This is a genomic window from Mitsuaria sp. WAJ17 (assembly GCF_014174515.1).
In the GTDB taxonomy this organism is placed as follows: domain Bacteria; phylum Pseudomonadota; class Gammaproteobacteria; order Burkholderiales; family Burkholderiaceae_C; genus Roseateles_B.
Genome location: NZ_JACJUG010000032.1, coordinates 1 through 48,731, shown reverse-complemented (window position 1 = coordinate 48,731; position 48,731 = coordinate 1). Strand labels below are relative to the sequence as shown.

The window sequence follows — 48,731 nt, the reverse complement described above, 5'->3', positions numbered from 1 at the left end:
GCCGCGGCTCCCGCCGGCCAGACGCCCCCGCGCATGGCCGCCTGAGGCCCGCCCCGGAGCATCGCCGTGAGCTGCGAGACTGCCCTCCCTCCCGCCGCCGAGGCCCTCGCGGGCAACGAGGCCGCCGCGCCTGCCCCCGAGCCGGCGGTGCTGGCGCTGTCGATCCTGCTGGACCAGGCCGAGGCCCTGCAGGCTGCACACTTGCCAGGCCTGCGCCTGCTGGCGCAGGGTCTGGATCTCGGTGCCATCGACCTGCCCGAGCCCGCCCGACCCACACGCGCGCCGGCCCAGTTGGGCGTGCTGGCCAGCCTCTACCTCGTGCAGGAGCTGGAGCCCATGATCCGCGCCAGCGAGCGCATCGCCGCCCTGTGGAGCAGCGGCGCCATCAGCGTGGCCCTGCCCAAGCTGGAGCCCCTGCTGAAGAAGCTCTGGAAGGAGCGCCGCCAGCGTCTTTCCGGCGACGAGCGCCGCGCCCTGCTGGCCCAGGCCTTCGACCCGGAGGACTTCGAGCCCGCCCTGGCCCGCCTGTGCGGCGCCCTCGTGCCCCTGGCCGACAACGCCGGCCAGCACGATGTGCGCGAGGAGGTGGGCCTGCAGCATGCGGCCCAGGGCCTTCTGGAGATTGCTGCCAGCCGCCTCGAAGGCATGCTGCTGCAGGCGGCCGACGAGCTGCTGGGCCAGCTGCGCAGCGCCCTGCAGCTGCTGGGCGACCGCCAGCTGCAGACCGCCTTCGGCGTGCGGGACCTGCACGGCCTGGTGCGCGCGGCCCTGGTCCACGAGCGCGACGTGCTGGGCGACCTGCGCCAGCGCTTCGACCGCGCCCGCGCCGGCAGCCAGGTGCTCATGTGGTTGGCTCAGGCGGCCAGCCGGGGCTTCGCCATCGCGCCTGCCGACCCAGCCCTGCAGACCCTCATCGCTGCGGCCGAGCGTTGGCGGCTCTCGACCCGGGGGGAACGCGCCGAGGTGGTGAACCTGGCCGTACTGGAGGCCTTCTGACCATGGAGGCCCTGAGCCCCGATCGCGCCTCGGTCCCTGCGCATGCGGGCCCCGTGGCAGCCGCCTTGGGGCTGGATGCCGCGACCCCGCCGCCCTGGCTGCGCGCTGCCGTGCGCCAGCAGCTGGCCCACACCCAGGCCTATGCCGAGCTCCCGCCCGAGCAGCGCCGGGACCTGGCCCAGGCCATGGTCAAGGTCTCCCACCTGGTGGCCCTGAGCCTGCAGGAGGAGCACGAGGCCGAGCAGGCCATCCGCCGCCGCCAGCTCCGGACGCAGCAGTCCGCCGTGCAGAGCCTGGAGGCGCAGCCCGACTTCGGCACGGCCACCCGCCAGATCGGTCAGACGACGCGGGACACGCTCAATGCCATCAGCTTCCCGCGCTTCGTGACCGACCTGCTCAACGGCGTGTTCCGTGCCATGAACGACTCCAACCAGACCCAGCTGCAGCAGTACCTGCAGTTGCTCAACGCGGTGTCTGGATCGGCCCAGGGCTTCGAGCAACTGGCCACGCACGAGACCCAGGCCCGCCAGTGGCTGGTCGATCATTTTCCCGACCAGCTCGAGATGGACGCCCCCGAGGCCCCGGACCCCGAGGACCGCCCCGCGCCCGGCCAGGAAGCCGATCCCGACGACGCCCCCGAGGTGCCGCGCCTGCGCCTGCGCGCGGGCGGCCACATGCCCGAGCCCGACACCCTGCGTGCCGCATTCGGCCTGGGGCCCAACGATCCCGTCGAGGCCGCCAACCCCGAGGCCCTGGTGCCCTTCGCCCGGCGCCAGCTCGCGCGCCAGCGCCAGCAGATGCTCGCGACCATGGTGATGATGGGCATGAACCGCATCGTGATCGACGCCGGCAAGATCAACGCCGCCATGCGCTTCCACATCGACACCCGCAGCGCCGCCTCCCAGGACCGCGGCAGCCAGTTCGGCATGCAGAACCGCGTGAAGGCCGGCGGCAGCTTCGGCATCGGCGCCTGGGGGGCCAGCGCCGAGGTCGAGAACACCATCTCCTACGTCAACACCGAGCGCAGCCAGCGCACCGAGGAGATCAACACCGAGGCCGAGCTGAACTCCTCGGTGGAGCTGCATTTCCATACCGATGCCGTGCCTCTGAACCGCCTCGCCGCCCAGGCCCAGGCCGACCGCATCCGCAATGCCAGCATCAACCCGAGCGCGGAACTGGAGACCGCCCACATCAATGCCCGCCAGCAGCGCCGCGAGGGGCTGCGTACGGGCGACGAGGCGCGCCGCACGAGCATGAACAGCGCCGTGGGCGGGGTGAGCCAGCCCAGCATGCGGGATGCGCCGCTGCCGGTGCCGGCACCGGGGAGCACGGGGGGCAGCGGCGGGACGGGTGGTGCCAGCGGAGGGGGTGGGGGGACGGGTGGTGCGTCGGGTGCCTCTGGGGCATCTGGGGCCTCCGGCGCGAGCGGCGGCGGTGCCGCCACGCCGCCCTGACCTCGCCAGGGGGGCGTTTGCCTGGCCCCACATGCAGGGCATTTCAGTTGCAGCGCGTCAGTACTTGGGCAAGGTGGTCATGCCGGATGGCATGACTGGTTCTGGCCGCGAGCAGTCGCCGCCGGGGATCACTGTGGATGAACTCTGCCGCCACCGGCCACAGTCAAGCCAGCCACCTCAATGCTTCCCCGTCGATCCAAACCCACCCTCACCGCGATCACTCGCACCAAACTCATCCACCACCCGGAACTGCGCCTGCACCACCGGCACGATCACCAGCTGGGCGATGCGCTCCATGGGCTGGATCACGAAAGCCGTCTGGCTGCGGTTCCAGACGCTCACCATCAGCTGGCCCTGGTAGTCGGAGTCGATCAGGCCCACGAGATTGCCCAGCACGACGCCGTGCTTGTGGCCCAGGCCCGAGCGCGGCAGGATCACCGCGGCGAGGCCGGGGTCGCCGATGTGGATGGCCAGGCCGGTGGGCACGAGGTGGGTCTGGCCGGGCTCCAGGGTCACGGCGGCGTCCAGGCAGGCGCGCAGGTCCAGGCCGGCGGAGCCAGGGGTGGCGTAGGCGGGCAGCTGCTCGGCCATGCGGGCGTCGAGGATCTTGAGGTCGATGGTGCTCATGGAAGGGGCTCGGGAAACTATGGGGTCAGGTCTTGCCGTCTGATCAGGCACGTGGGGTCAGGTCTTGCTGCCTGACCGGGAGGGAGGAAACTCAACCGACGCGCCGGGCGATCTCGGCCACCAGCTGGCGGGCCAGCGTGAGCTTGTCGGCGCGGGGCAGCTCGGTCTCGCGGTCGGCCTCGACCAGCACCAGGCTGTTGTCGTCCTTGCCGAAGGTGGCGGGGCCGAGATTGCCCACGACGAGCGGCAGCTTCTTGCGCAGTAGCTTCTCGCGGGCGTGCTTGACGAGATCCTGGCTCTCGGCGGCGAAGCCCACACAGTACGGCGCATCGGGCAAGGCGGCGACGGTGGCCAGGATGTCCGCGTTTTCGGTCAGCTCGAAGGTGGGGGCGCTCTTCTTGCCGTCCTTCTTGATCTTGTGCTCGTTGAGCTGGGCGGGGCGCCAGTCGGCGACGGCCGCAGTGGCCACGAAGACTTCGTGCTGCGAGGCGCGCGGCAGCACGGCCTCCAGCATCTGCTGGGCGCTGGTGACGTCGATGCGGCGCACGCCCACCGGCGTGGGCAGGTGCACGGGGCCCGCGATGAGCGTGACCTCGGCGCCGGCCTCGGCGGCAGCGCGCGCGATGGCAAAGCCCATCTTGCCGCTGGAGAGGTTCGTGATGCCACGCACCGGATCGATGGCCTCGAAGGTCGGGCCGGCGGTGATCAGCAGGCGGCGCCCCTTCAGCAGCTTGGGCTGGAAGTGCGCGATGACGGCCTCCAGCAGCTGCGCCGGCTCCAGCATGCGGCCGTCGCCCACCTCGCCGCAGGCCTGGTCGCCATGGCCGGGGCCCAGCACCTGGGCGCCGTCCGCCTGGAGCTGGGCGATGTTGCGCTGCGTGGCTGGGTGGGTCCACATCTCGCGGTTCATGGCCGGCGCGACCAGCAGGCCACAGCGCTCGCGCGGGCGCGCCAGGGCGGTCAAACTGACCAGTTCGTCGGACCGGCCCTGCACGAGGCGGGCGATCATGTCGGCGCTGGCGGGGGCGATGAGCATCACATCGGCCTCGCGGCTGAGGTTGATGTGCGCCATGTTGTTGGGCTCGCGGGCGTCCCACTGGCTGGTGTAGACCGGCCGGTTGGACAGCGCCTGCATGGTGACCGGCGTGATGAAGGCCTCGGCGGCCTCGCTCATCATCACCTGCACGGTGGCCCCGGCCTTCACGAGCAGGCGGGTGAGCTCGGCGACCTTGTAGCAGGCCACGCCGCCGGAGAGGGCCAGCAGGATGTGCTTGTCACGCAGCGGTATGAGTTCCAGTTCGGGCATGGAGCCGCACTCTAGCAGGCCGTGGCGGCGATCCCGACGATTCAGCTCACGCAAGAGGCGGATGCCGGTCTCGCATGCGTGGCGAACTGCTTTCGTCTATCTGCTATGCTCCCGCGCCGAGACAGCCCAGGCTGTCTCGGCACCGCGTGCAATTCGCGGTGGACCGATACGACTTCAAAACAGATCAACGGCCGCATCTCAAGCGAGCCGCAGAGGAGGATCCACCATGCGCGCTGATCAACTCAGCACCGCTGCCCGTCGCACTCGGGCAATCCAATTGACCATCCTTGTGCTCAGCCTCACCCTTGCTGCCTGCGGCGGTGGCGGAAGCTCCGGCACAGGGAGCTCGCAGCCCCCAGAGCCAACTCAGCCAACTCAGCCAACTCAGCCAACTCAGCCAACTCAGCCAACGCAGCCAACTGACCCCACACCGTCTTTCACCATCAAGACACAGCCTGCTGACCAGAACGTCGCGCTGGGGGCTGCTGTGACCTTCAAGGTCGGCATCGAGGGGTCAGCCACCCTGCAGTGGCAATCCTTCAGCAACGGTGTCTGGGCAGACATCGCTGGAGCGAACGGCACGGAATACACCATCGCAAGGACATCTGGCTCGGATGATGGCCGGCAGTTCCGCGTGCTTGTCTCTTCGACTGGCAAGGCGACGAGCAGCTTGGCCAGCTCTGTGGCCACCCTGAAAGTCGTGCAGGGCGTTGCCTGGTCCTTCAGCTCACCTTCCTTCGTCGGCGCATCCCTGAATGCCGTGCGCTGGATTGACTCCAACACGGCGGTCGCCGTGGGCAGTGGCGGCGCCATCATCCGGACAAAGGATGCAGGGCTCAACTGGTCGATCATTCGAGGCCACGTGGCCGGCACGGAGGATCTGACTCAGCTGAGTGTGCTGGATTCCAAGACGCTCCTCGCTAGCGGAAAGAAGCTGCTGCTACGCTCAACGGATGCAGGGCTCAGCTGGACCACCTTGGCCGCACCTTCGTCGAGCAAACTCGCGATGGCCTTCCGGACCTCGCTGGCGGGCGTCGCAGCCGAGTACGGCGGCAAGCTCTACCGGACCATGGATGGCGGCCAGTCCTGGACCGCTGGCCAGGTGCCAGCATCTGCCGTGATCGAGACGCTGGAATGCCGGCAGCAGCTCTGCATTGCCAGCGGCGTCGATTCCTCGCAGATGTCCAGGAAGAACGCCTGGAAGAGCACGGATGACGGCCTCAGCTGGACGCCCATCGATTTCAAGACGCCCCTGACGACTCTTGATCTCCGTGCGATCACCTTCGCAGGAGATGGCATCTTGTATGCGGAAGGCCGCTATACAGCTGGCCGCAGCAGGGATGGCGGCTCGAGCTGGGAATGGTGGAGCCTCCCAGGGGCTCACATGCCGAGTAGCAGTGGCGTGCTGTTTGCAGATGGCGCCCATGGCATCAGCCGCAGCGGCGCGTACCGAACGCAAGATGGTGGATCGACATGGACGAAGGTCGAATCCGTACCCTTCCGCTCAGAGGACGCGGCCGATCTAGCGTTGTCCAGCAGCGGCTTGGGTCTGGCCATCGACGGGGGTGGGCGGATCAAACGCAGCACTGATTTTGGCAATACTTGGACCTCCGTGTTCCAGGGGCCGGACCACGACCTCGAAGGCTACGACTTCACAGGTGTCGCCTTTTCCAGCCGAGAGACAGGCCTGGCTGTTTGCTCGCAGGGCATCGTGGCCACCAATGACGGCGGCAAGAGCTGGAAGTTGGCCCCCCTGCCATCGATGGCGCAGCCGGACATGAAGGCTGTGGCCTTCGCAGATGCGCAAACGGCGGTGATCGCCAATTACATGCCATTGCGGAGCACGGACGGCGGCAAGTCCTGGCAAGTGGTCAATGGTCTCGTGGTGGGCACGAATCCCGTGGTCGGGTTCTCGTCTGCGGGATGGGGCCTGGTCGGTGGCTCCGCGGGCGTCTATCGGAGTACCGATGGCGGAGCGACCTGGTCGATGGTCTCTACGCAAGGTGGCCCGTGGGGGTTCGGCGCGCTGGCCATTCGTGATTCCGTCGCGCTGCTGAGCGGCTCTGCCGGCGGCATGATGCGAAGCACCGATAGCGGCAAGACATGGAGTCTGGTACCTGGATTCACCGACTGGATCAAGAGCTTGGCTTGGGTGGATGCGCGCACGGTTTACGCCCTGAACACCCAAGGTCAAGTGCTGCGGAGTTCGGATGCTGGCTTGAGCTGGTCGCCTCTCAATGGAGTGGTCAGCGGCCGCTTCGCCACCATTTCGTTCACGAAGGGCGGTCAGCTGGGTCTGATCGCAGGCGCGGGCATCCTGCTGCACTCGGTCGATGGCGGGCAGACCTGGATCAAGGACCTCGAAGGACCCTCGTTCTTCTGGCAGGCCGTAGGCTTCGCGGATGAACACTCACCCGTGATGGTGGGCATGGACGGGGTGATCGCAACGGGCTCGGGCTACTAAGCCCCCTCTGGACGCGGCGGAGGACCGATAACCGTGCTCTCCGCCGCCCCACACGAGGCCGCCGACGTCATAGGCGGCGAGTAAAGACCAGGTCCCAGACGCCGTGGCCCAGCTTCAGGCCGCGGTTCTCGAACTTGGTGAGGGGCCGGTAGGCCGGCTTCTCGGCATAGCCCGCAGCCGTGTTCTGCAGCTGCGGCTCGGCGCTGAGCACCTCCAGCATCTGCTCGGCGTAGGGCTGCCAGTCGGTGGCGCAGTGCAGGTAGCCGCCGGGCGCCAGATGCTCGATCAGCTTGGCCACGAAGGGCGTCTGGATCAGCCGGCGCTTGTTGTGGCGCTTCTTGTGCCAGGGGTCGGGAAAGAAGATGTGGATGCCGGCCAGGCTGGCCTTCGGGATCATCTGCTCCAGCACCTCGACGGCGTCGTGCTGGAAGATGCGGATGTTGGGGATGTCCTGCTCGCCGATGAGCTTCAGCAGCGCGCCCACGCCGGGTTCGTGCACCTCGCAGCCGATGAAGTCGTGATCGGCCAGGGTCTGGGCGATCTGCGCCGTGGCGCCGCCCATGCCGAAGCCGATCTCCAGGACCACCGGCGCCTTGCGGCCAAAGACGGCCTCGTAGTCAAGAGGCGTCGCGGCCTGGAAGGGCAGCACAAAGCGCGGGCCCAGCTCGGCCAGGGCCTTGATCTGGCCCGTGCCCATGCGGCCGGCGCGCACGACGAAGCTCTTGATGGCGCGGCGCGGCGCCTCGCCGTCAGCGGGCGTGGCGTCTTGGGGATCGTGAGGCGTGAGGTCGGACGGCGTGGTCATGGGAAATTCCGGGCGAAGGGCCTGGATTTTACCGGCGCCCTGCCCGTTCGCCGCGGCCTGCTCAGCCGATGACGTCCATCACGATGGGCGCGGCGGCGATCGCGGTGCCCGGCTCCGCCAGAGTCACGGCCGCTTGGTAGGCCGCGATCACCCGCTGGGCCTGGGCCTCGTCGGCCGAATGGACCATCGCCAGTGGCTCGCCAGCGGCCACGCTGGCCCCCACATGCCGCACGGCGGACAGGCCCACGCGGAAGTCGATGGCATCGCTGGCCACGCGGCGGCCGCCGCCCATTTCGACGATGAGCAGGCCGATGTCGCGGGTCTTCATGGCCGACAGCACCCCGGCGCGCGGCGCGGGAATGGCCTGGATCACGGGCGCGGCCGGCAGGTAGGCCTGCGGGCGCTCCATCAGGTCGGCCGGGCCGCCCAGGGCCACGACCATCTGCGCGAACTTCTCGGCGGCGGCGCCGCTGTCCAGGGCCCGCTGCAGACGGGCGCGAGCGGCGGCGGTATCGGCCGCAAGGCCGCCGATCACCAACATCTCGGCGGCCAGGGCCAGGGTCACCTCGTGCAGGCGCGACTCCTGGCGCTCGCCCTTCAGGTAGGCGATGGTCTCGGCGATCTCCAGCGCATTGCCCACCTCGTCGCCCAGCACCTCGTTCATGTCAGTGATCAGGGCGCGGGTCTTGAGGCCGGCGCCGCCAGCCACGGCCACGATGCTCTCGGCCAGTTCACGGGCGAACTCGGGGGTGCTGGCAAAGGCGCCGTTGCCGCACTTGATGTCCATGGACAGGCCCTGCAGGCCCGCCGCCAGCTTCTTGGAGAGGATGGAGGCGGTGATCAAGGGCACGCTCTCCACCGTGGCGGTGACGTCCCGCGTGGCATAGAAGCGCTTGTCGGCCGGGGCCAGGTCGCCGGTCTGGCCGATGATGGCGCAGCCCAGCTCGCGCACGATGCGGTCGAAGCGGGCGGGGTCCGGCGTGGTGGTGTAACCGGGGATGGCCTCCAGCTTGTCCACGGTGCCGCCCGTGTGGCCCAGGCCGCGGCCGGCGATCATGGGCACATAGCCGCCGCAGGCCGCCACCATGGGGGCCAGCATGAGGCTGACCTTGTCGCCCACGCCGCCGCTGGAGTGCTTATCCAGCACGGGGCCGGGCATGTCGGGCCACTGCATCACGCGGCCGGAGTGCATCATGGCGCGGGTCAGGTGCACGGCCTCCTCGCGTCCCATGCCGCGCAGAAAGACGGCCATGCCCAACGCAGCCACCTGGCCCTCGCTCCAGCTGCCGTCGGTGAGGCCCTTCACGAAGGACTGGATCTGGGCCTCGGAGAGGGCCTGGCCGTCGCGCTTGGCGCGGATGATTTCTTGGGCGAGCATGGATTCAATACGCAGAGGTGACGGCCTGGGAGGCCTGGCCGGACAGCACGGATTCGATGTCCTTCAAGAGGCCGCTGGCGCCGAAGCGGAAGCGGCGCGCCTGCAGGGCGTCGGCGCCCAGCACATCGGCGGCCAGCTGCAGATAGCCCTGGGCATCGGCCACCGAGCGGATGCCGCCCGAGGCCTTGAAGCCGGCGGAGGCCATGCCCGAGGCGGCAATCTCGCGCAGCATCACGCGGGCGGCCTCGGGCGTGGCAGAGACGGGCGTCTTGCCGGTGCTGGTCTTGACGAAATCGGCGCCTGCGGCGAGCGAGAGGCGCGTGGCCTCGGCGATCAGCTCGGACTCGGCCAGCTCGCCGGATTCGATGATGACCTTGAGTGTCAGCGGCCGGCTGGCGTGGCGCACCTCGGCCAGGAACTCCTCCACCTCGCTGCGCTGCCCCGCCTGCAGGGCACGCCAGGGGAGGACGACATCGACCTCGTCGCCACCGGCTTGCGCGATGGTCTCGATGTCGGCGATGGCGCGGGCCAGGTCCAGGGCGCCTTCGGGGAAGTCGGCCACGGCGGCCACTTTGATTTCGGGCGGCAGCATCGAACGTGCCTGCGACACGAAGCGCGGCCACACGCACACCGCGGCCACAGGGCCGAAGGCGGTCTGGGCGCGCTCGCACAGGGCGGTGACGTCAGCGGCGGTGTCGGCGTCGTTGAGGCTGGTGAGGTCCAGGCACTGCAGGGCCAGGCGCGCGGACTGGAGCAGGTCCAGGCGGGCGGGTGTTGTTGTCATGTGTGTCTCTCCAGGCAGCGCAGGGCTGCCCTTCAGGTAGCTCAACCCTTGAGCGAGTCGAGGTCAGCCATGCCGGCGATGACCTGGGCCAGGTAGGCAGCGGCGCGCGCGCCGGAGGCCTGGGCCTGCTGCAGGGTCAGCGCGTGGGTCAGGGCTTCGTTGGACAGGCCGGCGGCCATATTGGTCATCAGGGCCAGGCCCATGACGCGCAGGCCGGCGTGGCGGGCCAGGATGGTCTCGGGCACGGTGCTCATGCCCACGGCGTCGGCACCCCAGGCGGCGAACATGCGGATCTCGGCCGGGGTCTCGAACTGCGGGCCCAGGGCCCAGCAATAGACGCCCTCGCCCACGATCAGGTTCTCGGCCTTGGCCACGGCCTTGGCATGCTGGCGCAGCTCGGCGTCGTACGCTGCGCTCATGTCCACGAAGCGCTCGCTGCCGGGCTCGCCCACGATGGGTGAGCGCTGCGGGGCGTTGATGTGGTCCGAGATCAGCATCAGGCTGCCTGGCGGCATGTTCGGGCGCAGGGAACCGGAGGCATTGGTCTGCACCAGCACCTTCACGCCCCAAGCCTTGAGGCTGCGCAGCGCGCCGGCCATGCCGGTGCAGTCGCCGCTCTCGTAGGTGTGGGCGCGGCCGCGCAGCATGACCACGCGCTGCGCGCCCATGGTGCCGACGACCACCTCGTTCACATGGCCCTCGACCTTGGGCTGCGGGAAAGCCGGCAGCTCCGCATAGGACAGGTGCTGCGCGCCCTGGACCTGCTCCACGGCGCCGGCCCAGCCGGAGCCCAGCACCACGGCCACCTCGGGCGCGGCGCCGAACTGGGCCTGCAACTGGGCGACGCTGGCGTCGATCTTGGGGTTGAGGGTGTTGCGGTCGATCATGTTTGTTCTCCGTGTTCAGACGGGCGGCAGGGCACTCGCAGGGAAACGCCGGGCCGCCCCAGGCTTCCATGCCCCCCTCGGGGAGCGACCTGGCACGCAGTGCCAGGTCTGGGGGCGCTCATCACTTCAGGTGGTCCGGGCCGAAGCTGGCCGGCAAGAGTTGTTCCAAAGTCCAGTGGGCTTTGATGCCCGAGGGGTCTGCAGCGATCACGACAAGATCGCCGCTGTTGAATTCGCGCAGCTTCTGGCGGCAGCCGCCACAGGGCGTGATGATCTCGGGGCCGGGACCCATCACCAGCACGGCGCGGGCCTGGCGGCCGCCGGCCATGACCATGGCTCCCAGGGCGGTGGTCTCGGCACACCATCCTTGCGGGTAGGCGGCGTTCTCGATGTTGCAGCCGGCATGCACGCGGCCCTGCTCATCGAGCACCGCGGCGCCCACGGCGTACTTCGAGTAAGGCGCATGCGAGTGGCTGCGGGCGCCGGCCGCGGCGGCCAGCAGCTGCTGCTGCAGCGCGTCATTGAGAGGCAGCATCGCTCTTCCTTCAGCGTTCTTTGACATAGGGCCGGCCCAGGGCCTTGGGCGCCAGGGCCTGGCCGATGAAGCCCGCCAGCAGGATGACGGTCAGCAGATAGGGCAAGGCCTGGATGGCCTGCACCGGCACCTCGCCCAGGCCCGGCAGCTTCACGCCCTGCAGGCGGATGGCGACAGCATCGAGGAAGCCGAACAGCAGGCAAGCTGCGGCGGTAGGCAGGGGCTTCCACTTGCCGAAGATCATGGCGGCCAGGGCAATGTAGCCGCGGCCGGCGGTCATGTTGGGCGCGAAGGAGGCGTTCTGGGCCAGGGTCAGGTAGCTGCCGGCCAGGCCGCACAGCAGGCCGTTGAGCAGCAGCGCGCCGTAGCGCAGACCCTTCACCGAGACGCCGGCCGCCTCGACCATGGCCGGGTTCTCGCCCACGGCGCGCAGGCGCAGGCCCGGGCGGGTCCGCTCCAGGAAGTACCAGACGGCGAAGACCAGCGCGAAGGCCGCGTAGACCAGGCCGTTGTGGCTCAGCAGGCCATGGCCGAAGACCGAGGCGAACCACTGCCCTTCGGCGGGTTCGGCAAAGGCCGCCGCCAGGCCGTGCAGCCGGACCTCCGGCGAGACCGGCGGGGTCTGCCCCCCCTGGGCGAACCAGGCGATGCCCAGCACCACCGTGAGGCCCGCCGAGACCATGTTGATGGCCACGCCCGACACCACCTGGTCACCGCGGTGGCTGACACAGGCAAAACCATGCACCAGCGACCACGCACAGGCCACCAGCAGCGCGGCCCCGACGGCCAGCACGGTGGAGCCGCTCATCGCGCCCACGGCCGCCGCGGCAAAGGCGGCCGACAGCATCTTGCCTTCAAGCCCCAGGTCCACCACACCCGAGCGTTCGGACAGCAGGCCAGCCAGCGCGGCCAGCAGCAGCGGCGTGGTGACGCGCAGAGTGGAGGCGACCACTGAACCGATCAGAACTTCATCCATGCCTGGACTCCTGGCGCTTGAAGGCGGCGTAGAGCTTCGCGAACATCGGCGCCGACACCATGGCCATCGCCCCCGCGAACAGCACGATGAGGCCCTGCACCGTCACGACCATTTCCCGCGAGAAGCCCGGCACCTCGAAGGACACCTCAACCCCGCCCTGGTACAGCACGCCAAACAGCAGCGAGGCCATCACGATGCCCACTGGGTGGTTACGCCCCATGAGGGACACAGCGATGCCGGTGAAGCCGGCACCGGCGACGAAGTCCAGGGTCAGCTTGCCCTGCACGCCGGAGATCTCGTTGATGGCCACCAGGCCAGCCAGCGCGCCGGACACCCCCATGGCCACCAGCACCTGCAGGCGCGGGCGGATGCCGGCGTAGTGCGCGGCCTCGGGCGCCGAGCCCACGGCGCGCAGGCGGTAGCCGGCACGGCTCTTCCACAGGAACCACCAGACAAAGACGCAGGCCAGCAGCGCCAGCGCCAGGCTCAGGTTCAAGGGCGAAGACGGCCACTCCAGGCCCAGCTTCTCAGCCAGGGCATGCAGGGTGGGCATGCGGGCGCTGTCGGCGAACTCCAGGCTTTCGGGCGACATGGAGCCCGCCGGACGCAGCCAGTTCACCAGCAGGTACACGTTCAGGCTGGCCGCCAGGAAGTTGAACATGATGGTGGTGATCACGATGTGGCTGCCGCGCCAGGCCTGCAGATAGGCCGGCACCGCCGCCCAGGCCGCGCCGAACAGCGCCGCGCCCAGCACCAGCAGAGGCAGCATCACCGCAGCGGGCAGCTTGGGCGAGAGCCACAGGGCCAGCAGGGCCACGCCCAGGCCGCCGAAGGTGGCTTGCCCTTCCCCGCCGATGTTGAAGAGCCCGCCATGGAAGGCCACGGCCACGGCCAGGCCAGTGAAGATGAAGGTGGTCGTGTAGTACAGCGTGTAGCCCAGGCCGCGACCGCTGCCCAGGGCGCCCTCGACGAGCACCGAGAAGGTCTGCGCCGGGCTCTGGTGGATGGCCAGCACCACCAGGGCGGCCACGCCCAGCGCGACAGCCAGGTTCCACAGGGGCAGCAGCACCAGGTCCATCCAGCGCGGCAGGGTCAACGATTGCGCGCTCATGCCTGCGCCTCCTCGGGCTGGGCCGTCATCAGCAGGCCCAGGGTCTTTTCATTGCAGTCGGCGATGGCCAGCTCGCCGGTCACGCGGCCGGCGTTCATTACCACCACGCGGTCGGCCAGGGCCAGGATCTCGTCCAGCTCGCTGGAGACCAGCAGCACCGCGCAACCTTCGTCGCGCAGCCGGCGCAACTGGCCGTGGATGAACTCAATGGCACCGATATCCACGCCGCGCGTGGGCTGGCCCACCAGCAGCACCGCTGGCTTCTGGGCGATCTCGCGGGCCAGGATCAGCTTCTGCTGATTGCCGCCGGAGAACTTGCTGGAGCCCAGCAGCGAGTCGCGAGGGCGCACGTCGAAGCGCTCCATGAACTCGGCGGCCTGCGTCTTCATATGGGCCTGGTCCATGGACAGGCCCAGGGGCCAGGCCCGGTACTGGTCCTGCTCGTGGTAGCCCAGGGCCGCGGTTTCCCAGGCGGGGAAGCTCATCACCATGCCGCACAGGTGCCGGTCCTCGGGCACATGCGCCAGGCGCAGCGTGCGGGCCTGCGAGGGTGTCATCCAGGCGCCGGGCTCGAAGGACTGCCCGGCCACCGTCAGCCGGCCAGACGCAGGCACCTGCATGCCCGACAGCAGGGCCAGCAGCTCGCTCTGCCCATTGCCCGACACGCCGGCCACGCCGACGATCTCGCCGGCCTTGAGGTCCAGGTCCACGCCTTTGAGCGTCTGCACGCCCTGCTCGTTGCGCAGGACGAGGCCGTGAGCCCGCAGACGCAGCTCGCCAGCCTTGGCGCCCTCGCCTTCCTTGCGGCCCAGGCTGACCTTGCGGCCCACCATGGACTCAGCCAGGTCCTCGGGATTCGTCTCGGCGATGGCCACCGTCTTGACCACCTGGCCGGCGCGCATCACAGTGACGGCGTCGCACAGGGCCATCACCTCCTTGAGCTTGTGCGTGATCAGCAGGATGGTCGTGCCCATGGCGCGCAACTGGCGCAGGGTCACGAAGAGCTGCTCGGTTTCCTGGGGCGTCAGCACGGCGGTGGGCTCGTCCAGGATCAGGATGCGGGCGCCACGGTACAAGGCCTTGAGGATCTCCAGGCGCTGCAGTTCTCCCACCGGAAGATCGCCCACCAGGGCATCCAGACGCACCTGCAGGCCGGTCTCGCGCATGAGGGCCTCCAGCTTCGCCCGGGCCGCCTTCTTTGCGCCGCCGAGGAAGAAGCCGCCCTCGGCGCCCAGCATGACGTTGTCCAGGCAGCTCATAGTCTCGACCAGCATGAAGTGCTGGTGGACCATGCCGATGCCCTGGGCGATGGCGACCTGGGAGTCAGGGATCTGCACGCGCCGGCCCTGGATCTCGATGTGGCCCTCGTCGGCCTGATAGTAGCCGTAGAGGATGGCCATCAGCGTGGACTTGCCGGCGCCGTTCTCGCCGACGATGCCATGGACCGTGCCCGCCGCGATGCTGAGGCTGACGCCGCGGTTGGCCTGCACGGCGCCGAAGCGCTTGGAGATCTCGCAAAGGCGGACCGCCGGCTGGGCGGTGCTCATCGGAGCTGTCATGGGAGGTAGGGAATGTGGCGCTGGGCGGGCGCCGCACTGGACGCCCCGCGATTTCCAGGCGACAGATCTGACCGGGGTCAGGTCTTGCCGCGGGGGCTCGTCAGTACTTGCAGGCGTTGTCCGCCATGTAGTCGGCGACCTTGATCTTGCCGGCGATGATGTCGGCCTTGTAGGCCTCGACCTTGGCCTTGATCTGGGGGCTGATCAGCTTGGCGTTGTGCTGATCGATGGCGTACTCGACGCCGTTCTCGCTCAGGCCCAGGATCTGGATGCCGGGCTTCCATTCCTTCAGCACGTTGTAGACGGCCACGTCCACGCGCTTGACCATGGAGCTGAGCATGGTGCCGGGCTGCAGGTGGTTCTGGTTGCTGTCCACGCCGATGGCCAGCTTGCCGGCATCCTTGGCCGCCTGGTAGACCCCCACGCCGGTGCCGCCGGCGGCGGCGAAGACCACGTCCACGCCCTTGGCAAACTGGGCCTTGGCCAGCTCACCGCCGCGCGTCGGGTCATTCCAGGCTGTGGCCGTGGTGCCGGTCATGTTGGCCTGAATGTCGATCTTGGGATTGGCCGCCTTGGCGCCCTGCTCGTAGCCGCACTGAAACTTGCGGATCAGGGGGATGTCCATGCCGCCCACAAAGCCCACCTTGCCGGTCTTGCTGGTCAGCGCAGCCAGGGCGCCGATCAGGAAGCTGCCCTCGTGCTCCTTGAAAACCACGGCCTGCACATTGGGCATGTTGACCTTCTCGTCAATGATGACGAACTTGGTCTTGGGGAAGTCCTTGGCCACCTGCTGCAGGGCCGAAGCCTGGGCAAAGCCCACCGAGATGATGGGGCTGGCGCCGCGCTCGGCCATGCGGCGGATGGCCTGGGCGCGCTGGGTGTCGTTGCTGATCTCGAACTCGAGGTAGGGCTTGCCCGTCTCGGCCTTCCAGCGCTCCACGCCGCGGTAGGCAGCCTCGTTGAAGCTCTTGTCGAACTTGCCGCCCATGTCAAAGATGACGGCCGGCTGCTGGGCCTGCGCGGTGGTGGCGGCCAGGGTCAGCGCGGCAAGGGCCGTCGCGGCGAAAGCGTGCATGGTCTTCATGGTGGGCAATTCCATCTCGACAGATCAGACAACAGACAGGATGACGGCCGGCCGGCGGCCCCCGCCGCGCAACCCGCCCCGGCGCTGCCACAGCGGCAACGCCAGCGCATTCTAGAAAGCGGGAGTGTATCGGCGAATCAGGAAAACGCTAAACGTTTGCGCGGCCGATTTTGCGGGGCCAAAAGACAAAAGGGTGGCGGGTCGGGGCCGTCTCGCAAGTCCTGAGCAAACCCCGGGCCAGCCCGGTGCTTGCGCCCCTCAGACGCCCAGGGGTGCGTCAGCGTATTGAGACGGCCGCCTGGGCGGCCCTTCTTGATGGGCCAGGCGCCCAGGGCCGAGCATGCCGAGCCATCGCAACAGCCGCCGCCCTCTTCGGCCGGCCCTGCCCGCTGCCGCCCAAGCGACGCCGCCCGCGCCTGTCTGGGGGAAGGCCCCCACAAAATTCACGCGCCGGTCTTGCGCTGGCTCAAGCCTGCCTCACTAAATGCGATTCTTTCTCATTTAGAATGTCATCATCCTCTTCCAGAGCCTCGCTCGCGGCAGACACCATGATTGCAGCTCCGTCCTTCACGCTGGCCCAGGCCAGCATCGGCCAGGCCCACCGGGTCAAGTCCCTGCATGCGCCGGCCCATGCGCCGGAATGGCCGCAATGGCTGGAGGAGATCGGCTTCGTCAGCGGCGAGCACGTCTGCGTGATCGCCAAGGGCCTGCCCGGCGCCGACCCGCTGGTCGTGCGCATCGGCCAATCCACCTTCGCCCTGCGCCGCGCCGAGGCCGACTGCATCGAGCTGGCCCTGCCCCACGAGCTTCCCGAACTGACGAGCACGCCAGCCTTGGGCCAGCAGGCCCTGGCATGAGCGGAGCACGGTCGCCCCAAGGGGCTCTTTCCCGCCCGGCGGGACCGCACGCAGGGCCACAGTCGCTCCCATGAACGAAGCCGTCATCCATCTGCATCCGGCCGGCCCGCTGCTGGCCCTGGTCGGTAATCCGAACTGCGGCAAGACCGCCCTCTTCAACCGCCTGACCGGCAGCCGCCAGAAGGTGGCCAACTACGCCGGCGTGACCGTCGAGCGCAAGGAAGGCCGGGTCCAGACACCCCAGGGCAAGAGCCTGCGCCTGCTGGACCTGCCGGGTACGTACAGCCTCTATCCGCGCTCGCCGGACGAGCGCGTCACCTGCGATGTGCTGGCCGGCCGGGCCATCGGAGAGAAACGCCCCGACCTGGTCGTGTGCGTGCTGGACGCCACCAATCTGCGCCGCAACCTGCGCCTCGTGCTGGCCGTGCAGCGCATGGGCCTGCCTTGCGTCGTCGCGCTCAACATGGCCGATCTGGCCGCCAAACGCGGCCTGCACATCGACACCGAGAAGATGTCCCGCGCCCTGGGCGTGCCCGTGGTGCGCACCGTGGCCACCAAGGGCGAAGGGCTGGACGAGCTCCGCGCCATGCTGGGCCAGCGCGAACACTGGCCGGCCGTGCCGGCCCAGGGCGAGCCCAGCACCGATCCGCAGGACCAGGCTCGCGTCAATGCACTGCTTCATGAGCTGGGGCTGGACCAGCAGACACCCGAGCTGCCCAGCGACCAACTGGATCGCTTCGTGCTGCACCCTGTCCTGGGCCCGGTGCTGCTGGCGGTGCTGCTGTTCTTTTTGTTCCAGGCCGTGTTCAGCTGGGCCGAGCCACCCAAGGACCTGATCGAGGCCGCCATTGCCTGGCTGGGCACCGAGGTGGGCGGCCTGATGCCCGAGGGCTGGCTGCGCAGCCTCGTGGTGGACGGCCTGATCGCAGGCGTGGGCGGCGTGCTGGTCTTCCTGCCCCAGATCCTGATCCTGTTCTTCTTCATCCTGGTGCTGGAGGAGTCCGGTTACCTGCCCCGTGCTGCCTTCCTGCTGGACCGCATCATGGGCAGCGTGGGGTTGTCGGGCCGCAGCTTCATACCGCTGCTGTCCAGCTTTGCCTGCGCCATTCCGGGCATCATGGCCACGCGCTCCATCGCCAACCCGCGCGACCGCCTGGTGACCATCCTGATCGCCCCCATGATGACCTGCTCGGCGCGCCTGCCTGTCTATGCGCTGCTGATCGGGGCCTTCGTGCCGCAGCGCCAGCTGTGGGGTGGCATCCAACTGCAGGGCCTGGTGCTCTTCGCGCTGTACCTGGCCGGCATCGTCGGCGCCATGGCCGTGGCCTGGGTGCTCAAGCGCTTCACCAGCGGCCAGCAAACGCGCCCGCTGATGATGGAACTGCCCAGCTACCACTGGCCGCATCCGCGCAATATCGCCATCGGCCTGTGGCAGCGGGCGGTGATTTTCCTGCGGCGCGTGGGCGGCATCATTCTGGTCCTGACCCTGCTGCTGTGGCTGCTGGCCAGCTTCCCCGGCCCGCCTGAAGGCGCCACGGGCCCGGCCATCCAGTACAGCTTTGCCGGCATGCTGGGTCGCGGCCTGGCCGTGCTCTTCGAGCCCATCGGCTTCAACTGGCAGATCAGCCTGGCCCTGGTGCCTGGGCTCGCCGCCCGCGAGATCGCCATCAGCGCCCTGGGCACCGTCTACGCCCTGGCCGCCACCGGCGAAGACACCGCGCAAGCCCTGGCCCCGCTGATCGCCCAGAGCTGGGGCCTGCCCACGGCCTTCTCCCTGCTGGCCTGGTTCGTCTTCGCCCCGCAGTGCGTGGCCACCCTGGCGGCCGTGCGTCGCGAGACGGGCGGGATGAAGATCCCGCTGATCATGGTGGGCTATCTGTTCGGGCTGGCGTACCTAGCGTCCTACATCACCTTCCATGTCAGCAGGTGGTGCCTGGGGTGACCCCCTACGGCCTTAGGTCGATCCCAGCCGGCATGCCCGGAGGAAGGGCAGAGCCGGATCCTCGGCCCTTGCGCGAGGGCCTGCGCAAGCGACGCCGGACGCGCGTCCTGAGTGGCTTGGTCGGCCGTGCTGTGACTGCCTGAGAGGGGCGAGGCCGATCACGGGCGTCGCGCGGGCGTGTGCGGCGCTGGCACCGGCAAGGCCGGGTGCATGCGGGAAGCATCGCGAAGGGGGCAGGTCTTGCCTGAGGCGTTGAGATCGCCCCCCTGCCCATCGGCGGCGCCCCGAGGGGCTGCGGCGCCAGATTGCCGTCAGTGGCGCCCCCCCCCCCGACTGCCAGCAAGGCCTCGTGGATCAGGGGAGGATGCAGGCGAGGCCGGCCGCCGCCCCGTGACGGCCGCGGGGGATCAGAATGCCGCCTTGATCAACTCCGCCAGCTGCGCATCACTGATGGGCTTGGACTTGTTCAGGAAGTCCGGTGTCGCGCAGACGGCACTGGCGCCGGACTTGGCGCAGACGCTCCGGAATTCCTTGTACTGGAACGCATCACCGCCCAGCGCGGGGAACGGCTGCATCTGGATGCCGGTCACGGACTTCCACATCGCGAACTGCTCTGCGGGCGCCAGGCGCAGCGTCACCAGCTCCTTGCCCTGGGCGTCCTGGTAGGTCACGTCCGTCGCCTTGTGCCCGTAGGCAGAAATGGATCGAACGGTGTGCGTCACCGAGGTCAGACCGAGAATCTTGGCGACGGTGGCGTCCGGAAGCTCGCCGCTGAAGGCTGGCAGGGACAGCAGGCTGAGGCTCAGGGCAAGGTTGGCGAACTTCATCGGTCCTCGTTTGAGTTGGGAAACGGGGGTTGGGAAACGGGGGGTTGTGAAACGGGTTCTCGACCGGCAAAGGCCCCGCCGTCCCGGAGTGGACCTGGGGCGCGACCTTGCGGCCGCGGGCACGGCATGACGCTGGGCGCCTGCGGCGCCCTAGCGCTCGTGCAGCTCAGCGATTGGCCTCCGCCAGCAGCTTGTTGACCTCGTCCTGCTGCGCAAAGCTCTTGCCCAGCTTGCTCAGCTGCTGCAGCTCCTGGCGGGCGGCAGACTTTTCGCCGGCACCCAGCAGGTAGCGGGCCAGGGCCAGGCGGTAGGTGGGCACCTCGGGCGAGAGCTGGACAACCTGGCGCTGAACCTCCAGGGCCTTCTTGGCCTGCCCTTCGGCGGCCAGGGCGCTGGCATAGGTGTCCATCACGGCGGGCTGCTCGGGCGCCAGGGCCAGGGCCTTCTGCGCATAGTCCAGGGCGCCGGGCTTCTTCTGCACGCTCAGCAGCCAAGCCATGTTGTTCAGGGCGCCGACCAGGTCCTGGCGTTTTTCCAGCAGGGCGCGGTAGTGCTTCTCGGCGCCGGGGTAGTCTCCGCTGGCCAGGGCGAGGTCAGCGAGGTAGAGGGCGAAGGTGGTGTCCTCGGGATGGGCCTTGAGCCAGCCTTCGGCAAAGCTGTCGGACTCGGCGGTACGGCGGACCTTGCGCAGCAGCGCATGTAGGCGCAACGGGGCCTCGCCCGGGCGATCCAGGGTCAGGGCCTTGCGCATGGCGGCCAGGGCAGGCTCGGTTGCTCCGAGTTCCTGCTGAACAACGCCCTCTGCCAGGTAGCCCGCCGCTGCCTTGGGATGGCGGGTCTGGAGGTCCTTGGCCAGGGTCAGGGCCTCCTGGGGACGCTTCAGTTGCAGCTCCACCTGGATGGCCATCGCACGACCCTGCAGGTCATCCGGCTTCACGTCCAGCAGCTTCTTCAGCTCGCGCTGTGCCGCCTGGTAGTCCTTGTTGATGATCAGCACACCAGCCGTCCCCAGCTGGCCCACGCCGGATTCCGGCATCAGCGAGGTGATCTTGCCGAAGGTGCTCAGGGCCTGGCCGTTCTCACCGGCCGCGAGCTGGGCTCGTGCCATGCGCTCCAGCAGCTCGATGTTGTTGGGGATGGCGGCCACGGCGGCCTGCGCGGTGCTGAGCGCGAGCTTGGCGTCGCGGCCGGCCAGCAGCACGTCCAGCAGCATCTCTCGGGCCATGGCGTCGTTGGGATCGACGCGCACGGCTTCGTTGAGCGTCTTGAGGATCTGCTCGTGCGGCTTGCCCAGTTGGGCGTCCAGCTCGGCCAGGGCGCGCAGGGCCTGCGAGTTCTTGGGGTTGTCCTTGATGAAGGCTTCCAGGCGGGCGCGGGCCTGATCGGGCTTCTTCTCGTTGACGTCGATGGTCACCAGGCCACCCACCGCCAGCAGCATCTTGGGGTCCTTCTTGAGCACGGCTTCGAAGGACTTGCGCGCCTCGGCCAGATTGCCCTGGGCCAGTTGCACGCGGCCTCGCAGCAGGGGCACGTCCACCGAGTCCGGCTGCTTGCGCTCCAGGCCCTCGATGGCCTTGAGCGCACCGGCGTAGTCGCGGCGCCCGGCCAGGGCGCTGATCAGGGCCAGATCCACGCCGGTGCCCTTCTCGGTGGCGGCAATGCTGCTGAGCTCGCTCAGCGCCGCCTCGCCAGACCCGCCCCGGCCCAGTTGGCCGATCGCCAAGGCCGCGCGGTAGCGCTGGTCCTCGGGATGCAGGGCCGAGGCGCGCCTGAAGAAGTCCTCGGCCTGTTTCTGCTCGCCCAACAGCATGCTGGCCTGGCCGGCCAGGGCCAGGGCCTCGCTGTCCTTGCTGCTGCTGTCCAGCAGCGGCTTCAGGGCGACCAGGGCCTTGGCTGGCTGGCGCAGCTTGATCAGGGCCTGGGCATGCTGGTAGCGCAGCTGCGAGGACTGCGGCGCCAGCTGCACCGCCTTGGCCGACAGGGCTTCGGCCTCGCTGTAGTTGCCCAGCCGGGCCTCGGCCATGGCGGCCATGCTCAGCAGGCCCAGGTGCTCGGGCGCGGCTCGGCGCAGGGCCTGCACCAATTCCTTGGCGCGGCTGTAGTTGCCGGCGGCCATCTCCACCTTGGCCTCAAGCAGGGCAGTGCGGCCGCCGGGCACGCCGGCCTTCTTCATCGTGGCCAGTTGCTGACGCGCGCCCTCGACGTCATTGCGGGCCAGGGCCAGGCTCAGCAGGGCGTCGTGCGCATCGAACTGGTCGGGACGCAGCGCAAGCAGCTGCTGGAAGGTCTTGGTGGCTTCCTGAGGCTGGTTCATCGCGCGCAGCTGGAGCTGGGCCTTGAACAGCAGGGCATTGACGGACTTGGGATGGGTCTTGAGCAGTTCGTCCAGGCGCTGCACGGCCTGGTCGAAGGCCTGCTGGCTGGACAGGATACGGGCCTGGGCCAGGCTGGCCTGCTCCGAGCCCGGATCCCCGGCCACGGCGGCATCGGCCAGTTGGCGGGCGCGCTCCTTGTCACCGGTACCCAGGGCGGCGGCACTCAGTTGGGCGTCCAGGGCGGCCTGGGCGGACTTGTCGGCCAGGCGGGTGCTGCCGTAGTCGCTGAGCACCTTCTTCAGTTGGCCCTGGCTCAGCATCACCTGGACCAGCAGGGGCAGCACCTGCTCCTGGGGATGCTTGTACTCCAGGGCGCGACGCAGCTCGATCTCGGCGCTGGCCAGCTCCCCGCTGTCCAGCATGGCCTTGCCCAGCAGGAAACGGCCTTCCGGATTGGAGGGGTTCTTCTGCAGGAGGTTCTTCAGCTCAATGGTGGCCGTCTTGGCGTCCTGCTGCTGCAGGGCCGTCTTGGCGGAGGCCATCAACTCCTCCTCGCTCTTGCCACCGCAGGCAGCCAGCAGGCTCACACTCAGGACCAGGGGAAGGCTCAGACGTCGGGCGCGCAGTTTCAAGTCAATGTCTCCGATGGTTTGCGGCGGGATCATGCCCTCAAGCGCCAAAGAATGCAGCAGGGACACCCCCACACTCGCAGGGGAACGGTCGTTTGATGGATGTCATGTCGGTAGGGTGGGCGCTCGGGGGCGCCACCCGCTCGGCCTCACAGCGGTGGCGCGATGGACTCGGCGTAGTCGTACAGAGCCCCGAGGATGTCCTGGCTGCGCTCGTCCTCGGCATGGTCGGCCTGCTCTCCCAGGGCATCGATGCGCTCGAAGAAGGCACTGAGGCTCAGGGCGCCGCCCTCGCCTCCATGCAGCCGGGCCACGCAATGCTGCTGCCAGCGCGCCTGCTCGGCCTCGCCGAGGCTTGCGGGAAAGTTGCGGGCGCGGTAGCGGAACAGCAGCTCCTCCAGCCGCCCGTCCTCGAAGGCGATGCGGCCCGCGGCCACGCGCTCGGCCAGAGCCGCGCCGTCCAGGGTGCGCAGGCGCTGCAACTGGCGGCGGTCCTCGTTGCCAATGAAGCCGCCGTAGAGGTCTTCGTCAACGTCCAGGGGCGGCAGGGGCTCGCGCTGGTAGACCCGCGACCACAGCCCCGCCAGCGAGGCGCCCTTTTCGGCCAGGAGCTGTGCATGGACCAGAGCCTGCGTCTTGTCCAGACCCCAGCGCTGGGCGACGGCATCGCTGACGGTGGCCAGATGGCCGATGACGACGGGCGACTTGTTGACGTGGATGGTCTTGATGGGCAGGCGCACCTGCCCCTCGGGCAGCTCGGACTGACGGGAGAACAGGCGTGCGCGCAGGGTCTCGGCATCCAGCGCGAAAAGCTCGGATGGGTCATGGGCCAGGTCCCAGACGATCAGCTCGTTCTTGTTGGTCGGGTGGGCGGCCAGCGGCCACACCAGGGCCAGGCAGCCGCGCTCCACGCCATACATGCCGGAGATGTGCCAGAAGGGCCTGTTCACGCCAATCTCGGCCCAGACGGCCTCCTTCTTGCGTAGCTTCAGGCAGAAGTCGAAAAGCCGCGGCTGCTTCTGGCGCACCAGGCGGGCCAGGGCGATGGTCGCACGGACATCGGACACGGCGTCGTGGGCCTGCTCGTGGGCCAAGCCGTTGGCGCGGCTGAGGTCCTCCAGCTTGAAGGACACCCGGCCGTCTTCATGGCGCGGCCACTCGATGCCCTCGGGGCGCAGCGCGAAGGTGCAGCGCAGCACGTCCAGCAGGTCCCAGCGGCCGCAGTCGTTCTGCCACTCGCGGGCATAGGGGTCGATGAGGTTGCGCCAGAAGAGGAAGCGGGTGACCTCGTCGTCGAAGCGCAGCGTGTTGTAGCCCACGCCCACCGTACCGGGCTGGGCCAGCGCGGCTTCGATGCGCGCGGCGAACTCGCGCTCCGGCACGCCCTCGAGCTGGCACTGCTGGGGCAGGATGCCGGTGAGCAGGCAGGACTCAGGATCGGGCAGGTAGTCCGGTGAAGGCTGGCAGTAGAGCGCCAGGGGCTCGCCGATCTCGTTGAGCTCGGCATCGGTGCGGATGCCGGCAAACTGGGCGGGGCGGTCATGGCGCGGCACGCGGCCGAAGGTCTCGTAGTCGTGCCAGAAGAAGCTGAAGGATTGCATGGGCCCGCACGATACTCCATCCGCACCAGCATCGCGCCGGCACCATCCGCAGCAAGGCGGACGGTGCCGCCCCGCAGCCTCAGCCCTTGGGCGCCAGGACCTGGGCCAGGAATTTTTCCAGGTGGCCGAAAAGCTGGTCGCGATAGGCCTGATGGCTCAGCTGGTGGTCGCCCTTGTCGAAGGTGTGGAAGCTGTGAGCCTTCCCGGCCTTCTTCAGGGCCTCGGCCATCTTGACCGAGTGTTTGTAGTCCACCTGCCGGTCGTGTGTGCCATGCAGCAGCACGACCGGCACCTTGATCTTCTGGGCATGGAGCACAGGCGAGGTGCTGCGCAGGCGCTCAGCGTCGTCGCGGGCATCGCCGATCTGGCGGCGTACGGCCTCGCGGCGACTACCCTGGCCGGCGTCATCGACGAAATCGACCAGGTCGGTCACGGGTGCAAAGGCAAAGGCACCCTGGTAGAGGTCCGGCGTCTTGACCACGCCCATCAGCGCCGCATAGCCACCGTAGCTGGCCCCCACGATGGCCACGCGCGAGGGATCCGCCCACTTGCTGTCTACACAGTGACGGAGCACATCCTCGAGGTCGTCCTGCATTTCCAGGCCCCAGCGACGCAATCCGGCTTCCATATAGGCCTCGCCGTAGCCGGTCGAGCCACGGAAGTTGGGCTGGACTACCAGGTAGCCGCGGTCGGCGACGAAGGCGGCCCAGGCGTCGAACTCGAGCCCATCGGCTGCTTGCGGCCCGCCGTGCGGCATCATGACCAAGGGCAGCTTCTCGCTGCCTTCGGCCCCGGGCGGATAGGTGACGAAGGCATGCAGCTCCATGCCGTCCCGGGCCTTGTAGAGGAAGTGCTGCTTCTGGCCCAGAGGCTGCTTCTGCAGCTCGGGATAGGTCTGGGCCAGCAGCTTGATGCTCGGCGCGTCTCCGAGGTTGGCGATGTAGATGCTCTCCGGCTGGCCAGGAACCTCGGAGGTTAGGATGAAATCCTGCCCGTTGCGGGCGCCGGCGTAGAGCATGTTGAAGCGCCCCGGCAGGGACTCGTCAAGCTCGGCCTGCCAGGCCTTGTAGCGCGGATCCCAGTAGAAGCTGGCCATCTCGCCCAGCACGGCCTTGCGGATGCCCACGGCTTCGCCGCGCTCGTCGTGGATCAGGCGGCCGTCCAGTGCATGGCGCTTGTCGGCGAGCTTCAGCACGGGCTTGCTGTCCGGCTTGCTGATGTCCAGGGTGAAAACGGCGGTCAGGCCCTCGTGAAGGGCTTGAAGGTAGAGCCGGTCAGGATCCAGGCCGAAGCCCAGCGGATACATGCGCTCGCGGTCGAAGGCGCTGTACTGTGATATCTGACGCCAGTTCTTGCCATTGGCGTCGCAGACCCACAGGGTGGTGACGCCCTGCTCCGTGCGGCCGATGCCGACGCGCACCTGGTGGGAGGCATCGGTCACCCAGTCGTAGATGCGGTCGCGGGCCGTGAAGTAGGTGCTGCGCTCTGCGGTGTCGATGTTGACCTTGTAGACGGCGGTGTCGAACACACGGTCGCTGGCGGGCAGCTGCAGCAGGATGTGCTTGCCGTCAGGGAGATAGTCCAGCACCTCGTCCTGGATCTGGGCCCAGCGCAGGTTCTTGGCTGAGGCGCCGCGGTTCTTGATCAGGTTGATCAGATTGCTGCCGTCGGCGTTGATGGCGACCAGACGGGTCTCCATGGTCGTCCAGACACCCATGTATTCATGTTCGCGGTGTGAGGGATAGCGCAGTCCGAGCACCAGGCGCTCGTTGTTGACCCAGCGGATCCAGCCGAAGATGAACTCCAGGTTGTCCGTGGTCATCAGGTTCTGCACGGGGCCGCCGGCCGCCGCGCGGGTGACCAACATGGTGCCGGCCTCGCTGTTGACGAGGGCGGCCACCCGCTTGCCGTCGGGCGACAGCGACAGCTGCTCCATCAGCGGCCGGCGGCTGAAGCTGCGCAGGGGCAGCGGGGCACGCGCCGCCTGGGCCAGGCTCATCGCGGCCGGCAAGGCGGCCACCGCCAGCATCTGCGCGCCGGCACTCAGCACTGCTCTTCTCTTCATCGTCGTTCTCCTCCCCCCCATGCTGCGGGGCAGCGGCATTCTGCCGCGCAGATATGCGGCCACCCAAGCCTGGCGCCTCGGGGTTTTCCATCTTTCCCCCCCCTCTGGGGGAAGCCATCCAACATGCGGACCGGCATGGGACCCGGGCCGGCGCCCGGCCCATAATCCGGCGCATTGTCGAGCCCTCGCCCCCAATGACCTTGATCAAGCCAACCCTGCCCTGCCCCGCCCCTCGTGCCCAGCAGGGCCGGATCTCCCGCAAGCTGCTGCTCTGGATCGGACTCGGCCTCCCCCTGGCCCTCCTGCTGCTTCTGGGCGTGGCCGCAGCCTTCATCTACCCCTCGCTGCCCTCGCTGGACAAGCTGACGGACTACCAGCCGCGCCAGCCCCTGCGCATCTACACCTCCGACGAGGTGCTGATCGGCGAGTTCGGGGCCGAACGGCGCAGCTACCTGCCGCTGAAGGACATCCCCAAGCGCATGCAAGACGCGCTGCTGGCCGTCGAGGACTCGGCCTTCTACGAGCACGGCGGCATCAGCTACACAGGCATCCTGCGCGCACTGCTCAGCAACACCGTCAGCAGCCGCAAGCAGGGTGCGTCCACCATCACCCAGCAGCTGGCACGCGACCTCTACCTGACCAAGCGCCAGCTCTACAGCCGCAAGTTCATCGAGATGCTGCTGGCCATCAAGATCGAAGGCCAGTTGCCCAAGGAGAAGATCCTGGAGGTCTACATGAACCAGATCTACCTGGGTCAGAAGGCCTACGGCTTCGAGGCGGCGGCGCAGACCTATTTCGGCAAGTCCCTCAAGGACCTGGACGTCGCTGAAATCGCCATGTTGGCCGGCCTGCCGCAGAACCCGGCCTATGCCAACCCGGTGGCCAATTTCCAGCGCGCCAAGCGCCGCCAGTTGCTGGTGCTGGAGCGGCTCAAGGACACGGGCGTCATCACCCCCGAAGAGCACGACCGCGCCCGCGAGCAGAAGCTGCACATCCGCAGCAGCCAGGACGAGCGCCTGCACGGCGAGTATGTGGCCGAGCTGGTGCGCCAGCAGATCTTCGCCCAGTACGGCGAGGAGGCCTACACCCTGGGCCTGAAGGTCTACACCACCCTCGTCGCGGAACAGCAGCAGGCAGCCTACCGGGGCCTGCGCAAGACCCTGCTGGAGTACGAGCGCCGCCGCCCCTGGCGCGGCCCCGAGGGCTTTGTGGAGCTGCCCGAGGAGGCGGCCGAGGAAGACGCCGCCATCACGCAGGCCCTGGCCGAGCACCCCGACAACGACGAGCTGCGCGCCGCCGTCGTCACCAAGATCGCTGGCGGCAAGCTCTACGCCTCGCTGCAGAGCGGGGACGAGCTGGTGATCAGCGGCGATGGGCTGCGCGCCCTGGGCAACGCGCTGTCGGACAAGGCGCGGCACGAGCTCCAGGTGCGCCGCGGCTCCATCCTGCGGGTGCTGAAAGGATCGCCCACCAAGGAGTACCCGCAAGGCGCCTGGGCGGTGACCCAGTCCCCCGAGGCCGAAGGCGCGCTGGTGGCCCTGGCGCCGGACAGCGGCGAGGTGCGCGCCCTGGTCGGCGGCTTCGACTTCAACCGCAACAAGTTCAACCATGCCACCCAGGCCTTGCGCCAGCCGGGTTCCAGCTTCAAGCCCATCGTTTATTCGGCGGCCCTGGAACTGGGCGTCACGCCCAACACCCTGATCAATGATGCGCCACTGGCCTACGACAACTGGGAGCCCCGCAACTACGACGGCAGCTACGACGGCCCCATGCCCATGCGCACGGCCCTGGCCAAGTCCAAGAACATGGTGACCATCCGCCTGCTGGAGCAGGTCAGCCCGCCGCGGGCGCGGCAGTGGGCCGGCCGCTTCGGGCTGGACGTGGACAGGCAGCCCGACAACCTCACCCTGGCCCTGGGATCGGGCTCGGTGACGCCCATGCAGATGGCCGGCGCCTATGCCGTGTTCGCCAATGGCGGCCAGCTGCGCAAGCCGGTGATCGTGCAGCGCGTGCTCGATGCCAAGGGTCAGGTCTTGTTCCAGGCCCAGGCCCAGGCCGACGGCGAACCCGCCATCTCGGCACGCAACGCCTTCGTCATCAGCAGCCTGCTGCAGGAGGTCACCACGCGGGGCACGGCGGCGCGCGCCGCGGGCCAGCTCCGGCGCACCGACCTCTACGGCAAGACCGGCACCACCAATGACTCGGTGGACGCCTGGTTCGCCGGCTTCCACCCACGCATGGCCGCCGTGGTGTGGATTGGGTATGACAACCCGCACAGCCTGGGCGACCGCGAAAGCGGTGGCGGCCTGGCCCTGCCCGCCTGGATCAGCTTCATGGAAGTGGCCTTGCGCGGCGTGCCGCCCTCCGAGCTCCAGCCGCCCAGCGAGGGCCTGGTGCGTGAAGGCCAGGAATGGGTCTTCGAGGAATTCGCGGGCCCTGCAGGGCTGCAGCAGATCGGTGTCTCGGGCGCGCCGGCCAGCGCCGCCTCGGCGGCATCGGGCCCGACCAGCTCAGAGCCCTGACGCCGCCGGAGTCTCAAGGCCCCGGTGAGCCCAGGTGCTTGCGGGCCAGCCCCTGCGTTCATCCGGCCCGGGCCCCAGCATATTTAGGGACTGCCGCCGCCCGTGCCCGGCCTACGCTGCAGCGAGCCGCCTTCCAGCCAGCGCTGCACGGCCTGCAGCTCGGCGCCGGCGTCGTCAGGCCCATGCAGCTCGGGCAACAGGATGTCGGGGAGGACGCCGTGGGCATCGACCGGCAGCTGCGGCAGGCGCAGGCTGCGCGAGGTGGCGTACCAGAGGTCGCGGCGGCCGGATGGCAGGGTGAAGGGCCGCATATTGCTGTAGTCCAGCGCGCCGAAGCTCGGCCGCCCCAGCAGCTTGACGCCCAGGCCCTGGCGCACCGTCAGCAGGAACTGCTCGCAGGAGCTGCCGCAGTCGCGGTCCATCAGCACGGCGACCTTCTGCGGACGGCGCTTCTCCGGCACCACGCTGCGCTCGTAGACGAAGCGATCGGCCTGCACCCGCGCCCAGCTGCCCGCCGGCACCGCCCGCAGTGCGGCCAGCACGGACTGCGCGAAAAGCACGCAGGCGGCGTCGCCCGGGGCATAGCGCGCGCAGATCTGCTCATGGGCGCGCTGGTTGGCCGGCGTGGACAGCCACTCCACACCCACGCTCACCGGCTGCTCGGCGAGCAGCCAGGGCAGCAGGGGCGCATAGCTGCTGTCCGCGCCACCGTCGTTGTCGCGCACGTCGATGATCCAGTTGGGATGACTCAACAGGGCGGTCCGCTGCTTGCGCAGCAGGGCCTCCAGCGCCGCACGGTGCTGGGGCGAGAAGCTGGGCAGGTGGATGACCAGCGTGCGCGACGTCAGCAAGCGAAGCGTGGGCTGGCGGGTCGCGGGCGCAGGCTCGGGAGCGGCACCGGCCGTGGCCGTCGTGGTGCCGCTGCCGGCGGAGGCAGCCTGCGCCTCCGCGCCCGGGCTGCTGCTTACCCACAGATGGCCCTTGCGCCAGAGCTTCAGGTAGGTGTTGAGCAGGGCCAGGCAGGCCTTGTCATCGGCGATCTGGGCGGCCTCGCCGCGGGCCTTGAGCAAGGCGGCCGCCATGACCTGCTCGCCACGCTGGGGCAGCAGACCGCGGGCGCCGGCGTCGTTCTCCATCAGGAAGCCAGGCATGGCTTCGAGGTCCTTGGCACAGGCGTCGCCCGCACCCAGCGCCTGATCCGCGGCCTGCACGCCCTGGGCCCGCGCTGGGTGGGCAACACCTGACCCCAGGGCCAGCGCCCAGGCCAGTGCCATGACCCCTGCGCCCAGACCGCGACCACGCCCTGCTGATTGCCATCCTGCCGACTGCTTCATGGTCGTGCCTCCTCCTGAGTTCTTGTCTTGCACAGGCAGGTTCCATGCCTGCGTCCGGGTCCGGGGCGCCTGCGCGCCCTTCGGCCCAGCCTGGCGCGGGTCTCAGCGCCGGCGCACCACCAGGCTCCCGACGGAATAGCCGGCCCCGAAGGAGCAGATCACGCCGGTGTCCCCCGCCTTCAGGTCCGCGCGGTGGCGATGGAAGGCGATGATGGAGCCGGCAGAAGCGGTGTTGGCGAACTCGTCCAGGATCAGCGGGGCGACGTCCGAGCCTGCCTCGCCGCCCACCAGCTTCTTGACGATCAGCTGGTTCATGCCCAGGTTGGCCTGGTGCAGCCAGTAGCGGCGCACAGCCGTCGTCTCCAGGCCCAGTTCGGCCACGTGAGCCTCGATGTGAGCAGCCGCCACCGGCACGACTTCCTTGAACACCTTGCGGCCCTCCTGGCGGAAGGTCTTGTCGCGGGCCCGGGGGTCGCTGTCCTCGCTGCGGTTCATGAAGCCGAAGTTGTTGCGGATGTTGTTGGAGAACTGCGTGGACAGCTTGCTGCCCAGCACCTCCCACTGCTCGGCGGCCACGGCGTCTTCTGCGCGCTCCACGAGCAGCGCCGTGCAGACGTCACCGAAGATGAAGTGGCAGTCGCGGTCCGTCCATTCCAGGTGAGCCGAGGTGATCTCGGGGTTCACCACCAGTGCACAGCGCGAGGCGCCGCTGCGCACGGCGTTCCAGGCCTGCTCCAGCGCGAAGGTCGCCGAGGAGCAGGCGACGTTCATGTCGAAGCCATAGCCGCCAGCACCCAGCGCCTGCTGGATCTCGATGGCCATGGCGGGGTAGGCGCGCTGCATATTGGCAGCAGCGCAGATGACCATGTCCACGTTCTTGCCCTCGCGGCCGGCGGCGGCCAGGGCCTGGCGGGCGGCATCGACGGCGATCTCGGCCATCAGCGAGAGCGCCTCGTCCGGGCGCTCAGTAAAGCGGGGGTGCATGCGGGCTGGGTCCAGCACGCCATCCTTCTCCAGCACATAGCGCTGCTTGATGCCCGAGGCCTTCTCGATGAACTCCACGCTGGAATGTGACAGGGCCTCCACCCGGCCGGCGGCGATCGCCTCGGCCTGCTCGGCGTTGTGTCGGTCCACATAGGCGTTGAAAGCCTGGACCAACTCGGCGTTGCTGATGGTATGCGGCGGCTGGTATAGGCCGGTGCCGCTGATGACGACTGCGTGCATGGACAAATCCTGTGGGCGGCGCCTGGGGCGCCTGCTGAAGCGGGCAAGTGTAGCCAGCCGCTTTGCACGCTCCATTGGCGGCTTCCCCCAAACAGCAGCTTGCACCGCGGACGCCCATTCCGCGTAGAATCAATCACCGGGCCCAAATTTTGGCGCCCGGTTTTTTGTGCCCGCACCTTGCCATGCTGCAAGGCCTCGCGGATCCACAAGTTTCTGACCGGGACTCCAAGTCAAGCGCTCGCAGCCGAGGCCGTGCACTGCACCAACGCACGCCGCAATGCGAATCCCTTGAACCATGGAAATCTTCGACTACGACAACATCCTCCTCCTGCCGCGCAAGTGCCGCGTGGAGAGCCGCGCTGAATGCGACACCTCGATCGAGTTCGGCCCGCGCCGCTTCAGGCTGCCCGTGGTGCCGGCCAATATGAAGACGGTGGTGGATGAGCGCATCACCGAATGGCTGGCCGCCAACAGCTACTTCTATGTGATGCACCGCTTCGACCTGGACGCCGTAGCCTACGCCCGCACCATGCGCGACAAGGGCCTCTTCGTCTCCATCAGCTCAGGCGTGAAGGAGGCGGACTACGCCCTGATTGACCGCCTGGCGGCCGAAGGCGTGGGGGCCGACTACATCACCATCGACATCGCCCACGGCCATGCCGACAGCGTGCAGCGCATGATCGCCCACATCAAGCAAAGACTGCCGGACACCTTCGTGATCGCCGGCAATGTGGGCACGCCCGAGGGCGTGATCGACCTGGAGAACTGGGGGGCGGACGCCACCAAGGTCGGCATTGGCCCCGGCAAGGTCTGCATCACCCGGCTCAAGACCGGCTTCGGTACGGGCGGCTGGCAGCTCTCGGCGCTCAAATGGTGCGCCCGCGTGGCCACCAAGCCCATCATTGCCGACGGCGGCATCCGCCACCACGGCGACATTGCCAAGAGCGTGCGCTTCGGCGCCTCCATGGTGATGGTGGGCTCGCTGTTCGCGGGTCATGAAGAGTCGCCCGGCAACACGGTAGAGGTCGATGGCAAGCTCTACAAGGAGTACTACGGCTCCGCCTCGGACTTCAACAAGGGCGAGTACAAGCACGTCGAGGGCAAACGCATCCTCGAACCCGTCAAGGGCCGCTTCGCCGACACCGTGCGGGAAATGCGCGAGGACCTCCAGAGCTCCATCTCCTACGCCGGCGGCCGCCAGTTGGCCGACCTGCGCAAGGTGAACTACGTCATCCTGGGAGGGGAGAACGCTGGCGAGCACCTGTTCATGTGAGACGCGGGCGGCCTGCCGCCGCCCGCTTGATGATCGTCCGTCCCTAGCAGCAAGCCCAGGCCGCCTCGCTTGGGCGGGGCGCTGGCAGGCTGGCCCGGCCACCGCGCCGTTTAGACGTCATGCTGGGCGGGGTCGTGATGCAAGGGCATGTACCGAAAGCACCCTGTCTTGCATCAAGATGTTTCCTACGGCCGCCAAAATCCCCCTTTCTGCGCAAGTAGGGGGCTGACAGGCGCTGCGTACTCGCCACAATGCAGGCGCTCTCCAATCCGTACCCGCTCCCGGCATGACCCGTCGCATGACCCCTGCTCCGACACCCACCGGCTTTCGCCGTGACATCAACGGCCTGCGTGCATGGGCCGTGATGTCGGTCGTGCTGTTCCATCTGGGGGTGCCCGGCCTGCGCGGCGGCTTTGTGGGCGTGGATGCCTTCTTCGTAATCTCCGGCTTCCTGATGACGGGCATCCTGCTGAAGGGCCTCGATGCCGGCAAGGTCGCCATCGGCGAATTCCTGCTGGCCCGAGCCCGGCGCATCCTGCCGGCCCTGCTGCTGCTGTGCCTGAGCCTGCTTCTGCTCGGGGCCCGCGTGCTCCTGCCACTGGACTACAAGCTGCTGGCCTCGCACAGCCTGGCGAGCCTGGCCTTCCTCTCCAATATCAAGTACTGGGGCGAGGCCGGCTATTTCGATGCCAGCTCCCATGAGAAATGGCTGCTGCACACCTGGTCGCTGTCGGTCGAGTGGCAGTTCTACCTGCTCCTGCCCTGCCTCTTCTGGGCCGTCTGGCGCCTGGGATGGGGGCGCCGTGCCCTGTGGACGATGCTGGCAGGCCTGGGCTTGTTGAGTCTGGCGCTATCGGTCTGGCAGAGCCTCTCGAGCCCGACAGCAGCCTACTACGGCCTGCACAGCCGTGCCTGGGAGATGATGCTGGGCGGCCTGCTGCATTTGGCGCCGGCCTGGCGGCAGGGTCAGGACCGGCCCCGCAGGGTGCTGGAGGCCACGGGCCTGGCCCTTCTGGCGGGCAGCGTGGTCTTCATCGATGGCCACTGGCCCTGGCCGGGCCTGCCGGCCCTGCTGCCCACCCTGGGGACCGCTGCCGTGATGCTGGCGGCCCGGCAGGATTCGCCGCTCACCGCGTCGGCCCCTCTGCAGTACCTGGGCAGCCGCTCCTATTCCCTCTACCTCTGGCACTGGCCGGTCTGTGTGCTGCTGAGCTACCTGGGGCTCAACCAGCAGGTCCTGCCCCAGTTGCTGGCGCTGCTTGCCATGCTGGGACTCGCCGAGCTGTCCTGGCGCCTGGCGGAGCAAGGCGCCGGGCGCAGCCTCACCGGCCGGCCGGCACGGCAGGCCTGGGCCCGGCTGGGCAGCTGGACCGCGATCCCCGCCCTGCTGGCCCTGGGGCTGTGGGTGGCGCAGGGCTGGCCCGGCCGTCTGCCGGCCTCGGCCGAGGCCATCGCCGCCGCGGCAGTCCGGCCGACATCGGCCAACAAGACCTGCCATGTCAGCGAAGGCCGGCACTCGCCCATGTGCAAGTACGGGGATGGCCCGCCCGCCTTCGTCCTGCTTGGGGACAGCCATGCCTCGGTGCTGGTAGGCGCCATCCGTGACGCGCTGCCGGCCGGGAGGTCGATGCTGCAGCTGAGCTATTCGGGCTGCCCCTATGTGCTCGACGCCCGCTTCAACACCCCCTGGGCCTCTGCCCGCTACGACTGCGCCGGCTTCAACCAATGGGCCCGAGACACCATCAAGGCCCTGCCGGCAGACGTGGGCGTGATCCTCGTGTCGCGCTACGCCTCGCGAGCACTCGGGGCCAACGAAGCCCCCCCCGAGGAGCGCAGGCCCGGCATCGACTTCCCTGCCAGCGGCCCCATCGACCCCGACCGCCTGGGGCATTTCGCAGCCCAGATCACCCGGGACAGCTGCGAGTTGGCAGCGCAGCGTCCCGTCTGGCTGGTGCGCCCCATCCCCGAGATCGGGCGCCACGTCCCGCATCTGATCTCTCGCCGGCTGGCCATGGGCCAGGACCCGGAGCTGGGGCTGGCCTGGGCCGACTACCAGGAGCGCAACGGCTGGATCTGGAAGGCACAGGACGCCGCACGCCGGCAATGCGGGGTGCACATCATCGACCCCACCGCCCTGCTGTGCGATGCCCGCCGCTGCGCCACCAGCCATCAAGGCCAGCCCTTGTACCTGGACGACAACCACCTCAGCGAATACGGCAATGCGCGGCTCGTGCCGGTGTTTCGCCAGGCCTTGCAGGCCGCTCAGCCCATGCTGCACGCCGCCAATGCCGCCGCCGCGTTCCCCCGGTCGGGCGAACCGCCGGCGGACCTGCCCGTGGACCTGCCCGGTGCTCAACCCAATGGCTGGCCAGCGGGGCTGCCTCCACCCAGTGCCGGCCCCGCGACGCATAGCCCTGCCGCGCCGCAGAGGCCGGCAACCGCGCTGCCCAGCACATCTCCTTGATCCTGTCGCCTGTCAGTTCTTTCAATCACGCCGGCTTGCGTCATCTTGATGCAAGCCGGCGTCGTCTTTTTGCAGCTTCTGCTGGGATTTCACCGCTATCCAGTTTTACGGGCCACTCCAACAATAAAACGAACGGTCGTGCTATTTCAGCATCAAGGCCGTCACAAGAAACAGGAGACAAGCCATGCGAAACGACGATCTTCCCGGAGGTCTCACCCCTCCCTCGCACCGCCGACCCGCCGGGCTGCGCCTTGCTGGCGCCCTGCTGGGCGCAAGCCTGAGCCTGCTGGCCACGGGCGCCCAGGCCCTGGGCTGCCGCAGCGCCACCGCGGCGGAGGCGGCGGTTTACACCCTGCCCCAGCTGATGCCCGGCGTCACCTCGCCCCATGACGGCACCTGCTTCATCGGCGGGCTCAAGATCCCGGGCAGCGACGGCACCCTGCTCAGCGCCAACGTCTTCCTGCCCAAGGTGGCCCCCACCGGCGCCAAGCCGCCTGCGGTGATGTTCATCAGCAGTTGGGCCGCGGCCGACTTTTTCGAGTACCTGGGCCAGCAGCAGCGCCTGGCCCAGCAGGGCTATGTGGCCTTTGCCTACACGGCGAGGGGATTCTGGGGCTCCGAGGGCACAGTGGGCGTGGCGGGCCCGGCCGACGTGGCGGACGCCTCCAGCATGCTGGACTGGATCAGCGCCAACACCCCGGCCGATCCGCAACGCCTGGCCTCTGCCGGCATCTCCTATGGCGCAGGACTCTCGCTGCTGGCGGCCGCCCGGGACAGCCGCATCAAGACCGTGGTCGCCATGTCCGGCTGGGCCTCACTGATCGACCAGATGTATCGCAACGAGGTGCCCAACCCCATCTGGCTGGATATCTTGCAACTCTCCGGCCAACTGACCGGCCGACTGGACCCGCTGGTTGCCAGCTACAACAGCCTGCTTCAGAACCCCGACACGCCCGCCGCCCGGATCGGCGAGATTGCCAGCTGGGCCTGGGCACGCTCGCCCAGCAGCGCAATCCCGCAGCTCAACAGCCGGCGGGTGCCCGTCATGCTGGTCAAGAACTGGCAGGACGACATGTTCTCGCCCAACTCCAGCATGGCGTTGTTTTCCCAGCTCAGCGGACCCAAGAAGCTGCTGCTGCAGAGCGGCATCCATGCCTCGGCCGAGCTGCCCGGCGCCGTCCTGGGCGTGGACCAGCACATCTGGACCCAGGCCGGGCGCTGGCTGGCCCGGTGGCTGAAGAACGAGGCCAATGGCATCGATACCGAGCCCAAGGTCGATCTCCAGCCCAAGTTCGCCGGCTACCGCGAGCTGCTGTCGGACTGGCCGGCACCGGAGCTGAAGACGCAGACCCTCCACCTGCAGCCGCGCGGTGCGGTGCGCTGGGACTGGCGTTGCGTCTGCAGCAAGGGCTGGACCGGCGGCCTGGGCAGCGCGCCCAGCGGCGAGACGGTCAGCGACCGCATTGGCAACGGCTCGGACACCACGGCCAGCAGCGGCCCGCTGCCGGTGCTCTCGCCCCTGATGGAGAGCGTGGGCCTGCCGGTGATCAATCACCAGGCCACCATCCTGTGGGGCAATGGCATCCGCTACGAGGGCGACTGGCTCAGGAGCCCGCTGAAGCTGCGGGGCATCCCGAGCCTGCAGCTGCGGATCAAGCCCTCGCAGGCGCGGGGCATGGTCGTGGCCTACCTCTACGACGTGGACGCCGCCGGCTTCGGCACGCTGATCACCCACGGCGCCCGCGCCTGGCACCAGGCGCAGCCGGGGCAGGCCATGAACATCGGCCTGGACCTCGTGGCTACGGCCTATGACGCCCCCGCCGGCCACTACCTGGCCCTGGTGCTGGACACGCGCGATCCGCTCTACGGCAATCCGGTGCGCGCCGGCGAGTCCTTCGGCTTCAGCCTGGAGTTCGCGCCCGGGCAGACGCAAGGCCTGACCCTGCAGTCGCGCTGAAACCCCATGGAGCAGCGCCCCCAGGATTCAGCGCCTGGGGGCGCCGAGGTGGCCCCTACAATCGGGCAACCCCTGATTCCCGCCGACGGGGCGCCTCCGCAAGGAGACGCCCCGCGGCCATTTCAAGCAGCAAAGCGCGTCATGACCGAACTTGCCAAGTCCTTCGAGCCCGCCGCCCTGGAAGCCCATTGGGGCCCTCTGTGGGAGTCCCAGGGCCTCTACCGTCCCACGTTGGACAAGAGCCGCGACTCCTTCTGCATCCAGCTGCCGCCGCCGAACGTGACAGGCACCCTGCACATGGGCCATGCCTTCAACCAGACCATCATGGACTCGTTGACGCGCTACCACCGCATGCGCGGCGACAACACCCTGTGGGTGCCCGGCACCGACCACGCCGGCATCGCCACGCAGATCGTGGTGGAGCGCCAGCTGCAGGAAAAGGGCCAGAGCCGCCATGACCTGGGCCGAAAGAACTTCGTCGCCCAGGTCTGGGAGTGGAAAGAGCAGTCCGGCAGCACCATCACGCGCCAGATGCGCCGCATGGGCGCCTCGGTGAGCTGGGAGCACGAGTACTTCACCATGGACGACAAGCTCTCCAAGGTGGTCACCGACACCTTCGTCCGGCTCTACGAGGAGGGCCTCATCTACCGCGGCAAGCGCCTGGTGTCCTGGGACCCCATCCTGAAGTCCGCCGTCTCCGACCTGGAAGTGGAGAGCGAGGAGGAAGACGGCTCACTGTGGCACATCCGCTATCCGATGGCGCAAGGTGAGGAGACCCTGGTTGTCGCCACCACCCGCCCCGAGACCATGCTGGGCGACACCGCCCTGATGGTCCACCCCGAGGACGAGCGCTACAAGCACCTGATCGGGAAGCAGGTCAAGCTCCCCATCACCGGCCGCCTGGTCCCGGTGATCGCCGATGACTACGTGGACAAGGAATTCGGCACCGGCGTGGTCAAGGTCACCCCGGCGCATGACACCAACGACTACCAGGTCGGCCTGCGACATGGCCTGCCCATGCTGACCATCTTCGACCTCGAGGCCAAGGTCAGCGCCCACGAGGCCTCCGAGATTCCGACCGAGTACATCGGCCTGGACCGCTTCGTCGCCCGCAAGAAGATCGTGGCCGAGCTGGAAGCGCAAGGCCTGCTGGTCGAGGTCAAGAAGCACAAGCTGATGGTGCCGCGCTGCGCCCGCACGGGCCAGGTCATCGAGCCCATGCTGACGGACCAGTGGTTCGTGGCCATGAGCAAGGCCGGCGCCAACGGCAAGAGCATCGCCGAAGAAGCCATCGAGGCCGTCAGCTCCGGCGACGTCAAGTTCGTGCCCGAGAACTGGGTCAACACCTACAACCAGTGGATGAAGAACATCCAGGACTGGTGCATCTCCCGCCAGCTGTGGTGGGGCCATCAGATCCCGGCCTGGTATGACGAGGACGGCCAGGTCTACGTCGCCCGTAGCGAGGCCGAGGCGCAAGCCAAGGCGCCAGGCAGGACACTGAAGCGCGACGAGGATGTGCTGGACACCTGGTACTCCTCCGCCCTGGTGCCCTTCTCCACCCTGGGCTGGCCCGAGGCCACCGTGGAGCAGGACCTCTTCCTGCCCTCCTCCGTGCTGGTCACCGGCTACGACATCATCTTCTTCTGGGTCGCCCGGATGATCATGATGACCAAGCACTTCACCGGCAAGGTCCCGTTCAAGCACGTGTACATCCACGGCTTGGTCCTGGACGCACAGGGCAAGAAGATGTCCAAGTCCGAAGGCAATGTGCTGGACCCCGTGGACCTGATCGATGGCATCGAGCTCGCCCCCCTGCTGGACAAGCGCACCCAGGGCCTGCGCAAGCCCGAGACCGCGCCCAAGGTCCGCAAGGCCACCGAGAAGGAGTTCCCCGAGGGCATCCCCGGCTACGGTGCCGACGCCCTGCGCTTCACCTTCGCGGCCATGGCCACGCTGGGCCGCTCGGTCAACTTCGACTCCAAGCGCTGCGAGGGCTACCGCAACTTCTGCAACAAGCTCTGGAACGCCACGCGCTTCGTGCTGATGAACACCGAGGGCCAGGACTGCGGCCTGCTGGAGCACACGGCAGCGGATTGCGAAGGCGGCTACCTGAGCTTCAGCCCCGCCGACCGCTGGATCACCAGCGAGCTGCAGAAGGTCGAGGCCGCCGTGGCCCAGGGCTTCGCGGACTACCGCCTGGACAACGTCGCCAACGCCATCTACGACTTCGTCTGGAACGAGTACTGCGACTGGTACCTGGAGATCGCCAAGGTGCAGATCCAGGTCGGCAACGAGGCTAAAGCGCGCGCCACGCGCCGCACCCTGATCCGCACGCTGGAGACCACGCTGCGTCTGCTGCACCCGGTCGCGCCCTTCATCACGGAAGCCCTGTGGCAGACCGTGGCCCCCGTGGCCGGCCGCAAGAACACCGATTTCATCGTCAACGCCGCCTACCCTGTGGGCCAGCCCGAGAAGATCGACCCGGCGGCCATCGCCTGGGTGGAACAGCTCAAGGCCGTGGTGGGCACCTGCCGCAGCCTGCGCAGCGAGATGGGCCTCTCGCCGGCCGAGCGCGTGCCCCTGCTGGTGGCCGGTGGACAGGGCTTCATCGCCGAGGCCGCCCCGCTGATCAGGACCCTGGCCAAGCTGTCCGAGGTCCAGTTGGTGGACGACGCCAGCTTCGAGCAGGCCGCCGCCGCGCTGCCGGTGCTGGTGCACGGTGAAGCCCGCTTGGCGCTGAAGGTGGAGATCGATGTCGAGGCCGAGCGCGCCCGCCTGGGCAAGGAGATCGCCCGCCTGGATGGCGAGATCACCAAGGCCAACGCCAAGCTGTCCAACGAGAGCTTCGTCGCCCGCGCCCCTGAGGCCGTGGTGGCCCAAGAGCGCCAGCGCGTGGCCGAGTTCAGCGCGACGCTGGAGCGACTTAAGGCGCAGGCGGCCCGACTGGGCTGACGAGCATTGCGGGCTCCCCTGCGGAGCCCCGACAGCACAGCGGATGGGGCCGGCGACGGCCCCGTCTGCCATTGACGGCTCTTCCCGGCGAGCGCCAGCCGCCCCTCATCCCCAGGCCACCCCGCGAACCCACGAGGGTCAGGTCCTGCCGGTTTCCCCCACCGCTGCGGCGGCCTCGGGCCTGCTGAGCAACTCGTCCATGCGACGTGCCACCGCCCAGGCGGCCCGCACGCGCGACTCCCGCGTGGTGCTGGCCACACGGGGCGTGATCTGCAGATTGGGCATGCCGTGCAGGGGCCGGTCGGGCTCCAGCCAGCCGGGCTCCACGCTGTCCATCCAGGCCGCGAGGATGCGGCCGCTGCGCATGGCGCCGGCCAGGGCCACGTCATCGAACATGGCGCAATGCGTGAGCGCCACCACCACCTGGTTGGCCTTGGCATGACCCAGCACCCGGTGGCCCAGCAGGCCCTTGTAGCGTGGATAGAAGGGCAGCTGCACACAGAGCACGTCACTCTGCTCCATCAAGGCGCGCAAGGCCACGGGAGGGATGTTCCACTGCTGCCAGAGCTCTTCGCTCTCATGGAGCGAGGGGTCGTAGCCGATGACCTTGGCCCCGAAGGCCGGCAGGATCTGGGCCAGCACGCGCGAGGCAGGCGTCAAGCCCAGCAGGCCCACCGTGGACTGCCCCAGCTCCCGCCCCACCAGCAGGCCGTCGGCTCCGTAGACCGGCACACGGCGCAGCATGTTCAGCGCCGCACCCAGCATGTACTCAGCCTCGGCCTGCGCGGTGGCCGTGCCGGAGCGCACCAGTTCCACCTCGTGCATGCGGCAGGCCTCGATGTCCACCGTCTCGATGCCGGCGCTCACGCGGCCGATCACCCGTAGGCGCGGCGCGGCCTTCAGCAGGGAGTGGTCCACCGCCACCGTGGGGGGCAGGATGAGGCCGTGCATCTGCTGCAGGCCTTCGCGCAGGGCCGCGGGATCGCGGGCCAGTTCAGGCGCCACGCGCACGGCATGCCGCTTGCTCAGCCATTCGATCACCTCCGCGTCCAGCGGTTCCAGCACCAGCAAATTCATCTTGTCATGTTCCCGACGGCCTTACGCTGAGGCCAGACACCCCGTGCCACAATCTACAAAAACTGCCCAAGGCTGCTCGCCAAATGCAAATCAATAAAGCCATTTTCCCTGTTGCGGGCCTCGGCACGCGTTTTCTCCCGGCAACAAAAGCCCAGCCCAAGGAAATGCTGCCGGTCGTGGACAAACCCTTGATCCAGTATGCGGTGGAAGAGGCTTATGCCGCGGGCATCCGCGAGATGATCTTTGTGACCGGCCGTCACAAGCGCCCCATCGAGGATCACTTCGACATGAGCTTCGAGCTGGAGGTCGGCCTGGAGCAGGCCGGCAAGCAGGAGCTGCTGGACGTGGTGCGCAGCGTCAAGCCCGATGACATGGAGTGCATCTACGTCCGCCAGGCCCAGGCCCTGGGCCTGGGACATGCCGTGCTGTGCGGCCAGCGTCTGGTGGGCAACGAGCCCTTCGCCGTGCTGCTGGCCGATGACCTGATGGTGGGCCCCGAAGGCGGGCAGCCCGTACTGAAGCAGATGGTCGAGCAGTTCCGGGAGTGGCGGGCCTCCATCCTCGCCGTGCAGGAGGTGCCCGCCGAGCATACCCGCCGCTACGGCATCGTGGCCGGCGCCCCCGTCAGTGAGACGCTGTTGGACATCCAGCGCATTGTCGAGAAGCCGGCCCCGGAGGTCGCGCCCTCGCGCCTGGGCGTGGCCGGGCGCTACATCCTCACGCCGGGCGTCTTCCACGAGATTGCCAGCCAGCCACGCGGCGTGGGCGGCGAGATCCAGCTGACCGACGGCATCGCCGGGCTGCTGCGCCGCGAGAAGGTCTTTGCCTACCGCTACGAGGGCAAGCGCTACGACTGCGGCTCCAAGGAAGGCTTCCTGCAGGCCAATGTGGAGCTGGCGCTGGCGCACCCGGAGCTGGGCCCCGGCTTCCGCAAGTACCTGGAGTCGCTCACCATCTGAGCCACCTACTGCTCGGGCACAAGAAGAAGGCCTGCGGACTCACTGGGAGTCGGCAGGCCTTTTCGCTTCAGGCAGCGGGCCGAAGAAGCTCAGCGGCGCTTCAGCACGTGGACGAACTCCTCGCCGGACTGGCTCTGGGCCACCAGCTCGTTGCCGGTCTGGCGGGCGAAGGCCTGAAAGTCACGGGTGGAGCCCGGGTCCGTGGCCACCACCTTCAGCAGCTGACCGCTCTGCATCTCCGCCAGGGCCTTCTTGGCCTTGAGGATGGGCAGGGGGCAGTGCAGGCCGCGGGTGTCGAGTTCCTTGTGGATGTCCATGTGCGTCTCTTTCCTGGAAGGGATTCTAGGCAGGGAAGACGCCGGTGGACAGGTATCGATCACCCCGATCGCAGACCACGAAAACCAGGGTCGCGTTGCTGAGCGTACGGGCCAGCTGCAGGGCCACCCAGCAGGCACCGGCCGCAGAGATGCCGGCGAAGAGCCCTTCCTCGCGGGCCAGGCGGCGAGCCATGTCCTCGGCATCGCTCTGGCTGACCTGCACCAGCTCGTCCACCTGCTCGGGGCGATAGATCCTGGGCATGTACGCCTCGGGCCATTTGCGGATGCCGGGGATGCGCGAGCCTTCGGCCGGCTGGGCGCCGACGATGCGCACGGCCGGGTTCTTCTCCTTCAGGAAGCGCGAGGTGCCGGTGATGGTACCGGTCGTGCCCATGGCGCTGACGAAATGGGTGATCTCGCCGCCGGTGTCGCGCCAGATTTCAGGGCCCGTGGTCTCGTAGTGGATGCGGGCGTTGTCCTCGTTGGCGAACTGGTCCAGCACACGGCCACGGCCATCGCGCTGCATCTGCTCGGCCAGGTCCCGGGCGTATTCCATGCCGCCGGAGCGGGGGGTGAGGATGAGTTCGGCGCCAAAGGCCTTCATGGTCTGGGCGCGTTCGATGGAGAGGTCCTCCGGCATGATCAGCACCATGCGGTAGCCGCGCATGGCGGCAGCCATGGCCAGGGCGATGCCCGTATTGCCCGAGGTGGCCTCGATGAGGGTGTCGCCGGGCTTGATCTCGCCCCGTTCCTCGGCCCGGCGGATCATGCTGATGGCGGGGCGATCCTTGACCGAGCCGGCCGGGTTGTTGCCCTCCAGCTTGCCCAGCAGCACATTGCCGCGGGCAGCCAGCTCCGGCCCCAGGATGCGTTGCAGACGCACCAGCGGCGTATTGCCGATCACGTCCTCCAGACTCGGGTACTGTTTTGTGCTCATGGCGGCGATTGTCCACCAGGGCGCCCGCCCTGCGCAGGCGCGGGGCATTGAGCCGCCTCAAGCGCGGTGGCCCCGGCATCTACAGCCGCGGGGGTCAGATCTTGCCGCACCGCCGCGCCGGATTCACCGGCAAAGTCATGTCATAATGCGCCCCTCGCATACAGCGCCGTATTGCCCGGATGGCGAAATCGGTAGACGCAGGGGACTCAAAATCCCCCGCCGCAAGGCGTGTCGGTTCGAGTCCGACTCCGGGCACCACGAAATATGCATTGGTTGCTGATCGCGAAGAAAACCACCGCAAGGTGGTTTTTTCATTTCCGGCGTACGACCCAGATGCGTGGCCGAACGCATCGCCGCCATCGCCGCATACACTTCGGGCGTTCCGGGCCGGCAGCCGCCGCGCCCCTTCTCTGCGCAAGACCTGACACCGCCATGCCCCAACTGCCGCCCGTCACCAAAGCCTTCATGCTGGCTTGCGTGGGCTTCTTCTGCCTGTTCATCCTGGTGCCAGAATGGAAGCCCTGGCTGGCGCTATGGCCTCTGAGCAGTGGCAACTTCCTGCCCTGGCAGATGGTGAGCTACGCCTTCCTGCACGCCGACCCCATGCACCTGTTCTTCAACATGCTGGGGCTGTGGATGTTCGGCTCAGAGCTGGAGATGGTCTTCGGGCAGCGCCGCTACCTGCAGCTGCTGGTGGCCTCCACGCTCAGCGCCGCGGCCATGCAGCTGCTGTTCACCTTTGCCATCGGCTCCTATGCGCCGACGGTAGGCGCCTCCGGTGCGCTGTTCGGCCTGCTGCTAGGCTTCGGCATGCTCTTCCCGGACCGGGTCATCATGCCCCTGTTCCCGCCCATCCCCATGAAGGCCAAGGTCTTCGTGGCTCTCTTCGGTGCGCTGGAACTGCTGATGGGCCTCAGCGGCGCCAGCGGCGTCGCCCACTTCGCCCACCTGGGGGGCATGATCGGCGCCTGGCTGCTGATCCGGAACTGGCGCAGCGGCGGCCGCCGCTGAGCCCTGACCCGAGGGCCTCGACGCCTCAGCGCCCCGCCAGCAGGCCCTCGCGCACGTCCGCAAAACGCAGCATCAGGCCCAGCTCGCGCTTCATCCGATCGTTGCGCAGCCGGCGCGACTCAGCCATGAAGCTCAGCTGCATGGGAGACATCTGCAGGCGGGCCTGTTCGCGGCTGATGCGCGGCGGCCTGGGCAGGCCGCAGAGATCGGCGGCGAGGTCGAAGTAGTCCCCCATGCGCAGCTGGCTGTCGTCGCAGACATTGAAGCAGCGCCCCACCGGCGCCCTCAGCAGCGCCCGCACGCAGACCCGCGCCAGGTCGTCAGCGTGGATGTGATTGGTGTAGACATCGTCCGCCGCCTCCAGCACCGGCGTGCCACGCGCCAGGCGCTCGCGCGGATGCCCGCCCTCCCGGTCCCAGGCATAGATGCCCGGCACGCGCAGCACGCTCACCTGCGTCCCCGTCTCGCGCCCGAAGACGCGCAAGGCCCGCTCGGCATCGACCCGGCGGCGTGCCCGGTCCGAGCGCGGTTGCAGGGGCGCGGTCTCATCGAGCCAGGCGCCCTGCGCATCGCCATACACGCCCGTGGTGCTGGCATAGACCAGCACCCGCGGCGCCACCGCCCGGCGCAAGGACAGCAGCAGGCGGCGGGTCCGCAGATCCTGCGCACCGCTGGCCGGCGGAGGCGCCAGATGCAGCACATGGGTGGCCAGACCGGCCAGGCGGCGCAGGGAGCGGGCATCGTCCAGGTTGCCCGACAAGGGAATGGCACCGGCCGCACGCAAGGCCGGGTGCCGTGACGGCGAGGAAGTCAGCGCATAGATCTGCCAGCCCGCCGGCAGGCTGCGCAGCACGCGCATGCCGACGTCACCACAGCCGACGATCAGCAGGCGCGGCCGGGCGGCAGCATGTCGGACTTCGGGGTTGGGGGACCGGGAGCGCATGGACATGGACGAAGTGCAGGATGGCCAGGCCCGAAAGGACAGGCTGACGGCGCCCCGCCCTGCTCAGGCAAAATATCGACCCAGTGTACGGCCCGTCCGTCGATGCCCATGACTCGCACAGGGGCCTCGCCGGGAAGCGGGCCGCTTTATCGTCCAGCCCCTCTCACCATGAACTTCCAGATCACCGTCCAGCCCAGCGGCCGCGAATTTGCCGTCGAACGCGATGAAACCCTGCTCGGCGCGGCCATCCGCCAGGGCATCGGCCTGCCCTATGGCTGCAAGGACGGGGCCTGCGGGTCCTGCAAGAGCAAGCTGCTGGAAGGCCGGGTGATCCATGGCGCGCACCAGAGCAAGGCCCTGAGTGCCGAGGAGGAAGCGCAAGGCATGGTCCTGACCTGCTGTGCCACGCCCCAGACCGACTGCGTGCTGGAAGCCCGCACCGTGCCGGGTGCCGGTGAGTTCCCCGTGCTGAAGCTGCCCAGCCGCGTGATCAGCATCGACAAACCCGCCCCCGATGTGGCCGTGATCCGCATGCAGCTGGCGGCCAACCAGAACTTCCAGTTCCACGCAGGCCAGTACGTGGAATTCATCCTGCGCGACGGTGCCCGCCGCAGCTACTCCATGGCCAATGCGCCCCACAACCTCGGCACGCCGGCCGCCGTCGAGCTTCACATCCGCCACATGCCCGGCGGCAAGTTCACCGACCACGTCTTCGGCGCGCTGAAGGAGAAGGACATCCTGCGCATGGAAGGCCCCTTCGGCAGCTTCTTCCTGCGCGAGGACAGCGACAAGCCCATCGTCCTGCTGGCCAGCGGCACCGGCTTCGCGCCCATCAAGGCCATCCTGGAGCGCATCCAGCACCTGGGCCTGACGCGGCCGGTGCACCTCTACTGGGGCTGCCGCAGCAAGTCGGACCTCTATCTGCACGATTGGGCCGCGCAGGCCGCCGCGGAGAATCCCACCCTGCGCTACATCCCCGTGCTGTCCGAGCCCAAGCCCGAGGACGCCTGGACCGGCCGCACCGGATTCGTCCACCAGGCCGTGCTGGCCGACCTGCCGGACCTCAGCGGCTTCCAGGTCTATGCCTGCGGCGCCCCCATCATGGTGGAGAGCGCCCAGCGCGACTTTTCCGCCCAGGGCGGCCTGCCCAAGGACGAGTTCTACGCCGACGCCTTCACCTCCGAAGCCGACAAGCACGGCGGCTGAGTGCCGCGCACGCTCTGCGCCCGCCCAGCCCGGGCGCAGCGCGTGACAGCCTCATACTTGCCCCCATGAAGCACTTCCCGCCGCCCTACACCAGCGCCACTCAGTTCGAAGGCAGGCTGCGCGAGCTGGGCTCGGCCGTCATCGCGCCCGAGAGCCTCTGCCACTGGGTCGGCCTGCGCCCCGAAGACCTGCACACCCTGTCCCCCTTCTGGGAAGACCTGCCGCCCGACACCCATCTGCGCGACGGCGGCCGCTACCGTTTCCGCCGCCATGGCAGCTTCGTCGCCGAGGGTGGCCGGCTGAGCCAGCAGGCCCACCGCGCCCACTGGCAGCCCCTTGACTACAACGCCCTGCACGGCGGCCTGGAGCGCTGGTTCGAGCCCGTGCAGCCGGCCCTGGCTGCCCTGCCCGCCTGGCAGGCCCTGCTTCTGCGTCTGGCGCGCGCGGCCGATGCGCTGAAGGGCGCGCAGCCCTGGTTCATCGAGACGCACCAGTTCCGCATCGACACCACCGACGGCATCGGCCGCCCCACCCCCGAGGGCGCGCACCGCGACGGCGTGGACCTGGTGGCGGTGTTCCTCGTCAGTCGCGTGGGCATCAAGGGTGGCGAGTCCCGCGTCTTCGAGGCCAATGGCCCGCGCGGCGAGCGTTTCACCCTGCAGGAGCCCTGGACCCTGCTGCTGCTGGACGACGAGCGCGTGATCCACGAGACCACGCCCATCCAGCCCGCGGCCGAGCATGGCCACCGCGACACCCTGGTCGTGACCCTGCGCCGCGGCAGCTTCCAGGATCCGGCCTGATCGCACCCCCTGGCGCCCTGCCAGGGGATGCATGCCATGCATCACGGCATGCCGAATGCTTGTGCGTTGACGAAGGCGCGGGGCGCCCATCCCCCCTACACTCTCGGCCCAGCGCGGTCACGAGCCGCGCTCCGTCGGCGCCGTTGCGCCTGGACTGGGCTGATCCAGACAGGTGGGGCGCCTTTCATTTCTCGCATCACAAGTGCAAGCACGCCATGTCTGACCTCGTCCGCGCCCTGACCGAATCGCCGGCCTCCATTCCCTCCTCCCTCTTCGGCCTGCCCGAGCAGCCCGCCCATGAGCGCGTGCTCTTCGCCACCGACGAGCAGACCGGTCTGAAGACCATCCTGGCCGTGCACAGCACCGCCCGCGGCCCCGCCTTCGGCGGCTGCCGTTTCTGGACCTACGACAACGAGCTGGCCGCCCTGAACGACGCGCTGCGCCTGTCGCAAGGCATGAGCCTCAAGAACGCCCTGGCCAACCTGCCCTTCGGCGGCGGCAAGGCCGTGATCATCAAGCCGGCCGGCGACTTCGACCGCCCCGCCCTCTTCGCCGCCTTCGGCCGCGCGGTGGCCTCGCTCAACGGCGCCTACATCACCGCTGAAGACGTGGGCACCACCACGGCCGACATGCGCGTGGTGCAGCAGCACACGCAGTTCGTCAGCGGCATCCCGCGCGAAGGCGCCTTCGGTGGCGACCCCAGCCCCAAGACCGCCTGGGGCGTGTTCGTCTCCATCGACGAAGGCGTGAAGCGCGTGCTGGGCCGCAGCTCGCTCGACGGCGTGACCGTGGCCCTGCAGGGCCTGGGCGCCGTGGGCTGGCACCTGGCCGAGTTCCTGCACAAGGCCGGCGCAAAGCTGGTGGTGGCTGACGTCAACGCCGACAAGGTCGCCCGTGCCCAGGCCGAGCTGAACGCCCGCGCCGTGAGCGTCGGTGAGATCCTGTCGGTCCAGGCCGACGTGCTGGCGCCTTGCGCCCTGGGTGCCGTGCTGAATGCCCAGAGCATCCCCGCCATCCAGGCCAAGCTGATCGCCGGCGCCGCCAACAACCAGCTGGCCACCGTGGCCGATGGCGATGCGCTGCAGGCCCGCGGCATCACCTACCTGCCGGACTACCTGGTCAACGCCGGCGGCATCGTCAGCGTGGCCCGCGAGTTCCGCAATGAGGGCGAAGAGTCCAAGGTGATGGCCGAGGTCAGCGAGATCCGCGGCCGCGTGGCCGAACTGCTGGAACGCATCCAGGTCTCGGGCAACACCCCGGGCCGTGAGGCCGATGCCTGGGCCCGTTCCAAGCTCGTGAAGCCCGTCTGAGCGCTCCAAGCCCCATGAAAAAGCGGCCCTCGGGCCGCTTTTCTTCTGGTGCGCCTGGCGATCACTCGCCGAGATAGGCCGCCCGCACCTTGGGATCGCTGAGCAGGTCCTTGCCCGCGCCGGTCATGGTGATCAGGCCGCTCTCCATCACGTAGCCGCGGTTGGCTGCGGCCAGTGCGCGGCTCGCGTTCTGCTCGACCAGCAGGATGGTCACGCCCTGCCCGTGGATGTCGTTCACGACCT

Annotated in this window: 36 protein-coding genes, 1 tRNA gene and 1 pseudogene; 16 read left to right on the top strand and 22 right to left on the bottom strand. The window is 68.6% G+C overall.

Features of this window, described 5'->3' with window-relative positions:
• The first annotated feature begins 66 nt into the window (after positions 1-66).
• Both H5407_RS20325 and H5407_RS20320 read left to right on the top strand, forming a co-directional pair.
• A complete protein-coding gene (locus H5407_RS20325; RefSeq protein WP_183106322.1) occupies positions 67-996 on the top strand; it encodes a hypothetical protein in 930 nt (309 codons plus the stop codon).
• Positions 997-998: 2 nt separating this feature from the next.
• Entirely contained in the window at positions 999-2,450 is a 1,452-nt protein-coding gene (locus H5407_RS20320) for a hypothetical protein (RefSeq protein WP_183106321.1), read from the top strand.
• A 177-nt stretch (positions 2,451-2,627) separates the two neighbouring features.
• Here H5407_RS20320 and dut read toward each other — a convergent pair whose 3' ends face one another.
• Positions 2,628-3,077: a dUTP diphosphatase gene (dut, locus tag H5407_RS20315; protein ID WP_183106320.1), complete on the bottom strand. Its 450-nt coding sequence runs from the start codon at positions 3,075-3,077 to the stop codon at positions 2,628-2,630.
• 91 nt (positions 3,078-3,168) lie between these two features.
• Positions 3,169-4,383 (bottom strand): bifunctional phosphopantothenoylcysteine decarboxylase/phosphopantothenate--cysteine ligase CoaBC, encoded by a 1,215-nt coding sequence (gene coaBC / locus H5407_RS20310; RefSeq protein ID WP_183106319.1) that lies wholly within the window; start codon positions 4,381-4,383, stop codon positions 3,169-3,171.
• Between the two features lie 487 nt (positions 4,384-4,870).
• Here coaBC and H5407_RS20305 point away from each other — a divergent pair, with 487 nt between their 5' ends.
• Complete coding sequence (locus tag H5407_RS20305; protein ID WP_183106318.1) at positions 4,871-6,847, top strand: YCF48-related protein; 1,977 nt, start codon at positions 4,871-4,873, stop codon at positions 6,845-6,847.
• Positions 6,848-6,914: 67 nt separating this feature from the next.
• On the opposite strand, the gene trmB is transcribed toward H5407_RS20305, so the two are convergent.
• The 9 genes from trmB to H5407_RS20260 form a co-directional block, all read right to left on the bottom strand.
• Positions 6,915-7,652 (bottom strand): tRNA (guanosine(46)-N7)-methyltransferase TrmB, encoded by a 738-nt coding sequence (gene trmB, locus H5407_RS20300; protein ID WP_183106317.1) that lies wholly within the window; start codon positions 7,650-7,652, stop codon positions 6,915-6,917.
• A gap of 61 nt (positions 7,653-7,713) precedes the next feature.
• Positions 7,714-9,030, bottom strand: coding sequence for a thymidine phosphorylase (deoA, locus tag H5407_RS20295; protein WP_183106316.1), 1,317 nt, complete (start codon positions 9,028-9,030; stop codon positions 7,714-7,716).
• Between the two features lie 4 nt (positions 9,031-9,034).
• Positions 9,035-9,814, bottom strand: coding sequence for a deoxyribose-phosphate aldolase (gene deoC / locus H5407_RS20290; RefSeq protein ID WP_183106315.1), 780 nt, complete (start codon positions 9,812-9,814; stop codon positions 9,035-9,037).
• A 41-nt stretch (positions 9,815-9,855) separates the two neighbouring features.
• Positions 9,856-10,701, bottom strand: coding sequence for a purine-nucleoside phosphorylase (locus H5407_RS20285; protein WP_183106314.1), 846 nt, complete (start codon positions 10,699-10,701; stop codon positions 9,856-9,858).
• A 121-nt stretch (positions 10,702-10,822) separates the two neighbouring features.
• Positions 10,823-11,236 (bottom strand): cytidine deaminase, encoded by a 414-nt coding sequence (cdd, locus tag H5407_RS20280; protein WP_220800712.1) that lies wholly within the window; start codon positions 11,234-11,236, stop codon positions 10,823-10,825.
• A gap of 10 nt (positions 11,237-11,246) precedes the next feature.
• Positions 11,247-12,212 (bottom strand): ABC transporter permease, encoded by a 966-nt coding sequence (locus tag H5407_RS20275; protein ID WP_183106312.1) that lies wholly within the window; start codon positions 12,210-12,212, stop codon positions 11,247-11,249.
• Positions 12,205-13,323, bottom strand: a complete 1,119-nt coding sequence (locus H5407_RS20270) for an ABC transporter permease (RefSeq protein WP_183106311.1) — start codon at positions 13,321-13,323, stop codon at positions 12,205-12,207. The genes H5407_RS20275 and H5407_RS20270 overlap by 8 nt, the downstream gene beginning before the upstream one ends.
• Entirely contained in the window at positions 13,320-14,870 is a 1,551-nt protein-coding gene (locus H5407_RS20265) for an ABC transporter ATP-binding protein (RefSeq protein WP_220800711.1), read from the bottom strand. The genes H5407_RS20270 and H5407_RS20265 overlap by 4 nt, the downstream gene beginning before the upstream one ends.
• Positions 14,871-14,982: 112 nt before the next feature.
• Positions 14,983-15,966, bottom strand: a complete 984-nt coding sequence (locus H5407_RS20260) for a BMP family protein (RefSeq protein ID WP_255501353.1) — start codon at positions 15,964-15,966, stop codon at positions 14,983-14,985.
• A 548-nt stretch (positions 15,967-16,514) separates the two neighbouring features.
• On the opposite strand from H5407_RS20260, the gene H5407_RS20255 reads away from it, so the two are divergent.
• Entirely contained in the window at positions 16,515-16,823 is a 309-nt protein-coding gene (locus H5407_RS20255; RefSeq protein WP_255501352.1) for a FeoA family protein, read from the top strand.
• Between the two features lie 70 nt (positions 16,824-16,893).
• A complete protein-coding gene (locus H5407_RS20250; RefSeq protein WP_183106307.1) occupies positions 16,894-18,765 on the top strand; it encodes a ferrous iron transporter B in 1,872 nt (623 codons plus the stop codon).
• 407 nt (positions 18,766-19,172) lie between these two features.
• Here H5407_RS20250 and H5407_RS20245 read toward each other — a convergent pair whose 3' ends face one another.
• From H5407_RS20245 to H5407_RS20230, 4 genes are all read right to left on the bottom strand, one after another.
• Positions 19,173-19,592, bottom strand: coding sequence for a hypothetical protein (locus H5407_RS20245; protein ID WP_183106306.1), 420 nt, complete (start codon positions 19,590-19,592; stop codon positions 19,173-19,175).
• A 166-nt stretch (positions 19,593-19,758) separates the two neighbouring features.
• Positions 19,759-22,539 (bottom strand): XrtA/PEP-CTERM system TPR-repeat protein PrsT, encoded by a 2,781-nt coding sequence (gene prsT, locus H5407_RS20240; protein ID WP_183106305.1) that lies wholly within the window; start codon positions 22,537-22,539, stop codon positions 19,759-19,761.
• 146 nt (positions 22,540-22,685) lie between these two features.
• Positions 22,686-24,137: an exodeoxyribonuclease I gene (gene sbcB, locus H5407_RS20235; RefSeq protein ID WP_183106304.1), complete on the bottom strand. Its 1,452-nt coding sequence runs from the start codon at positions 24,135-24,137 to the stop codon at positions 22,686-22,688.
• A 79-nt stretch (positions 24,138-24,216) separates the two neighbouring features.
• Entirely contained in the window at positions 24,217-26,202 is a 1,986-nt protein-coding gene (locus H5407_RS20230) for a prolyl oligopeptidase family serine peptidase (protein WP_183106303.1), read from the bottom strand.
• A gap of 194 nt (positions 26,203-26,396) precedes the next feature.
• On the opposite strand from H5407_RS20230, the gene H5407_RS20225 reads away from it, so the two are divergent.
• Complete coding sequence (locus tag H5407_RS20225; RefSeq protein ID WP_183106302.1) at positions 26,397-28,724, top strand: penicillin-binding protein 1A; 2,328 nt, start codon at positions 26,397-26,399, stop codon at positions 28,722-28,724.
• An 83-nt stretch (positions 28,725-28,807) separates the two neighbouring features.
• Here the strand turns inward: H5407_RS20225 and H5407_RS20220 are convergent, their stop codons facing one another.
• Both H5407_RS20220 and H5407_RS20215 read right to left on the bottom strand, forming a co-directional pair.
• The gene (locus tag H5407_RS20220) at positions 28,808-29,998 is read right to left on the bottom strand and encodes a S41 family peptidase (RefSeq protein WP_183106301.1); all 1,191 of its coding nucleotides are present in this window, start codon (positions 29,996-29,998) and stop codon (positions 28,808-28,810) included.
• 162 nt (positions 29,999-30,160) lie between these two features.
• Positions 30,161-31,282, bottom strand: a complete 1,122-nt coding sequence (locus H5407_RS20215) for a beta-ketoacyl-ACP synthase III (protein ID WP_183106300.1) — start codon at positions 31,280-31,282, stop codon at positions 30,161-30,163.
• A gap of 295 nt (positions 31,283-31,577) precedes the next feature.
• Here H5407_RS20215 and H5407_RS20210 point away from each other — a divergent pair, with 295 nt between their 5' ends.
• The 4 genes from H5407_RS20210 (at position 31,578) to H5407_RS20195 (ending at position 39,928) form a co-directional block, all read left to right on the top strand.
• Entirely contained in the window at positions 31,578-32,555 is a 978-nt protein-coding gene (locus H5407_RS20210; RefSeq protein WP_183106299.1) for a GMP reductase, read from the top strand.
• A gap of 298 nt (positions 32,556-32,853) precedes the next feature.
• Positions 32,854-35,019, top strand: a complete 2,166-nt coding sequence (locus H5407_RS20205; RefSeq protein ID WP_183106298.1) for an acyltransferase family protein — start codon at positions 32,854-32,856, stop codon at positions 35,017-35,019.
• A gap of 244 nt (positions 35,020-35,263) precedes the next feature.
• Positions 35,264-36,976: a CocE/NonD family hydrolase gene (locus H5407_RS20200; RefSeq protein WP_183106324.1), complete on the top strand. Its 1,713-nt coding sequence runs from the start codon at positions 35,264-35,266 to the stop codon at positions 36,974-36,976.
• A gap of 141 nt (positions 36,977-37,117) precedes the next feature.
• Complete coding sequence (locus H5407_RS20195; RefSeq protein ID WP_183106297.1) at positions 37,118-39,928, top strand: valine--tRNA ligase; 2,811 nt, start codon at positions 37,118-37,120, stop codon at positions 39,926-39,928.
• 138 nt (positions 39,929-40,066) lie between these two features.
• On the opposite strand, the gene H5407_RS20190 is transcribed toward H5407_RS20195, so the two are convergent.
• A complete protein-coding gene (locus tag H5407_RS20190; protein WP_183106296.1) occupies positions 40,067-41,005 on the bottom strand; it encodes a D-isomer specific 2-hydroxyacid dehydrogenase family protein in 939 nt (312 codons plus the stop codon).
• An 83-nt stretch (positions 41,006-41,088) separates the two neighbouring features.
• On the opposite strand from H5407_RS20190, the gene galU reads away from it, so the two are divergent.
• Positions 41,089-41,964 carry a UTP--glucose-1-phosphate uridylyltransferase GalU gene (gene galU, locus H5407_RS20185; protein ID WP_183106295.1) on the top strand — a complete coding sequence of 292 codons (876 nt, stop codon included), beginning with the start codon at positions 41,089-41,091 and terminating at the stop codon, positions 41,962-41,964.
• Positions 41,965-42,053: 89 nt separating this feature from the next.
• Here galU and H5407_RS20180 read toward each other — a convergent pair whose 3' ends face one another.
• Together H5407_RS20180 and cysM are read right to left on the bottom strand one after the other, a co-directional pair.
• Positions 42,054-42,281, bottom strand: a complete 228-nt coding sequence (locus tag H5407_RS20180; RefSeq protein ID WP_183106294.1) for a sulfurtransferase TusA family protein — start codon at positions 42,279-42,281, stop codon at positions 42,054-42,056.
• Positions 42,282-42,306: 25 nt separating this feature from the next.
• Entirely contained in the window at positions 42,307-43,218 is a 912-nt protein-coding gene (gene cysM / locus H5407_RS20175) for a cysteine synthase CysM (protein WP_183106293.1), read from the bottom strand.
• 173 nt (positions 43,219-43,391) lie between these two features.
• Here cysM and H5407_RS20170 point away from each other — a divergent pair.
• Positions 43,392-43,476 (top strand) — tRNA-Leu (locus tag H5407_RS20170).
• A gap of 174 nt (positions 43,477-43,650) precedes the next feature.
• Positions 43,651-44,229 carry a rhomboid family intramembrane serine protease gene (locus H5407_RS20165; protein WP_183106292.1) on the top strand — a complete coding sequence of 193 codons (579 nt, stop codon included), beginning with the start codon at positions 43,651-43,653 and terminating at the stop codon, positions 44,227-44,229.
• A 25-nt stretch (positions 44,230-44,254) separates the two neighbouring features.
• Here H5407_RS20165 and H5407_RS20160 read toward each other — a convergent pair whose 3' ends face one another.
• Positions 44,255-45,172 (bottom strand): SDR family oxidoreductase, encoded by a 918-nt coding sequence (locus H5407_RS20160; protein WP_183106323.1) that lies wholly within the window; start codon positions 45,170-45,172, stop codon positions 44,255-44,257.
• Positions 45,173-45,340: 168 nt separating this feature from the next.
• Between H5407_RS20160 and H5407_RS20155 the strand changes: the two genes are divergently transcribed.
• The 3 genes from H5407_RS20155 (at position 45,341) to H5407_RS20145 (ending at position 48,488) form a co-directional block, all read left to right on the top strand.
• Complete coding sequence (locus tag H5407_RS20155; protein ID WP_183106291.1) at positions 45,341-46,378, top strand: CDP-6-deoxy-delta-3,4-glucoseen reductase; 1,038 nt, start codon at positions 45,341-45,343, stop codon at positions 46,376-46,378.
• A 65-nt stretch (positions 46,379-46,443) separates the two neighbouring features.
• Entirely contained in the window at positions 46,444-47,178 is a 735-nt protein-coding gene (locus tag H5407_RS20150) for a 2OG-Fe dioxygenase family protein (RefSeq protein ID WP_183106290.1), read from the top strand.
• A 215-nt stretch (positions 47,179-47,393) separates the two neighbouring features.
• The gene (locus H5407_RS20145; protein ID WP_183106289.1) at positions 47,394-48,488 is read left to right on the top strand and encodes a Glu/Leu/Phe/Val dehydrogenase; all 1,095 of its coding nucleotides are present in this window, start codon (positions 47,394-47,396) and stop codon (positions 48,486-48,488) included.
• A gap of 61 nt (positions 48,489-48,549) precedes the next feature.
• On the opposite strand, the pseudogene H5407_RS20140 reads toward H5407_RS20145, so the two are convergent.
• Positions 48,550-48,731, bottom strand: a pseudogene (locus H5407_RS20140) (ABC transporter ATP-binding protein); the annotation flags it as partial.

Coding starts and splice junctions, on each gene's coding strand:
- H5407_RS20145 (WP_183106289.1), top strand. CDS start 47,394: ATGTCTGACCTCGTCCGCGCCCTGACCGAATCGCCGGCCTCCATTCCC.
- H5407_RS20195 (WP_183106297.1), top strand. CDS start 37,118: ATGACCGAACTTGCCAAGTCCTTCGAGCCCGCCGCCCTGGAAGCCCAT.
- H5407_RS20205 (WP_183106298.1), top strand. CDS start 32,854: ATGACCCCTGCTCCGACACCCACCGGCTTTCGCCGTGACATCAACGGC.
- H5407_RS20190 (WP_183106296.1), bottom strand. CDS start 41,005: ATGAATTTGCTGGTGCTGGAACCGCTGGACGCGGAGGTGATCGAATGG.
- H5407_RS20250 (WP_183106307.1), top strand. CDS start 16,894: ATGAACGAAGCCGTCATCCATCTGCATCCGGCCGGCCCGCTGCTGGCC.
- trmB (WP_183106317.1), bottom strand. CDS start 7,652: ATGACCACGCCGTCCGACCTCACGCCTCACGATCCCCAAGACGCCACG.
- H5407_RS20220 (WP_183106301.1), bottom strand. CDS start 29,998: ATGGCACTGGCCTGGGCGCTGGCCCTGGGGTCAGGTGTTGCCCACCCA.
- H5407_RS20165 (WP_183106292.1), top strand. CDS start 43,651: ATGCCCCAACTGCCGCCCGTCACCAAAGCCTTCATGCTGGCTTGCGTG.
- coaBC (WP_183106319.1), bottom strand. CDS start 4,383: ATGCCCGAACTGGAACTCATACCGCTGCGTGACAAGCACATCCTGCTG.
- cysM (WP_183106293.1), bottom strand. CDS start 43,218: ATGAGCACAAAACAGTACCCGAGTCTGGAGGACGTGATCGGCAATACG.
- H5407_RS20275 (WP_183106312.1), bottom strand. CDS start 12,212: ATGGATGAAGTTCTGATCGGTTCAGTGGTCGCCTCCACTCTGCGCGTC.
- H5407_RS20210 (WP_183106299.1), top strand. CDS start 31,578: ATGGAAATCTTCGACTACGACAACATCCTCCTCCTGCCGCGCAAGTGC.
- sbcB (WP_183106304.1), bottom strand. CDS start 24,137: ATGCAATCCTTCAGCTTCTTCTGGCACGACTACGAGACCTTCGGCCGC.
- H5407_RS20215 (WP_183106300.1), bottom strand. CDS start 31,282: ATGCACGCAGTCGTCATCAGCGGCACCGGCCTATACCAGCCGCCGCAT.
- H5407_RS20255 (WP_255501352.1), top strand. CDS start 16,515: ATGATTGCAGCTCCGTCCTTCACGCTGGCCCAGGCCAGCATCGGCCAG.
- galU (WP_183106295.1), top strand. CDS start 41,089: ATGCAAATCAATAAAGCCATTTTCCCTGTTGCGGGCCTCGGCACGCGT.
- H5407_RS20180 (WP_183106294.1), bottom strand. CDS start 42,281: ATGGACATCCACAAGGAACTCGACACCCGCGGCCTGCACTGCCCCCTG.
- H5407_RS20245 (WP_183106306.1), bottom strand. CDS start 19,592: ATGAAGTTCGCCAACCTTGCCCTGAGCCTCAGCCTGCTGTCCCTGCCA.
- H5407_RS20270 (WP_183106311.1), bottom strand. CDS start 13,323: ATGAGCGCGCAATCGTTGACCCTGCCGCGCTGGATGGACCTGGTGCTG.
- H5407_RS20150 (WP_183106290.1), top strand. CDS start 46,444: ATGAAGCACTTCCCGCCGCCCTACACCAGCGCCACTCAGTTCGAAGGC.
- H5407_RS20160 (WP_183106323.1), bottom strand. CDS start 45,172: ATGCGCTCCCGGTCCCCCAACCCCGAAGTCCGACATGCTGCCGCCCGG.
- H5407_RS20155 (WP_183106291.1), top strand. CDS start 45,341: ATGAACTTCCAGATCACCGTCCAGCCCAGCGGCCGCGAATTTGCCGTC.
- dut (WP_183106320.1), bottom strand. CDS start 3,077: ATGAGCACCATCGACCTCAAGATCCTCGACGCCCGCATGGCCGAGCAG.
- deoA (WP_183106316.1), bottom strand. CDS start 9,030: ATGCTCGCCCAAGAAATCATCCGCGCCAAGCGCGACGGCCAGGCCCTC.
- H5407_RS20265 (WP_220800711.1), bottom strand. CDS start 14,870: ATGAGCACCGCCCAGCCGGCGGTCCGCCTTTGCGAGATCTCCAAGCGC.
- H5407_RS20230 (WP_183106303.1), bottom strand. CDS start 26,202: ATGAAGAGAAGAGCAGTGCTGAGTGCCGGCGCGCAGATGCTGGCGGTG.
- H5407_RS20225 (WP_183106302.1), top strand. CDS start 26,397: ATGACCTTGATCAAGCCAACCCTGCCCTGCCCCGCCCCTCGTGCCCAG.
- cdd (WP_220800712.1), bottom strand. CDS start 11,236: ATGCTGCCTCTCAATGACGCGCTGCAGCAGCAGCTGCTGGCCGCCGCG.
- H5407_RS20320 (WP_183106321.1), top strand. CDS start 999: ATGGAGGCCCTGAGCCCCGATCGCGCCTCGGTCCCTGCGCATGCGGGC.
- H5407_RS20260 (WP_255501353.1), bottom strand. CDS start 15,966: ATGAAGACCATGCACGCTTTCGCCGCGACGGCCCTTGCCGCGCTGACC.
- deoC (WP_183106315.1), bottom strand. CDS start 9,814: ATGACAACAACACCCGCCCGCCTGGACCTGCTCCAGTCCGCGCGCCTG.
- H5407_RS20285 (WP_183106314.1), bottom strand. CDS start 10,701: ATGATCGACCGCAACACCCTCAACCCCAAGATCGACGCCAGCGTCGCC.